This window comes from Magnetococcales bacterium, assembly GCA_015231175.1.
Classification (GTDB): domain Bacteria; phylum Pseudomonadota; class Magnetococcia; order Magnetococcales; family DC0425bin3; genus HA3dbin3.
Genome location: JADGBZ010000002.1, coordinates 1 through 45,422, shown reverse-complemented (window position 1 = coordinate 45,422; position 45,422 = coordinate 1). Strand labels below are relative to the sequence as shown.

Annotated in this window: 37 protein-coding genes; 25 read left to right on the top strand and 12 right to left on the bottom strand. The window is 58.4% G+C overall.

The genetic code is table 11. The annotated features are described in order from the left end of the window. Both HQL63_00740 and HQL63_00735 read left to right on the top strand, forming a co-directional pair. A partial coding sequence (locus HQL63_00740) for an ATP-binding protein (protein ID MBF0175365.1) occupies nucleotides 1–396 on the top strand: 396 nt, incomplete at its 5' end. Between the two features lie 368 nt (nucleotides 397–764). Then, the gene (locus HQL63_00735) at nucleotides 765–2,147 is read left to right on the top strand and encodes a malonyl-CoA decarboxylase family protein (protein ID MBF0175364.1); all 1,383 of its coding nucleotides are present in this window, start codon (nucleotides 765–767) and stop codon (nucleotides 2,145–2,147) included. Between the two features lie 18 nt (nucleotides 2,148–2,165). Here the strand turns inward: HQL63_00735 and HQL63_00730 are convergent, their stop codons facing one another. Then, nucleotides 2,166–2,396 (bottom strand): hypothetical protein, encoded by a 231-nt coding sequence (locus HQL63_00730; protein ID MBF0175363.1) that lies wholly within the window; start codon nucleotides 2,394–2,396, stop codon nucleotides 2,166–2,168. A 225-nt stretch (nucleotides 2,397–2,621) separates the two neighbouring features. Between HQL63_00730 and HQL63_00725 the strand changes: the two genes are divergently transcribed. The 7 genes from HQL63_00725 to HQL63_00695 all read left to right on the top strand — a co-directional run bounded on the left by HQL63_00725 (nucleotide 2,622) and on the right by HQL63_00695 (nucleotide 8,229). After that, the gene (locus HQL63_00725; GenBank protein ID MBF0175362.1) at nucleotides 2,622–3,200 is read left to right on the top strand and encodes a DedA family protein; all 579 of its coding nucleotides are present in this window, start codon (nucleotides 2,622–2,624) and stop codon (nucleotides 3,198–3,200) included. Between the two features lie 13 nt (nucleotides 3,201–3,213). After that, complete coding sequence (locus HQL63_00720; GenBank protein ID MBF0175361.1) at nucleotides 3,214–4,326, top strand: BON domain-containing protein; 1,113 nt, start codon at nucleotides 3,214–3,216, stop codon at nucleotides 4,324–4,326. Continuing rightward, on the top strand, nucleotides 4,326–5,729 hold the full coding sequence (locus tag HQL63_00715) for an FAD-binding protein (GenBank protein MBF0175360.1): 1,404 nt from the start codon (nucleotides 4,326–4,328) through the stop codon (nucleotides 5,727–5,729). The genes HQL63_00720 and HQL63_00715 overlap by 1 nt, the downstream gene beginning before the upstream one ends. 179 nt (nucleotides 5,730–5,908) lie before the next feature. Next, nucleotides 5,909–6,364: an RNA polymerase-binding protein DksA gene (gene dksA, locus HQL63_00710; protein MBF0175359.1), complete on the top strand. Its 456-nt coding sequence runs from the start codon at nucleotides 5,909–5,911 to the stop codon at nucleotides 6,362–6,364. Then, nucleotides 6,361–7,296 (top strand): GTPase Era, encoded by a 936-nt coding sequence (era, locus tag HQL63_00705; GenBank protein ID MBF0175358.1) that lies wholly within the window; start codon nucleotides 6,361–6,363, stop codon nucleotides 7,294–7,296. Before dksA ends, era begins: the two co-directional genes overlap by 4 nt. Then, nucleotides 7,283–8,044, top strand: a complete 762-nt coding sequence (gene recO / locus HQL63_00700; protein MBF0175357.1) for a DNA repair protein RecO — start codon at nucleotides 7,283–7,285, stop codon at nucleotides 8,042–8,044. The genes era and recO overlap by 14 nt, the downstream gene beginning before the upstream one ends. A gap of 11 nt (nucleotides 8,045–8,055) precedes the next feature. Beyond that, a complete protein-coding gene (locus tag HQL63_00695) occupies nucleotides 8,056–8,229 on the top strand; it encodes a Trm112 family protein (GenBank protein MBF0175356.1) in 174 nt (57 codons plus the stop codon). Nucleotides 8,230–8,237: 8 nt separating this feature from the next. Here the strand turns inward: HQL63_00695 and HQL63_00690 are convergent, their stop codons facing one another. Genes HQL63_00690 through HQL63_00680 form a run of 3 tightly spaced genes read right to left on the bottom strand, consistent with a single transcriptional unit; the run spans nucleotide 8,238 to nucleotide 11,236 of the window. Continuing rightward, complete coding sequence (locus HQL63_00690) at nucleotides 8,238–10,037, bottom strand: hypothetical protein (protein ID MBF0175355.1); 1,800 nt, start codon at nucleotides 10,035–10,037, stop codon at nucleotides 8,238–8,240. Nucleotides 10,038–10,061: 24 nt separating this feature from the next. Beyond that, the gene (locus HQL63_00685; protein MBF0175354.1) at nucleotides 10,062–10,907 is read right to left on the bottom strand and encodes an ankyrin repeat domain-containing protein; all 846 of its coding nucleotides are present in this window, start codon (nucleotides 10,905–10,907) and stop codon (nucleotides 10,062–10,064) included. Then, nucleotides 10,892–11,236, bottom strand: coding sequence for a hypothetical protein (locus HQL63_00680; GenBank protein ID MBF0175353.1), 345 nt, complete (start codon nucleotides 11,234–11,236; stop codon nucleotides 10,892–10,894). Before HQL63_00680 ends, HQL63_00685 begins: the two co-directional genes overlap by 16 nt. Before the next feature lie 87 nt (nucleotides 11,237–11,323). Here HQL63_00680 and HQL63_00675 point away from each other — a divergent pair, with 87 nt between their 5' ends. The 5 genes from HQL63_00675 (at nucleotide 11,324) to HQL63_00655 (ending at nucleotide 17,778) form a co-directional block, all read left to right on the top strand. Then, entirely contained in the window at nucleotides 11,324–14,185 is a 2,862-nt protein-coding gene (locus HQL63_00675; protein MBF0175352.1) for a bacteriohemerythrin, read from the top strand. 52 nt (nucleotides 14,186–14,237) lie between these two features. Further along, nucleotides 14,238–15,572 (top strand): sulfite oxidase, encoded by a 1,335-nt coding sequence (locus tag HQL63_00670; protein MBF0175351.1) that lies wholly within the window; start codon nucleotides 14,238–14,240, stop codon nucleotides 15,570–15,572. 85 nt (nucleotides 15,573–15,657) lie between these two features. After that, a complete protein-coding gene (locus tag HQL63_00665) occupies nucleotides 15,658–16,365 on the top strand; it encodes a c-type cytochrome (protein ID MBF0175350.1) in 708 nt (235 codons plus the stop codon). A 77-nt stretch (nucleotides 16,366–16,442) separates the two neighbouring features. Further along, the gene (locus HQL63_00660; GenBank protein ID MBF0175349.1) at nucleotides 16,443–17,108 is read left to right on the top strand and encodes a hypothetical protein; all 666 of its coding nucleotides are present in this window, start codon (nucleotides 16,443–16,445) and stop codon (nucleotides 17,106–17,108) included. A 76-nt stretch (nucleotides 17,109–17,184) separates the two neighbouring features. After that, a complete protein-coding gene (locus tag HQL63_00655) occupies nucleotides 17,185–17,778 on the top strand; it encodes a carbonic anhydrase (GenBank protein MBF0175348.1) in 594 nt (197 codons plus the stop codon). Between the two features lie 291 nt (nucleotides 17,779–18,069). Here HQL63_00655 and HQL63_00650 read toward each other — a convergent pair whose 3' ends face one another. Next, complete coding sequence (locus HQL63_00650) at nucleotides 18,070–18,462, bottom strand: FHA domain-containing protein (GenBank protein ID MBF0175347.1); 393 nt, start codon at nucleotides 18,460–18,462, stop codon at nucleotides 18,070–18,072. A gap of 51 nt (nucleotides 18,463–18,513) precedes the next feature. Between HQL63_00650 and HQL63_00645 the strand changes: the two genes are divergently transcribed. Together HQL63_00645 and HQL63_00640 are read left to right on the top strand one after the other, a co-directional pair. Beyond that, nucleotides 18,514–19,539 carry a DMT family transporter gene (locus HQL63_00645; protein MBF0175346.1) on the top strand — a complete coding sequence of 342 codons (1,026 nt, stop codon included), beginning with the start codon at nucleotides 18,514–18,516 and terminating at the stop codon, nucleotides 19,537–19,539. Between the two features lie 79 nt (nucleotides 19,540–19,618). Further along, on the top strand, nucleotides 19,619–20,446 hold the full coding sequence (locus tag HQL63_00640; GenBank protein ID MBF0175345.1) for an alpha/beta fold hydrolase: 828 nt from the start codon (nucleotides 19,619–19,621) through the stop codon (nucleotides 20,444–20,446). Between the two features lie 105 nt (nucleotides 20,447–20,551). Here the strand turns inward: HQL63_00640 and HQL63_00635 are convergent, their stop codons facing one another. The 6 genes from HQL63_00635 to HQL63_00610 form a co-directional block, all read right to left on the bottom strand. After that, nucleotides 20,552–21,433, bottom strand: a complete 882-nt coding sequence (locus HQL63_00635) for a hypothetical protein (GenBank protein ID MBF0175344.1) — start codon at nucleotides 21,431–21,433, stop codon at nucleotides 20,552–20,554. A gap of 176 nt (nucleotides 21,434–21,609) precedes the next feature. Next, entirely contained in the window at nucleotides 21,610–22,674 is a 1,065-nt protein-coding gene (locus tag HQL63_00630) for a hypothetical protein (GenBank protein ID MBF0175343.1), read from the bottom strand. A 29-nt stretch (nucleotides 22,675–22,703) separates the two neighbouring features. Continuing rightward, complete coding sequence (locus HQL63_00625; protein MBF0175342.1) at nucleotides 22,704–24,812, bottom strand: biotin/lipoyl-binding protein; 2,109 nt, start codon at nucleotides 24,810–24,812, stop codon at nucleotides 22,704–22,706. Nucleotides 24,813–24,816: 4 nt separating this feature from the next. Next, entirely contained in the window at nucleotides 24,817–26,190 is a 1,374-nt protein-coding gene (locus HQL63_00620; protein MBF0175341.1) for an HlyD family efflux transporter periplasmic adaptor subunit, read from the bottom strand. Beyond that, nucleotides 26,187–27,077, bottom strand: coding sequence for an efflux RND transporter periplasmic adaptor subunit (locus HQL63_00615; GenBank protein ID MBF0175340.1), 891 nt, complete (start codon nucleotides 27,075–27,077; stop codon nucleotides 26,187–26,189). The genes HQL63_00620 and HQL63_00615 overlap by 4 nt, the downstream gene beginning before the upstream one ends. 68 nt (nucleotides 27,078–27,145) lie before the next feature. Next, on the bottom strand, nucleotides 27,146–29,236 hold the full coding sequence (locus HQL63_00610; protein ID MBF0175339.1) for a TolC family protein: 2,091 nt from the start codon (nucleotides 29,234–29,236) through the stop codon (nucleotides 27,146–27,148). 219 nt (nucleotides 29,237–29,455) lie between these two features. On the opposite strand from HQL63_00610, the gene HQL63_00605 reads away from it, so the two are divergent. The 9 genes from HQL63_00605 to HQL63_00565 all read left to right on the top strand — a co-directional run bounded on the left by HQL63_00605 (nucleotide 29,456) and on the right by HQL63_00565 (nucleotide 44,083). Continuing rightward, on the top strand, nucleotides 29,456–29,896 hold the full coding sequence (locus HQL63_00605; GenBank protein MBF0175338.1) for a FecR domain-containing protein: 441 nt from the start codon (nucleotides 29,456–29,458) through the stop codon (nucleotides 29,894–29,896). A 37-nt stretch (nucleotides 29,897–29,933) separates the two neighbouring features. After that, on the top strand, nucleotides 29,934–30,536 hold the full coding sequence (locus tag HQL63_00600) for an OmpA family protein (protein MBF0175337.1): 603 nt from the start codon (nucleotides 29,934–29,936) through the stop codon (nucleotides 30,534–30,536). 18 nt (nucleotides 30,537–30,554) lie between these two features. Beyond that, entirely contained in the window at nucleotides 30,555–33,743 is a 3,189-nt protein-coding gene (locus tag HQL63_00595; GenBank protein ID MBF0175336.1) for a CHASE2 domain-containing protein, read from the top strand. Nucleotides 33,744–34,108: 365 nt separating this feature from the next. After that, nucleotides 34,109–38,059, top strand: coding sequence for an ATP-binding cassette domain-containing protein (locus HQL63_00590; protein ID MBF0175335.1), 3,951 nt, complete (start codon nucleotides 34,109–34,111; stop codon nucleotides 38,057–38,059). An 87-nt stretch (nucleotides 38,060–38,146) separates the two neighbouring features. After that, a complete protein-coding gene (locus tag HQL63_00585; protein MBF0175334.1) occupies nucleotides 38,147–39,430 on the top strand; it encodes an HlyD family type I secretion periplasmic adaptor subunit in 1,284 nt (427 codons plus the stop codon). Between the two features lie 70 nt (nucleotides 39,431–39,500). Next, complete coding sequence (locus HQL63_00580) at nucleotides 39,501–41,438, top strand: AAA family ATPase (protein ID MBF0175333.1); 1,938 nt, start codon at nucleotides 39,501–39,503, stop codon at nucleotides 41,436–41,438. Between the two features lie 25 nt (nucleotides 41,439–41,463). Further along, nucleotides 41,464–41,904, top strand: coding sequence for an NUDIX hydrolase (locus HQL63_00575; protein ID MBF0175332.1), 441 nt, complete (start codon nucleotides 41,464–41,466; stop codon nucleotides 41,902–41,904). Between the two features lie 178 nt (nucleotides 41,905–42,082). Continuing rightward, entirely contained in the window at nucleotides 42,083–43,483 is a 1,401-nt protein-coding gene (locus HQL63_00570) for a DegQ family serine endoprotease (GenBank protein MBF0175331.1), read from the top strand. Nucleotides 43,484–43,687: 204 nt separating this feature from the next. Then, nucleotides 43,688–44,083, top strand: coding sequence for a response regulator (locus HQL63_00565; GenBank protein ID MBF0175330.1), 396 nt, complete (start codon nucleotides 43,688–43,690; stop codon nucleotides 44,081–44,083). Between the two features lie 119 nt (nucleotides 44,084–44,202). Here HQL63_00565 and nrfD read toward each other — a convergent pair whose 3' ends face one another. Next, nucleotides 44,203–45,333 carry a polysulfide reductase NrfD gene (nrfD, locus tag HQL63_00560; protein ID MBF0175329.1) on the bottom strand — a complete coding sequence of 377 codons (1,131 nt, stop codon included), beginning with the start codon at nucleotides 45,331–45,333 and terminating at the stop codon, nucleotides 44,203–44,205. Nucleotides 45,334–45,422: the final 89 nt, after the last annotated feature.

The following is a 45,422-nucleotide window of genomic DNA, read 5'->3' as shown; positions in this document are numbered from 1 at the left end:
CTTGGCACCGGAAAATCCCATCTTGCGAGCTGTATCATCAGGGCGGCCATCGAAGCGGGACGTTCCGCCGCCTACCTGACAGTGACAGATTTGGTGATCGAGGTCCGGTCAACCTATTGCTCAGGGTCCAAGGTAAGCCTTAAGAATATCCTGGAGGCGTGGATCGGTGTGGATCTGCTGGTCCTGGACGAGGTTGGCCAGGCTGTCGGGTCTGAGGATGGGTGGTTGCTTTTCCATGTGCTGGATACGCGCTACAGGCGACAACGACCAACCGTGATCATCTCCAATCTGGATCCCGAGCGACTTGAACGCTGCCTGGGGCCACGCTGTATGGATCGCCTGCGGGAAGGGGGGATGGTTGTCCCGTTTACGTGGTCGTCGTGGCGATGCAGGTAGGCGGCGAACGTTGCCGGGTGATTTGCAAAAAGTGAAACGGCTGGTTCATTTTTTGTTTTTTTTGTTCTTCTTTGTCTGTTTCCTATCCTTGTTTTTCGCGATTCTTCAATGGGTTATTTCGTGATTCTCTGGTGTGGTGGGTATGACAATTTCACATTCTTTTTTTGGGAATTATGTCTATACTGGTGCTTGGCGTTTTGTTGGCCTCGAAGCCGGCGACGACGCAACCGGGCCGTTCGGTCGTTGGCCTCGCCTCACGCCCTGCCGGGCTTGGATGCAGTGGGATGGAGACAGGTGTGAGGCCGCGATGGAGATGACTCTCTCCGGATCTTGATCACGTGACCACTAACGAAGGGGGTGCCCATATCATGGATCAGGCGTGGTGGAATCAGATCATATACTCCGTTGCAGACCGTGGCCGTGAGTTGTTGAACATCAACACGACCGAATCGCCGATGACGCAGCTCAAGCAGATGTGTCGCGATCTTCTCTCCGGCTCCGGCGAAGCCAGGGGGACCGCTCTGGCCCGGGAAGTGGTCCGGGCCATGGAGAAACTGGACGAGCGGGGATGGGGGTATTTCCTGGAGACCCTTCACAGCGATTATGGCCCCAACGTCAACCGGCTCATGGCGATGGTCGATGCCTACCGGCAAAATCCCAACGACAAGACCCTTCTGGCCCTGCGGCAGGAGGTGGCTTCGCCGCGCCAGGAGTTGTTCCGCCGCATCAATCTTTCGCCCGGCGGCACGCAGGTGTTGGTGCGGCTGCGGGAACATCTGCTGCGCCTGCTGCCCAAGCGGCCCCACCTGGAGATGGTCGATGCCGATTTGAAGGATCTGTTTACCGCCTGGTTCAATCGGGGTTTTCTGGAGTTGCGCCATATCGACTGGCGCAGTCCGGCCTTGATCCTGGAAAAGTTGATCAACTACGAATCCGTGCATGCCATCCAGGGATGGGACGATTTGCGGCGACGCCTGGAGCGGGACCGCCGCTGCTACGCCTTTTTCCACCCGGCACTGCCGGATGAGCCCCTGATTTTTGTGGAAGTGGCCCTGATGCGCGGCATCCCCGACAAGGCCAACTCGTTGGTCAATCCCGACACGGCCATTTTGGACCCCAGCACGGCTGACAGCGCTATTTTTTATTCGATCAACAACTGCCAGTTTGGCCTGCGAGGCATCTCCTTTGGTAATTTTCTCATCAAACAGGTCACCACGGATTTGCAGGTTGAACTGCCGAACCTGAAAAAGTTTGCCACCTTCTCCCCTGTGCCCCGCTTTGCCGAGACCCTCAAGCGATCCGATCCAGAAGCCCCGTTCAACCCCCAACGGCTGCGCACCCTCCTGGAGGATCAAGCCGACGTGATTCGGCGCGAGAGCGGCAAACGGGATCTTCTGGAGGGATTTTTCACCCTGTTAAGCGAACCGGAACGCGCCCGGGCCCATTTGGCGAACGCCCTGGAAACCCTGGTTCTGGCCTACCTGGTGCAGGTCCGGCGCGGCAAATTGGCCTTCGATCCGGTCGCCTTGTTCCACCTCTCCAACGGCGCTCGTCTGGAAAGAATCAACGCCCTGGGTGACAGTTCAGCCGAGCGGTGGGATGCCTCCTTCGGAGTAATGGTCAACTATCTTTACAAGCCCGAGCAGCTCGAACGTAACCATGAGCGTTTTTTCGAGGACGGCAAAGTCACCCTTTCCCGGCAATTGACCAAAAAGCTGGGGCCGGTCAAAAGTGCCTGGGGCGCGTCTTGACTTGCCAACGTATTCCCGTCAGGGGTGACCCGTGATCACCCCGTTGAAATATTTTTCGACCTCCTCCCGCGTGATGGCGCCCACATCGAGGGCCTTTTGCACACCTTCCCGCAAAAAAACCGGGTCCAGCATGCGGTCATTTTGCAGACCTTCGGCGACCTTCCCCAACAAACGGGTACGGTTCTCGGGATAGACTGCCGCGCCGAGAATGGCTTGAAAAACGTGACCGGACGTGAATGAGTCGCTCATAACACCTCGACAACGGGAAACGTGGATCCAAATCTGCGGGGCCCTTCACCATCCAGGCACAGTACCGACGATAACGCAGCAAAGTCCAGATCTCGCGAAATGGCTGCCAATCGAAACGCGGCAAAGTCCAATTCTCGCGGAAAGGTTGACAATCGACCGGAATTTTTGTTGTGATAGCCCGTTGGCTGGGTGGCGAACATTTTCACAACTCTTCTGGTGAAATCCATGGAACAATGGGAGCCGTTGATTCGGGAATATGGTTACATCGTCCTATTCGTTGTGACATTTCTCGAAGGAGAAACAATCTTGCTGGTTGCCGGTTTCATGGCGCAGCAGGGTATTCTCGACCTGACGATGGTCGTCCTGACGGCGTTTGCGGGTACATTTTTTGGCGACCAGCTCTATTTTCAGGTAGGCTATCGCTGGGGAAAACGCATTCTGGGCCGTCTCAGCGCCACATGGCAGGAGCGCAGTCGGCGCGTGGAGCAACTGCTGCACCGTTATGACACATGGTTTATTCTGGGCTTTCGTTTCGTTTATGGCGTCCGCAACGTAACCCCCTTTGCCTTGGGTTCCTACGGGATCCAGCCTCTGCGTTTTTTTCTCCTCAACGGCCTGGCCGCTTTGATTTGGGCTTTAATCTTCGGTGTCTGCGGCTTTGTCTTCGGCCACACGATTGACGCATTTTTTGAACAAGTCAGCGTCTACGCCTACTTCATACTGGGTGGCCTGTTGGGGCTGGGAGTCGTGGTTGTGGCCTGGCGCCGCTTCCGGCAATCCGGCAAAACTGGCCAGACACCTTGATCAAGGAACAACCATGATGCGTGGTTCACTTATCCTCCTGTCAAGCCTCATCTTTTTGCTTTTGGAAGGTTGCGTGCCGGTTGCCATGGTGAGCGGCGCCGCGACTGCCACAGCCGTTTTTGGCGAGCGCCGCGGCTCCTCTGGATTTTTGGAGGACAACTGGGTAGCCGTCAAGATTCGCAACACCTATCTACAGAGCAACAAGGTCTCTGCCGGCAATGTCAATGTCTCGGTCTATCGCGGCAAAGTTCTCCTCACCGGGGTGGCCGCCTCCGAGGAGGAGATTACCGAGGCCAAACGCATTGCCCAGGAGACGCAGGGGGTCAACAAGGTTATTTCCGAGTTGAAAGTCCAGTACGCATCGGCATCGGACATTGCGTTGGATATCTTGATCAGCAACAAGGTCAAGATGAAGCTTTTGACGGACCGCGATGTGCGGGGTCTGGATTTTCACGTGGAGACCACCAAAGGTGTGGTCTACATCATTGGCATGGCCCGCACCATCGGCGAACGGGATGCCGCTGTAAAAATTGCCAGCGAAGTGGCCAAAGTCAAGCAGGTTGTCTCCTACATCGATATCGACCCCAAGGCCTATCCGGTCAACCCGGATGCCTCGGAGGAAACCCCGGCGCCCCAGATCAGCAAAAATCGCAATGCTTCGGACATTCTGGAGGACAACTGGGTTGCCATGAAAATTCGTGGCGCCTACGTACAAAGCGACATCGTCCACGTTGGCAACATCGATGTCTCGGTCTATCTGGGGCAGGTTCTTCTCACCGGTACCGCATCCTCTGAAAAAGAGATTGCCGAGGCCATCCGCATCGCCAAAAACACCATGGGAGTGTGGGAGGTCATTTCGGAACTGAAGGTGGAACAGGTGACCACCTCGGATCTGGCTGCGGATGCCTGGCTCACCAACAAGGTCAAAGTGGCGCTTCTGGCGGATCAGATCGCCAGTGGATTGGGCATTCACGTCCAGACCACCAAGAAAGTGGTCTACCTGACCGGCGTGACCGCAACGATCATGGAACGGGATCGCGCCCTGGAGGTGGCCCGCAATGTATCCGGGGTGGAAAAAGTGGTCTCCTACGTAGACATCGAAGCGGATGCCCAGCGGAAAAAGTGATGGTTCGATTGCCGGAAGGATTCCTGGCCGGTTTACAGGCCATTGCAGCCGGTTCATCGGCGCGTCTGCTGACCGATCCGGCCTCCCTGGAGGCTTACGCCTGGGACAACACCGGCATCCGCCTGCGTCCCCAGGCCATCTTCATGGCAACCACAACCGCCGCTGTCGCAAAAACCCTGGCGCTTTGCCAGGAGATGGCGGTCCCGGTCACGCCACGCGGCGCGGGCACCGGCAACGTGGGGGGTTCGCTGTCGCTCCAGGGTGGTTTGGTTCTCTCCACGCAACGCATGAACCGCATTCACGAAATCCGCCCACAGGATCGCCTCGCTGTGGTGGGCCCCGGCGTGGTCAACGCCGATCTGCAATCTGCCCTGCAACCCCACCATCTTTTTTGGCCGCCGGACCCCTCCTCGGCCCGGGCCTGCACCGTCGGCGGCAACATCGCCATGTGTGCGGCTGGCGCCAACGCCCCCCGCTATGGCGTAACCCGCGATTGGGTTCTGGGGCTGGAGGCAGTCCTCGCCGATGGCACCATTATCCAGACCGGGGGTCGGACCACCAAGGGGGTGGTGGGTTATGATTTGACCCGCCTTTTGATCGGCTCCGAAGGCACTCTGGCCATCGTGACCCGGGCAACCTTGCGCCTGGCTCCACTCCCGCAGGTGCGTCGCCTCCTCCGGGCCACCTTTGGCTCCGTCCCGGATGCCACCCAAGCCATCTCTGCCCTGATGATTGAAGAGACCCCACCAACAGCCATCGAGTTCATGGATCCGGCCTGCCTGGACATTTTGCGGCAAGTGGGTCAGATCGCCCTGCACCCGGACGCCCGGGCCATGCTGCTCCTTGAGGTGTCCGGCGATACCGATGCGGTGGCATCCCTTGTCCGGCATATCCTCACCACGCTTCAGCACTACCACCCCCTGGAAGTGATCCAGGCCACAACCCCGGAAGATGCCGCTTCCGTGTGGGAGGCCCGCTATGCCATGGCGCCCACCCTGAAAAAAATAGCGCCGCGCCGCATCAACGAGGATGTAGTCGTCCCTGTTTCACGTCTGCCGGAGCTGATCGAAGGCCTGGCGGCCATTGCCCATGAGACCGGCATTCCCATCGTCAATTTTGGGCATGGGGGAAACGGCAACATCCACGTCAATCTCCTGGCCGACCCCAAGAATTCCCACAGCCTGGACTATGTCAAGCCGGTCCTCGACCGGATCTTCTCCCTGGTTCTCGCTCTGGAAGGAACCCTGTCCGGTGAACATGGCGTCGGCATGCAGAAAAAAGCCTTCATCGACCAGGAGATCCCCGGACCGACCCTCGACCTGCAACGCCGCATCAAGGATTTGTTCGATCCAAAAGGGATCCTCAACCCGGGAAAAATCTTCCCCCCTCCGCCAGGCATGTGACGTCAAAGCGCGTTTTGAATTGACCTGCTGTGCAAAATCCTCTATCATCTCTGTTTTTAGAAATAAATGCCGGGGTATTTCCGTTGCAGATGCCGCCGTCCGCCAGCAGATCCCAACCAGTCATCGGATCTTTGGCCTCTTCGATATGAAAAGGGTCTTTTGCCCTGGAGAAACAGACCATGAGCAAAATTGCCGATATCCACGTCCCTGACGGGTACCGTCCCTCCCCGGACGAACCTTATATGAGCCCTATTCAACGTGCCTTCTTCCGCAAGTTGCTGCTGGAGTGGAAGAATCAGCTGATCGAGGAGGCCGAGAAAACCGTCTCGATCATGAACGAGGAGAAAGCGATCTTCGCCGACCCCACGGACCGCGCCAGTCTGGAAACCGATCGTAATTTTGAACTGCGCACCCGGGATCGGGAGCGCAAGCTCATCTCCAAGATTGACCGCACCATCGATAATATCGAAGCGGACGATTACGGGTTTTGTGAAAATTGTGGCGTGGAGATTGGCCTGCGACGCCTGGAAGCCCGTCCGGTTACCGACCTGTGCATCGATTGCAAAACCAAGGAAGAGCATCTGGAAAAAGTTCGCCGTACCAACAATGCCGTCGATGATGATGAAGAGCTATGAAAGCCGGAGCGTCCTACCGCTCCGGTTTCATAGCCATCGTCGGACGACCCAACATGGGCAAGTCGACGTTCCTGAACCAGGTGTTGGGGCACAAGGCAGCCATCGTCACCCCCAAGGCCCAGACGACGCGCACGCGCATCCTGGGTGTGGTACACCGTCCTGACGGTCAGATGGTCTTTTTGGATACACCGGGAATCCACCAGGGAAGCCGTCACGCCCTCGACAAGGTCATGATGCAAACCGCCTATGGGGCGTGCGACGATGCCGACCTGATCCTCTACTTCATCACCGCCACGGCGGGGGCCACCGAAGAGGATTGGGAAATCCTTGCCCGCCTGTCAGGCAAGAAGCAACAAACCTTTCTGGTGGTCAACAAGGTTGACTGTATCCCCCGGCCTCTCCTGCTCCCCCTGCTCTCCGGGTGCGAAGCCAAGGCGACGGAGCTTGGCATTGCCATCGCCGAGTTTGCCCTGATATCGGCCCTGACCGGAGAGAATGTGGGCCACCTCATGTCCCGGATTTTTTCCCTCCTGCCCATGGGGCCGGCCTACTTTCCGGACGACCAGTGGACCGACCAGCCGGAACGTTTTATCGCCGCTGAAATGGTGCGCGAAAAACTGTTCATGCATCTGCAACAGGAGTTACCCTACCATGTAGCCGTCCAGGTTGAAAGCCTCCAGGAGGCGGACGACCAGATTCACATCGCAGCGCTTATCCTTGTGGACCGTGATTCACAAAAAGGGATTGTCATAGGCCGGGGCGGCGCCATGCTGAAAAAAATTGGTACTGCCGCCCGTCATGATCTGGAACGCTTTCTGGCTTGTCGTGTACACCTGAAGCTCCAGGTGGTGGTTCGCAAGGGGTGGCGGGGCAACGTGCGCCTGCTGAATGCTCTTGGCTATTGGGAAGGGTCGGATCGTGAAGTGCAGTGATCAAGCCCTGGTGTTACGCCGCATTCCCTTTCAGGAAACTTCCCTCGTGATCCACTATTTTTCCCGGGAGCGTGGCACGCAATCCGTCCTCGCCCGAGGTATCCGCAGCCGCAAAGGGTCCGAGCGGGCTGCGCTGGCCGGGTTTCACACCATCAACATTCTCGGTCATTTCCATCCGGCCCATGCGTTGGGCACTCTCCTGCAAACCGACATCGTCCGTGGGCGCCACTCTCTGCGAGAGATACCCCTGGCCATGGCCTCGGCCCAGGTCATTCAGGAGATGATTTACCGTTTCCTCCCTCCCGGGGATCCCCATCCGGAATTGTTTGATCTGACAGAAACAGTCCTGGATCAATTGGATGCCAAACAAAGCCCCCTGGCACTCCTGGCTTTCATCCAGGGTGTAACCCTGCGCACCATCGGTTACGGTTGGCGCACCGACTCCTGCGCAGGTTGCGGCCATACCGAACCCTTGACTTTTTTTTCGGTGCGGCGGGCCCAGACGGTTTGCCAAACCTGTGGCCTGCCCTATACCCGTCATATTTTTTCCATCAGCCCCGCTGAACACCACGCCATGGCCACCCTGGACTGGCCGAATGGTTTTGCCCCATTATCACCCGAGGAGCATATCAACCTGTTCCGCATCAGCAGCGCCGGCCTGACCCGATTCGGTGGCCGACTTCTCGACGCCGAACGCCACTTTCGCCACCTGATCGGCCTGGAACCACTCCCGGACACCTCATCATGAAGGAATGCTCCATGATCGACAAAGAGTTGTTGGATATCCTGGTCTGCCCGCAATGCAAGGAGTCTCTGGAGTATCATCCAGAGGCCCAGGAGTTGGTTTGTCGCCATGAAAAATTGGCTTTCCCGATCCGGGATGACATCCCGGTCATGCTCCTCGATGAAGCTCGCCATATGGAGGGGACATGATATTCCGGTTACGGAACCATCCGGGCCGCTGATCCAACGTCGGGGCAAAACGTTCCGGCGAGACGCTTCCAGACCTCCTGGTCAGAGTCTGGATCATGGGCAAACAAGCGCATCAGGATGCAGCGCTGCGGAATCAGCCAAGGCTGGGCGCGAAAAGTACGCAAAAAATGCCCCTCGGCTTCGACACTCTCTCCCAGTGCGACCAGGACCACACCCAGATTGAATGCGGCCTCCATGCTCTCCGCTGCATAGGTTGAAGAGGATCCTTCCGGTACATGCGGATCGACGATAGACCGCAGCAAGGGCAGCGCCTGAGAAAATGCCTTTTCCTGGATGTGCATCATGGCCATCTTGAGCCGTATCCTGGCCACTTCGGGGTGCATCCGGGTCATCTCGCTCAGCATCTGCAAGGCAGCCGCCTTGTTGCCACGCCGGTAAGAGATATCCGCCTGCAAGATGGCATAGTCGATCTGCCCAGGCATGATGGCCAAGGCCTGTTGCACCTCCTTCGCGGCTTGTTCCAGGTTGCGCTCTTCCATGTACAGACCTGCCAACATGTAGTGGGCGTAATGGTTGTTCCGCGTGGTGGCAACGGTGTGTGACCAGAGCGTCATGCTGTCGCGCCAGAAGCCGATCTGATTCCAGGTCAAAAAAGCACAGACCATCAGGAGCAGCCCGGTCGCACCTGCCATGACCTGGGGCCTGAGCCGCCAGCGGGTTGCCCAGGCATCCACCTCCCACACCAGAGCCGTGAAGAGGCCCATGTGTGGCAGGTAGGTAAAACGGTCCGTGGTAGCATGCCGACCCGCGTGGATCACCCCCGACACCAGCAACAACGTCCCGAAAAACCACAACCACCCCAGCAAAAGCCAGGGACGTGAACGAGCCAGCCGCCAAACCAGAGCCGTTCCGGCCAGAAGCAGCCCAACAGCGCCCCCCACTTCCAGGAGACCCGGTCTCACCAGGGGAAATGGGTAGAGCGGGGCCAAACCAACAGGCCAGAATGTGGACACCAGATAGTGTATGTCGTTGACCAGGGCATAGGGGAGCAGATCCAGGAAAGAGACCCCGTCCGGGGCAAACGAGGGGGTCTCATAGACGCGGAAAGTGACCCACATGATGCCGATCATGATGGGTAAATAAAACACTTTTTCCAGCAACAGAGGCAACCATGGCCGCCGCAGGCGTCCCAGGGGCCACCCATCCAGGAGCAACAGGAGAGCTGGCAAGGTGATCCACATGGGTTTGGCCAGCAAACTGAGAAAATAACAGACCAGGGAAAGGGCAAGCGGCCTCACAACCCGGGAGTCCAACCCGGGCAGGTTCGCATCCCGCGCCCGGGCAAAAATGACGTACTGGTGCAGGGAGAGCAGACCAAACAATGCCGCCAACAGCTCCTTGCGCTCAGTGGCCCAGGCGACCGCCTCGACATGTTGTGGATGCAACGCAAACAAGGCCGCCACGGCCAACGAGGGCCAAAATCGCGCCGTCATGCGATGCAATAAATACAGCAACAACAATGTATTGGTTGCATGAATCGCAAGGTTGACCAGATGAGATCCCGCCGGATTGACCCCAAAAAGAGTCCGATCCAGCTGGATCGACATCCAAGTCACGGGGATCCACTGGTGAACCGTATCCGTATCCGCCCACGCCCAACGCAGGAACGCCGGGGAGAAGCCATCCTGGAGATGGGGATTCAGAAAGTAGATCAGGTCATCCCAGTTGACCCAGTCACCAAAGATGACCCGCGCATAAAGGAGCAGGAGGAAGAGGAGAAGCAACTGCGCTGCACGGCGGGAAGGCAAGGAGCTTCTCCCCTCTCGTCTCTATCAACCGGCCAATTCTGCCTGCGAAAGCACCTGGACAACACCTTCGTGGCCATTTTCTCTGGCGATCGCACGAGCTGTCAAACCATCTGCATCGCGCAGCAGCGGATTGGCGCCCGCCTTGAGAAGCCGTTGCACCGCACCCACATGGCCACGCTCGGCAGCCAACATCAGGGAACTGTCTCCCGACTTGTTTTGCAGATTGACATCAGCGCCCCCCTTCAGAAGCGCCTCCACGGAGGCCAGAGAGCCATGCCGCACGGCATCCATAAGAGCCGTGTTCCCACTGCGATCCCGATGATTGACCCGGGATCCAGCCCCGACCAGAAGCTGGATCGCAGCCACCTGGCCATATTTCGCCGCCTGCATCAGGGGAGTCCGCCCGCTCCGAGTGGTTGCGTTCGGGTCAGCCCGATGCGCCAGGAGTCCATCGACAACAACCGGATTTTCCCATTGGGAAGCGAGGATCAGGGCCGTCTGTCCCCAGACGTTGCCAGCCTGGACATCCACACTGGAGGCCAACAGCTTTTCGAGAACCGGCACATTCCCCTCGCTGGCCGCCCACATCAAGGCAGTCATGTTGCCCGGCCCCACATCGTTCAGACCCTTTCCCTTGGCCAACAAAAGGTCGACCTGCCTCATATCCCCCTCCATGACCGCCATGGGGAGGGGGTTGCTCTGAGCAGTCACCTGTTTTTCCACACCCGAACGATTCATGAACAAAAGCGGCACGACAGCTGTTGCCATGAACATGGCCAAAAGGGCAGCGAAAATCACCTCCAATAAATCCAGCAGATGGTGGGAGTGATGGTGGTGCTTGTCGGTGCCGTGGGTCAATATCGTAGCCATTTTGCTGACTCCTCACTCTGGGCATGGGCAGAAAGGTGACGGACTCGACCAAGCCAAGCATCTTTATTGTTCACTGCGTCAAGCTTGTTGCGACCGTCCATGATTTTGGCGAAAAACCATTGCAAGATATATACCAAGCCCCCCAGAAAACCGACACCCTGGATCCCGATGCGTTGCCGGGCGATCGATGACCCCTTCAAAACGACATCAACCTGGTTCGTCAAAAGCACGACATGCAACTTGCACCTGTTTTTGACACCTGTTCGCTGGCAAAACGTGCAGCGCGCCCGGCGTCCGATCAATTCAGGAGGCCTGTTTCGTTTATGCATGACCCGGTGTATCCTCGCGGTGGATGTCGGTTTCGTTGCCTGTTCACCTACCCACACGACGGGTCTCTCCAGACTGGATCATGGCCCATGAAAACAAACATGGTCGAAAAAGAAGATCATATCATACAGAAATTCACCTCCCCCTTCAGGCGAATGGACCTTTCTCACCTGACGATTCGGCAACGGCTTTCGCTGATCCTCGTTCTGGGGATCATGAGTTCCCTGACTCTGGGTGGATTGGGTCTCGGAATGATCAAGGCCCAAATGCTGGAAGATCGGGAAACCAAAACACGCCACGTTGTGGAAACGGCCTACGGCATCCTGGAGTTTCACCATGCCCGGGAAAAATCCGGCCTCACCTCCAGGAGTCAGGCGCAAAAGGAGGCCATGGCCACCATCTCGGCGTTGCGCTACGGCAAGGATGACTATTTCTGGATCAACGACATGCACCCGCGCATGATCCACCATCCGATCAAGCCCGAATTGGACGGGCAGGATCTCTCGGAAACGAAAGATCCCGACGGAATCCACTTGTTCCGGATCATGGTGGAGAAGGTCAAAAAGGATGGTTCAGGATTGGTCGCATACTCCTGGCCCCGTTCGGCTGGCTTGGCCCCCGAGAAAAAAATATCCTTTGTCAAAGGATTCGGACCGTGGGGTTGGGTGATCGGGTCCGGCATCTACCTGGACGACGTGGATGCTGCGTTCTGGGCCAATGCCAGAACCGAATTGGCTGAAATCCTGCTCCTGATGGCCATTCTGGCCGGCGGCACCCTGCTGATTGCCCGCAGCATCCTTGAGCAGATGGGGGGTGACATCCGGACGATGGTGGATATCCTGCATCGCCTGGCCACCGGGGATTTGACCGTCCGCTTCACCGATCCCAGCGGCAAAACGCACGGAATGGCAAATTCCATCAATCGCCTGGCGGACAATGTGGAACGACTGATGCGCATCATCAGCCTCCACTCCGGCAGCATGACAGCCTGCGCGACCGAAGTGGTCAAGATTCGCAATCAGGTCCGCGATGATGCCACCTGTTCCCAATCTCTGGCCCGGGATGTTCAGGAACAGAACGTCGTTCTCAACCAGGAGATCAACCAGGTCGCCAACGCCGTCCAACAGGCCAACGCCAACATCAACACCATCGCCGACGCTGCCGACATGGTGGCCAACAATGTCAACACCATTGCAACAGGTACGGAACAAGCCAGCACCAACATCAATACCATCGCTTCGGCAGCCGAGCAGATCACCGCCAATATCGGCGGGGTGAATCAAAGCCTGGAACAGGTGGATGGTTCGGTCAAAACCGTCGCCTCCTCGGTCCAGGAGATGAGTTCCGCCATCATCGGGATCAGAGAACTCTGCCTGGCAGCCAGCCGTGAATCCGAGCAGGCCAATCTCAACGCCACGGAAAACCAGACCGTCATGAAGGAACTGGCCAACTCCGCCCGCGAGATCGGTCATGTGGTAGAGGTGATCAACAACATTGCCGAGCAAACCAACATGCTCTCCCTGAATGCCGCCATCGAGGCCGCCGGGGCAGGTGGAGCCGGCAAGGGTTTTGCCGTCGTTGCCAATGAGGTCAAGGAACTCGCCCGGCAAACCGCCGATGCCACACGCATGATCTACGAAAAGACGGAAGATATTCGCCAAAAAACCGAAGATGTCACCCGGGCCAGCGCCGAAATCACCGAAAGTATCCAACGTATCAATCAGGCCAATGCAGAAATCACCACTTCGGTGGATACCCAAACCAAAACGATCGAGGGTATCGCTCACTCCATGGCTGCCGTGGCCGAAGCCGCCGAAGAAGTGACCCGCAACACCCAGGAACTGAACATGGCTGCCGAAGACGTGGCACGGGCTGCCGCCGAGGCTGCCACCGGCACCAGAGAGGTCGCCCGGTCAGCCGCCGAGGTGGCTACGGCAGCCGGTTTTGTGGCCCAGGAGAGTCGTGAAGCCAAGGAGTTCGCCGCATCCATTCTTGCATCCGCCAACCAAACCATGGCCATCTCCACAACAGTCGCCGATCGGATGGATCAAGCAACCCAGACTGCCAGCATGATGATGGGATCGGCCATCCAGTTCCAGCGCATGGGAGATGTGTTGCAAAACATGAGCGGGGCCCTCTACGCCACCCAGGCCTCCTTGACCATGTCCCAACCTCCCTTCAATGTCCGCCGCGCCAAGGGCTTTTTTCTGGATCTGCAAAGCCGGCTGGAGATGGCCAGCACAGGCCGGATGGAACTCTCCCCTGACGATATTCCAGGCGCCGACCAAACCGAACTGGGCGCCTGGATCCACAACGCCGGACAGACTCGATCTGGCGAACACCCATCGTTCTCGCAACTGGCCCAATACAACCGCGCCACTCACGATCTGGCCCGCTCCCTGGCCATGTCCATGGCAAAACGGGATCGTGTCGATGCCACCGTCATGAACCTTGAAATGGGCAAATACCTGCAATCCTGCCGGGAACTTTTTACCCTCATGGACGCCATCTACCGCAACGAAAGCGAAAGCGCCTCCCATGACGGCCAGTTCTTCCCCTGGTCCGAACAGTTGGCGACCGGCATCGATTCCATCGATGTTTCCCATCGTAAACTTCTGGATCTACTGAATAATATTCACAGAGCCATGGAGCAGGGACGCGGACAGGAGGCGATCGGTGAGATCCTCTCCGAGCTGCTCCAGTACACCTCTACCCATTTTGATCACGAAGCCCAACTGTTTCGTCAACATCATTATCCGGAAACGGAAGGACATCTCGCCATACACACCAAACTTGTCGCCCAGGTCGCTCAACTGAACGAAAGATTCAAGGCCGGCGAGTTTACCGTGGCCATGGAGACCCTCGACATCGCCAAATCCTGGTTGCGGGATCACATCATGGAGCAGGACATGAGGTATGTTCCCTTCCTGAAGGCAAAGGGGGTAACCTGAGCCGCAGCCAGAATCACCACCAGTATCGATTTTTTCGCCGAGGCGACATCATATGGGGAACAGATTCGTGAACGATCATTCGGGAAAAATCTCCTTGCCACAAAATATGCTGCAACAATATGCCCAGGATCCCGTAGCGGCTGACAAGGATTTTTTTGGCCGGATCGCGGAAGCTGATCGGCGCGGCTTTCTGAAAGGGGCCGGCCTGGCTGCCATGTCCGCCATGCTGGGAGCCGCCATCCCCTTCTCCCGCGACATGCCTTCCGGCTTGATTCCCATCGCCATGGCCGAGGAGGCTTTGGCCGGTATGCCTGGCAAAGAGGGGATGACGGTATTGGGCGACAAACCCATCAACATTGAGTCGCCGGCACATCTGCTCAACGATGACATCACACCCACCTCCCGGCATTTTGTACGCAACCATGGCAGCGTGCCGGAGCAGGTCGATGGCGCCGCCTGGACCCTGACCATTGATGGCGAGGTGGAGAAGCCCCTGACCCTGACCATCCGCGACCTGCAAAGTCAATTTCCCGTGGTCTCGGAACTGGCCACCATTGAATGCGGTGGCAATGGCCGGGCTTTTTTCAATCCCCCTGCCAGGGGCAATCAATGGACGGTCGGCGCCGTCGCCTGCGCCAAATGGACCGGGGTGCGTCTCGCCGATGTCATCAAGGCCGCCGGCCCCAAACAATCAGCCCTTTACACCGCCCACCATGGCGCCGACCGCGACCTGGCGGATCCCGACAAACCCGCTCTTTCCCGCGGCATTCCCATGGAAAAAGCCATGGAACCCCACACCCTCATCGCCTTTGCCATGAACGATGGCCCCATTCCCTCTCTCAACGGGCACCCTTTGCGCCTGGTTGTTCCTGGTTGGGTCGGCTCGGCATCGCAAAAGTGGCTGAATCGCATCCAGTTGCGCGACGTGGTTCACGACGGCAAGGGGATGACCGGAACATCCTATCGCCTGCCCGAACGCCCCCTTCAACCCGGTGAAGAGGCACCCGAGGCCCTGTTCTCCAGGATCATCACAGCCATGCCGGTCAAGTCCCTCATCACTTCTCCCCAGAGTGGTACCAAAGTTGACGCAACCAGCAAAAAAGTCGCGGTACGTGGTCACGCCTGGGCCGGGGAGAATACCGTGCGTGAGGTTGTACTCTCCATCGATTTCGGCGCCACCTGGTTCAAGGCACACCTCTCCGAAGCCGCCAACAAATATGCCTGGCAACATTGGAACGCCGACATCACCTTCCCCTCAGCAGGCTATTTCGAGATCTGGGCCCGCGCCACCGACAGCATGGGAAATGCACAACCCTTTGCCATTGCCTGGAATCCAGGCGGATTTCTCGGCAACGCCATGCACCGCATCGCCGTGAGGGTGGCTTGAAGGGGACGCGCCCGTGATACGCCCGAACCTCATGCTCGTTTTCACATGAACCCTCATCGCCACTCCGGCTTGAAGGGGAGCAGCCATGACACGCCTGGATCTCATTCTCGTTTTCATGCTGATGCTCATGGCCACCCCGGCACGAGGCGATGACCTTCGGGATTCAGTCGATCAAGGCAAGGATGTCTATCGAAGAAACTGTTTTGCCTGTCACCCCGTCAGCATCGGAGAGGGCCATCGGATCGGCCCCAATCTGTGGGGCATTGTGGGACGCAAAGTGGCATCCCTGCCCGGCTACCCATACAGCAATGGATTGAAAGCCTGGGGGAAAAATGCTCCGTGGGACATGGCCATGCTGGATCGCTTTCTGGCCTCCTCTGCCGGCCAGGTGCCCGGCATCCGGATGAAGTATTCAGGCTTGCCTGACACCGACCTGCGACAAAATCTATTGGCGTTTCTGAGCACACGCTCCGGTTCAGGCGCCTCGGAGTCTGATCGGGATGCGGTCGTCATGCCCTTGGATTGGGGTGGATTGCCAGAAGGAAACGGGCGCAAGGAGGTTTACTTCGCCTGCCAGGGGTGCCACTCCCTGATGCTTGTCAAACAGCAACGGCTGAACCGCCGCGTCTGGGATGAAACCCTGCGATTGATGGTGTCCGAAAAAAAAATGCCTGAACCCTCCCGCGAAGCCCGGGAGAAAATACTCGACTATCTGGCCAATAATTTTGGCGACGCCACGCCACGCCCCAGCACCCTCATGACGCCCCCTCCCCTGCCCGTACCACCACCGTGAGAAGCCCCTGCGAACGCAACAAAATAGCATGACGCCGTCACAAAAATCGATTACTGTGGCCCCGGGAAGGGTGGCTGATGTTCGACAGTCAAAAATCCGGCCCGCGCTCGTGTTGCCTTGGCTCGATATTGGAGTTGACGATTCCCATGTTCCGCAAATACCGTGTTCTGCCTGCCAACAAGTTGGGCTTTTCTCTGGCCTCGGACGAGTTGGTCATGCAACAGACCATCCTGAGTGGTTGTGTCTACATCCTTCCTGTTTGTTTGGGCCTTGTGGCCCTCTTTTTTCTGGGCTTGGTCAACCTCAAGATCAGGCACCACTTTTTCTCCCTCCCCTCCCTGCAAGAGTTGTTGCTGACCGACTCACCACCGTTGCATCTGCTCCCCCTGGCCAGATTTGGCTTGACCGGCCTGTTCTTCTCCGTGCTGGCTACCATCGTTCTCTTCGCCCGCACCATCTGGCGCCGGGAGTTTACCCGATTGACCCTGACATCACGGCGAATTGTCCATCAAACCCGTACCTGGCGTCTGCACACACAAAGCTGGCCATTGGTCCAGGGCACGACCATCACGCTTCAAGAGCACCCCTGGCCGCTCCTGCGCCATCGTCCCTGGAAAAAACACTGTTTCTCCCGCCTCGTCATTCGGGACGAAATCGGACGCGAGACACCTTTGGCTTTTGTCCGGGATGCGGAAATTTTTCAGAAAACCGCCCATCGACTTTGTCAGGCCAAGCCGTCGTAGGCCCCCCTCGTCGCCGGCACTCTCCCCAAGAAGGTTTGGTCAACGTTGTTGCTGCGATTTTCCGTGAGATACAATCATGATTCCAACCAAGCTTCTCGACGGGTACAAGAGATTTATTTCGGGATATTTTTCCCATAACCAGGCAGCACTGCACAAACTGATCGAGGGACAGGCGCCGGAAGTGGCAATTGTTGCGTGCTGCGACGCCCGCGTCGACCCGGCCTTCATTTTCGATGTCTCCCCCGGGGACATCTTTGTCATCCGCAATGTTGCCAACCTTGTCCCCCCGTTTGAGGCCGAAGGACATTATCACGGCACCAGCGCAGCCCTTGAATTTGCCGTTACCAAACTGCTGGTCAAACACATCGTCATCCTTGCCCATGCCCGCTGCGGGGGCATCCAGACGCTCCTCGACAAAGATGACAACGTACCAAGCGACTTCCTCGGCAAATGGATGTCCATCGCCCGGAAGGCCAGAGAAAGCGTCCTGCAACACAACCCAACCATGAGCGGGCAGGAGAGAGCCCGCGCCTGCGAAAAGGCCGCAGCCCTGCATTCGCGTGGCAACCTCATGACCTTTCCCTGGGTCGCCGCCCGGGTCAAACAAGGCACTCTGACCTTGCACGCCTGGTACTATGATCTGGAAAATGGCTCCCTTGAGCAGCTGTAAACGTCACCATTCATCACCCTTGCAAGAAAAGCTTGGACATGAAAGCCTTTGTCGGGGCTTCGCCCCGAACCCCACCAGGACGCTGTCCTGGACCTGCCAGGGAGCCAGCCCCCTGGACCCCGTAACACTTGGACATAAAAGCCTTTGTCAGGGCTTCGCCCCGAACCCCACCAGGACGCTGTCCTGGACCTGCCAGGGAGCCAGCCCCCTGGACCCCGTTTCGTTGCCGGGTGGTGAATCGTTACCTGTAAACAAGCAAACCCCGGGTGGATGTTGAACAAATATTTCCGCTCAAGGCAAATCCGATGTCGGCACGACACTCGATGAAAAGTCGGCGTCGGGCACTCCAGTCAACTCGGCCCAATACTGAATTTCCGCACTCATGGTCAATCCTGGCCGGACACCCAGGCTGATCAGGCCTCTGGCCTCCAGCCTCGCTCTGCCCCGGACAAGGTGAACGACCGCACGCTTGTTTCCCAAAAGATAGGTTCCATTCCGGCTGCAATCTTCCAAAAAATAGTGTCCCTGTTCAAAAGAGACGACCGCATGAAATTTGGACACCTGGTTCCCTGCAACCACCAGATCCATATCCGACCGCCGACCCATGGTGAGACGCTGGCGCAGGACGCTCACACCGTAACGGCGTTCCATATGTTGAAGAATCAAGGTATATTGTCGGTCCATGGCAGCATTTCCACAAACATCTTGAGCCCCACCCGCGTGTAACTGCACAACGTGCCCGAATCCAGAGAGTCCATCCCCGATCCTTCCGATGCAACAAAAGATCCACTCTTGATCAGCCACGACTTTGCCCATGTCCGGATGCGCTCCCTACTCCTCGCAACCCGGCAGCGTTGGTCTGACTCCCCCTCCAATTTACATGGTATTGTCTGGATCCTCCTCTCCGGAGCCGCTTTTTCGGTCGTGGGAGCCATGGTCAAGATCATCGGACAGGATATTCACCCATTTCAAATTGTTTTTTTCCGCTGCCTGTTTGGTTTGTTGTGGCTTGCCCCCTTTTTGTGGCGACAAGGCAGGGAGATCCTTCGCTCGAACCGGCAGAGCATGCACATGATGCGGGCTCTGGTGGGTACAACCGCCATGGTCACAACATTCTACGCCTATGCTCTCCTCCCTCTGGCCGATGTCACGGCCCTCTCTTTCACCACGCCCTTGTTCATGATTCCTTTGGCGCTCCTGTTTCTGGGAGAACCCAACGATCCCCGGCGCTGGGTGGTCACCTGCATCGGCTTTTGCGGCATTCTGGTCATGGTCCGTCCTGGCGCCAAGGGGTTCGATCCCTTGATTTTGATCGGTGTCCTGAGTCCTTTTTTGATCGCCATCGTCACGACCGTCATCAAGAAAATGACGGCCACGGAAAAAACCATGACGATTCTGGGCCGTTATGCCGTCGCCTCGACCGTGTTCTCCTTTCCATTGGCCTGCCTCTTCTGGAAGTCGCCCAGCATGCAACAATTGCTGCTGCTGCTTTTGGTGAGCGGCATCGCCACAGTGGCCCAATCCGCCCTGGTGCAGGCCTATGCCGTCGGTGAAGCCACCATGATCGCCCCTTTCGACTACACACGCATCCTGATCGCCGGGTCGATCGGGTACTGGTTTTTCCAGGAAATCCCTGATGGGCAGACCATCCTGGGGGGGGTGATCATCATGGTCAGCAATCTTTGGCTGATCTGGTACACCACCCGGGGGAAAAAAACTGGCCAAAACATTGCTAACGCTCCCTGTGGGAAATCAACCTGAAGGGGAGACCCCGTGCCTGGCCCCGGCACAACCCTCCCGGCGCCTGCTGGCACACCCTTTTGCATTCGACACCTGGTCCATGAAACTGGAAATTCTCTCTGCCCTGCCTACGGGCCACCCACGTCCCTACAATCTGCTCTTTGTCCACGGCATGTGCGTGGGCGCCTGGGTTTGGTCGCCCCATTTCCTGCCCTGTTTTGCAGAGTGGGGTTACCCTGCCCATGCCCTCAGCCTGCGCGGCCATGGGCGCAGTCCCGGCGCCGAGCGCATCGGCTGGTACACCCTCGCCGATTACGCCGACGATATCGAGACAGCCCTGCGACAATTGCCGGGACCAACCATCCTGGTTGGTCACTCCCTGGGTGGGGCCGTGGTCCAGGAGTACATGCGCAATTCCGGCCACAAAGTGGCAGGCATGGTTCTCATGGCTTCGGTACCACCCTACGGATTGACCCCAGCGGTCTGGCGCATGTTTTTTGAAAATCCGGCATTGTGGTGGGAGCTGGCTGTCCTCATGTTTGCCGGAGCCCGCCGTGTGCATCAGCGCACGGTACGAGAAGGACTCTTCTCCCCCGGCTTCCCTGACCAGGATTTTCGCCATTTCGTCCAGGAAGCCGGTAACGAATCCTGGGTGGTGGGCATGGAATTGATGGGGTGGCGCCCTTTTGCGCCTCTGCCCAATTCACTGCCCAACGTGCTGGTCCTCGGCGCAGCCAACGACCGCTTCGTACCCGTTTCCGAAGTGAAACTGACTGCCTCCTGGTACGGAACCGAAGCCATCATCCTCCCCAACACCGCCCATGCCATCATGCTGGAGCCCCGTTGGCAGCAGGCTGCCCAGGCCATGCTGACATGGCTGGAAAAACTGGAAAAAGGCCTGCCGTCGCCCGCCACTCCCCCTGCGTAGAAGAGACAAACCGGCAGGTCCATCCACCATCCGGGCCGAGCCCATGCGCGGGAGCGCCTCTTCGTGCCGTGCGTTGTCGGTGATCAAGGGTGATCTTTCGGCTCTTCATCCATGCTTTCGGCCTCGACCTCGCTTTCGGCCTCGACCTCTCCAGGAGGATCTCCCGAACCAGCCCCCCCCCTGGCCTCTCCTGGATTTATTGTAGGCATCTATGAATTGTTCCGTGACCGTCCCAACACTTTTCCAGAGTTGAAGATCCCCGGGTGAGGAGACTGTCACCGGGTGCCCATCGACAAACTGCCCTTCATAGACCCGGCCATTGACAAATTTAAAGACACCCTGTCCCGTTATCCGGCCATTGACCACATCCCCGACATAGTCGTTGCCGTTGGCAAATGTGCAATGACCTTTTCCGGTCCTGATGTTGTCGACAAAATCCCCCTCATAGACATCCCCGTTGACAAATTTGAGGAGGCCCTTCCCCGAGAGTTTATCGTTGACAAACTCCCCTTCGTAAACATTGCCGATGAGATATTTGTAGACCCCCCTGCCATGGAGCTTCCCGTCCACGACCTCCCCCTCGTAGACATTGCCATTGTCAAATTCGTAGACCCCTTTGCCGGTTATCGGGGCATGCATGGGACCGGCCTCGATGACTTTTCCGGCAGCGGTCCGGAAAGTGCCCTTTCCGTTGGAACATTGCATGCGGGCTGTCAATTTTTTCTGGTTGAACCTTTTTTCATAACTCTTCTGGAGAACCGTAAAGTTCAAACACTGGCCAGTGGCCTGAAGGATCAGCTCTCTCTCCATCGCTTGATTGCCGGTCCGATCCGCAGCGACAATACTGAACTCCCATAAATCCTGTCCAATCTGGCGTTTGAGCGGCACGAAAGCACACCCGGCCAGAATCATGAGGGTCAAACCCGCGATCCCCCGCCACAACCATCCCATCCCCCTGTGGGAGACCGACATCCTGGCACCCATCATACGACCCTCCTTGCACAGCCGCCAAAAACTTAACTATTTATATCTCTTGCGAGAAAAAGCCCGGACATGAAAGCCTTTGTCAGGGCTTCGCCCCGAACCCCACCAGGACACCGTCCCAATCCCTGCCTGGGAGCCAGCCCCCTGGACCCCGTTTCGTGGCCGGGTACACCTTCTTTTCAATGACCAGACCGACTTTGCCCCAAACGCAACCTCTTTTTAAAGGCCTTTTGTGTGGTCTGATCGGTTGTCAGCAATAAATCGGGATCCATGACCCATCCAGAGGGTTGTTGCTCCACCACTTTGGCACGGCCCTGGACCTGCATATTCCCGACAGATAGACGCAGGTTGGTCACATCAACCTGCGACGCATGCCTGGCGACATGGAGAGTCCCCTGCTCAACAACCCAAGGCGCGTCGTCCGCAGGCGCCTCCGCACCAACGGCGTGGGTCAGTTGCCGCAAAACCCCCCGGGCCTCCTGAAGCCAAAACAGGAGAGGGTCCGCCGTGGCAGAGGGTCGCCCGGAAGTGACCGGCGCCTCGATGCGGCCAACCCACATCTGCCACACCTCGCGGCCCGGCGTGCTATCCAACACCTCCAGAAGCGGGTCGCTGACCTGGATCCCATCGACCTCCAGGGTGGGCATGCCCATGCGACCCGGACAGTGCCGATTGCCCGAAGCGCGCAAGGTGGAAAATTTTACATGGTGCAACGGCGGCAGGCCGGGAATACCTTCCGGCATCCTGGGCAACGCGCCATCTGCTGCGGCCAACTCCCAACGATTCCCGCCATCCCCTTGAAAATGAATATCATGCAGGCTTCCCTCCGGTAAAGCCACCTGCTGGATCCGCACATCGATCCCCTTGCCCACCATCCATGCCGTGACCCCTTCCATCCGTACATGGTGCAAGGGCAACCGCATCCCCTTGAGCGCCGGAGATTGGGTCCAAAGCGAGACCAGGTCCACAATACGCTGCGGATCCCCGGCAAAATAATCCAATTGCAACATCACCTGCACCGGCGCCAACGCAAGAATGCCCAACCTGCCCCGCATCTGCATGTCAGGCTCATCCATCTTGAGGATTTGTTCGAGCAACCCGGCCTTGGACTGCGGCAGCGCAGCCATCTGGATGGGAGCAGCCTGGCAGAGTGGATCCCCCACCGGTGTCGCCGGATCGGCAACAGCCCGTGTCGGCCATGCCAGAAAAAAAACAATCAGGATAGGACGGAATAGATGGATCATTTTGGGCCACTCGTCAACAAAACATAAACCTAAAACCCGCTCTCGCGCACAAAAGCACTGTGGGCTGTGCGATACAGAGCGCCAAGAATGCTGAGGGGTTCACCAGGCAGGTGCGCCGTGCCGCGCAAGATATGGATCATGCCGTGGTCGGGGAAGGCGACGGGTTCGAGAAGAACCTGATAGACCGCCGTAAGGGGTATGGCCTCGCCTTGCTGGTTGGCCCTGGCAGGCAACTCACCACCCAGATGCGAACCCAGCCAGGGATGGTGCAACTGCTTGGCATTGGCCCCCTCGACACGCATCACCCTTGCTCTCACAGGGGGAAGCTCGCCGATTTCCGGAAAAAATTTCGCTTCGCCGCCAAACAGGATCTGGTCGCGCCGCGTCTCTTCCACGTAGGCCTCGATGACCCAACGGTGAAAGTGGGCCAACTCCAACAATGGCTCGTTGGTGCCAACCCAATCGCCAGGGTGCAGATGCTCCAGACGATGGACAACCTGACCCGCTGTAGACGCCACCAGGGTAAGTTGCCCCTGCTGGCGAAGGAATCCCTGATTTTCCGCCAGGCGCGCATGCAACTTTTGCCGAATATCCCGACGCTGGTCCAACAGATCCACCTGAATGGCATGCAGGGAGAGTTGCTGACGCAGCAGGGTGATTTCCGTCTGTGTCCGCCTGATCTCATGGGCAAGATCCGGCGAGGAGAGTCGGGCCAGAACCTGGCCCGGTCGGACAACATCCCCCCGGGTCACCTCCCAGGCATCCAAACGGGCTGGAACAGGTGCATACAAGCCGGGAGGATGCTCGGGCCGCAACAAGGCCGGAACCTCGATGCGATGCTGCCAGGGGTGCAGAAGAAAAAAGATCAATCCGCCAACGGCCAAAGCAGTCAACAAGGTATGCAGGTTGATGTGCAAACGCTGGCGCAACCGCCACCACACCCCCAACTCCAAAAACACGGGCCGCACAATGAACCAACCCACTTCCACCAACATCAGAGCCACTCCCAAGAGTTTGAAAAAATAGTAGTAAACCAGCAGGGCGATGCTCAAGAACAAAATCAGCCGGTAGATCCAGGAAAGATACGCGAAAAGGATCAAAAATGAACGGATCGGGTGCAAGTCGGGTTCGGGATCCGGTTCCCCCAACCCCAACAGCAGCTCGCGCAGCCACCAACGTCCCAAAGTCCCGGAGCGGGCATGGAGATTTTGTACCTCGATCCAGTCCGAGAGCATGTAATAGGCATCGAAACGCAAAAAGGGGCTGAGGTTGACCATCAAGGTCAGGGTCCAACCGCTGGTGGCCAAAAAAAAGGCCGCACTGCGGGCAGGTCCATCCGGCAGAAAATTCCACAGCAAGGTGGCCCAGGAGGCCAAAACCAGCTCGGCGGCCATCCCGGCCACGCCGACAGCGAGCCGTTGCTTTCGCTCCGGAAGTTTCCACACCCCCGTCACATCCGAATAGAGCACCGGCCACATCACCAGAAAGGCCACCCCAACGGATGGAACAGAGCAACCATACCGTTTGGCAGCCAGTATGTGCCCAAATTCGTGTACAACCTTGGATACCGTAATAGCCAAGGCCAGAGCCATGGCGCCCTCCACGGAAAAGCTTCTCGTCAGGGTGGAAAAAAAAAGCTCCCACTGGCGGCCTGCCAGAAACAGGCCGGTCAGGGTCACGACCAGCATGAAAAGCCAGAATCCCCGCGTGAAAGCCCATGCCATGGAGGGCAGAATGGCGGCCAGAAAACGGTCCGGTCGCAACAAAGGTATCCGGAAAAAAAGGTAGGCGTGAAATAAAACCTGCAACCAACCCTGCTTTGTCCCTGCGGATTGTCGCCGCAAACGGGCCAAATCGGATCTGCCCTGGATGCGCACCAGATTGTGGGCCGTCAAAAACCGGGCCACCTCCAAAACCTGTTCCGCCCGCACATGCAGGGGCGTTTCCAGTGACGTGCGTGCTGCAATCTGTTCGGCCCCGCCCATGTTCCAACGGGAGAGAATCTCAAACTCACGCCAACCAATGCGAAAATAGTGGTTGCTGGCCGGATCGTGAATGGTCCATGTCGGGGCATGGGCGCGGGTGCGCGGGCCAGGAAAGAGGTGGAGCTCCTCCCGCAAAGGTGGGAGGGTGGTCATGGCGTCAAATCCCGGTCATGCGCCGCAGGGCTGCCAGGGGACGGCGCAGCAGGAAGTGGAAAAGGGACACCTCCTGCCCGACAACCCGGGCCGTGCCACGCAAACCTATGCGCGGCGGTGTCAACTCATTGGGAAAACGTGCCGTCAGCCGATAGATCAAGAACCCCTCCGGAGCGGAGGTCGGACGAAAGGCCGCTTCGACAAGATGCGCGGGTAACGGTTGCTCAGGTTGATTGTTGCTGAAAAATTTGACCTCGGCGTTGGGTTCCAGGCGAACAGCGTCAGGAACGGGGAGGTGGATCTCCAGCTCCGTGGCCGCCGGATTGGCCAGGGTCAGAACGCGCTCCCCCACCGCGACAGGACGCCCCAACCAATCGTTGACATCCTCAAACAGGGCCATGCCGTCCCGGCTGGCCCGCACACGGGTGCGCTCCAGCAGGTTCTCGACATGGGTCACTTCGGTCCGGCGTTGCTCGACACGCCCCTGGAGTAATGCCAAACGGGTCTTGCTATCCGCATCAAGGACCGCCCTTTGCGCCTCCTGACGATACTCCTGCTGGGCCGACTCCATTTCGGTGCGCGCCACATCCTGGCGGTTACGCAGGTTGGTGTCGTCCAGGGTGAACAGAATATCACCACTCTTGACCATGCGGTTGGGGCGCACCAAAAACTGGTCGATGACACCATCCTGGGGGGACCGCACCACGACAGGATCGATGGGAACGACTTCAGCCGGCGCCAGGACCGAAAGATCGACAGGAAGGGCGAGCGCCCCAACCACAACAGCCGCCAAAACCAGGAGGGGAAGGCGGCGTATGTCAGGAAACGGCCCCAGCTGCACACGATGATGCGGGTGCAAAGCCAGCCAGGCATGGGCATAACTCTCGGCCAGAACGGCCAACAACTCCTGCTCGACCGGACTCCAAGGCGCCTCCCGGGCCAACAACAACCCCCCCGGACGCGCACCGGAGGAGACGCTCAAAGGCAACCAGAGAAGTTCCGCCGGCAGCCATTCGGCCCAGGCCGCCTGGTCTGCTTCCGGCAGGGTATCCGGGGCAATGACCCGCACCTGGGCAGCATCGGCATCCCGGTCCAAAGTGGCGCAAAGCCGGCTTGACCAGGCCACAAATGGCGTCTGGGGATCGACGCGGAAAAGTCCAGAAATGGCCACCACCTCACCACGACCGGGTGAGATGCGCCGCCACAAAATGGCCTGACGGTAGGGGGTCAGCAGATGGGTCTCGTTGACCAGCACAAAACCCAGGGCCTCGTCATCGGGAGCGTCACGGGCCATCTTGCCCAGTTCAAGGAGAGACCCCAGGCTCCGCAGCCGACCTTGCAAAGAGTCCACCGCTCCCTTTTGCTGGGCCTCGGTCACGGTTTGGTCACCCCCATGTCGGCTGGGAAACGAATGCGCCCGTTCATGCCCGAAATCAGTTCGGGAAAGTGGCCATCCAACCGGGCAATCACCTTGATCGATTGGCTGACGGCATCCACCTGGGGAACAGGACGCACCACCCGGGCCGGGTAATCACGACCGGTCTCATCGATATGGACTGTAAACGCTGCGCCAGGCGTCAACCGGGGGAGCCAGCGGGAGGGGACGATCATGGCCAGTTCCAGGTCGGCATTGTTCAAAATGTCCAGCAGATGCTGCCCCTCGGTCACATACTGAAAAGGTTGGGCCTGGAGGGAAATGACATGTCCGGCAAAAGGGGCATAGATACGGCAGCGATGCACCATGGCGCGTTGCGTCTCCACTTCGGCGACGTTGCGCGCCAGCTCCAGTTGATCCAGCTCCAACTCCAGGGGGGAGAGCGACCCCAGCTCCATCAGGCGCGAGTGGACCTCGACCCGCTTGCTGGCTGCATCGACTTCAGCCACGGCCTTGCGCAAACGGGTCTGAAAGAGGGTGCAGTCAAACTCCACCAGCACCTTTCCCTGGGTAAATGCCTCCCCTTCGGCAACGTTGATACGTACAATCTTGGCCGGGATCTCGGCGCCGATCACCGTCCGTTGTCGGGGCGTCAGTTGCGCCCGGATCTCTTCGTTCTCCTCACCGACCCTGGCGGCGTCAGGTCTTTGCGGAGCTTCGGCGCTCTTCTGTGGCGGCGCAACGGAAAGTGGCGCCTCCGAAGAGCGGGATGCGGGAGCATCGCAGAGAGCCGCCCAACCCCAGGAGGTCGGCGCCAGCAGTAGGCAACAAACCACCCATCCCAAAGACACGGGAAACCGAACAGGGGTTCGCCTAGCATCGCGGAGCATTGGATCTCTTTCACTGATGAAGATCAAGGGGCAACCGGAGAAGACACAAGACCTGACCACCCCCCTCCTCAGTCGGGAGGAGGGCGTTGCACCCCGCTCAGCATAACGAAGCGGACCTCCGAAAGAAAGGGCGCCCGCCCCTCCCTCTCTGGAACGAGGCGCGGCATTTCCCTGGTCGACGTTCCCGCAGGAGGGCGGTCCCCCCCTTTTTTCAAAAGCTGTCGAACCCGTTCGATCGTGACCGCCCGCCAAAAACCTGCCGCCTGTGGCTGCACCTTCGCGGGCCTGGCGGGAGACCCAGGCAACATGCGGCTCGCAGTCACGGAGGAAGAACCGGTCAGAGGCCATGCATCGACCGGCTTGCTGTGCATGTCGGACACGCCTTGCATGGCGCCGGGGAAACCGGTTTGCCCGGATGTGTCGGTCGCGGCAACGGGTTGGACCGGCGTATCAGCCCCATCACCGGGCCGGTCGGGGGCATCCGCCCCAACCACTGCGTGGTCACCCATGCCGGGCGCCGTGTCGGAACCCTGTGGCGCGACGGGCACCTTTCCTGGCATATCCGGCCTGGCCGGTATCTGCCCTTGCACCAGCGCCTGGTCCCATTCGGCCAGATTTTTTTCGATCTCCCGGCTCAAGGCACCCAGATCACCCTCCTTCACGTTCGGAGGAATGGGATCGGCACCAACGGCCACCTGCAATTGCCCCAGGGCGTTCTCCAATTGGGCCAAAGCCTGATGCTGTTGCAAACGGGTCAGGACGACCTTCACCCGGTTGCGCACCTGCTCCAGGCGCCCCTCGGCGGCCTGATCCTGTTGCGTGGTCACATGGCGCAGAATCTCCCGGTCGATGGTGCTGAGATCCATGGCCCGACGATATTGTTGCAACGCCGTCAGATACTGCCGCCAGGCAATATGAATCTGGCTCAATATGGCCATGTGCAGAGCCAGGCGCCGCGTGTCGGTGACCGACTCCTGCGCCTTGGCCCACTCCAGCCGCCTGGGGGCTGTCGCCAGATTGATCAGGTTCCACGAAATATGCAAACCCGCCTCAGCCCAACTCTGGTTGACCAGGAAGGTGTTGCTGTCATGGTTGCCGGTCAGGCTCATCTCCAGACCCGGAAAAAGCCGGGCCAGGGTCTTGCGAGTCTCTTCGACGCTGATGCGGGCCTGGTAGTTCTCCTCGCGAAGCTCGGGACGGTTGCGCAAGGCAAGCCGCTCCAGGGCCTCCAGCGGCAGGTCGGTCGGAAACACAGTCAACACCGGCTCTTCGGCGGCCAACTTGTAGGAAACCCCCGGGGGCATGTTCATCAATGGCGCCAACTCGACATGGGCCATGGCCAAATCATCCCGAAGTTTTTCCAACTGCACCACCGCCTCCAGGATGGAGCGCCGATAGCGCAGAATCTCCAGAGGGGGGCGCAGGCGCTCATCTTCGATGCGTTGCAAGGCGCTCAGACCGGCGTCCGCCTCCTTCAAGGTTACGCCGATCTCCTGGGCAAGGCTCTGCGCCCCCCAGGCCCGCCAAAAGGCATAACGAATCTCCCGGATCAAATTTTGGATCACCTTGCGCCGCCGCTCCTCGGTGATCAGCAAGCGATCAGCCTCCTGCCGGGCACGAAAATAACTGACACCAAAATCCAAAACATTCCAGGTCAGGGAGAGATCGATCTGTTCCTGATCCCGATTCTGGGAGGTGGAGGATTCCAGGGAGAGGGTGCCGTTCTGCACCGATTGACTGCTGGAGGCCGCTGCATTGGAACGGCTCGAATACCCAGCCGAGGTCACCAGGTTGGGGAGCAGCTCGGCCCGAGTCAGGTCAAGCTGGTTGCTGGAAAGCAACCCTTCCATCAGCTTGAGGCGGTGGTCGAGGTTGTATTTGATGGCACGCGCCATGGCATCGTAGATGGTCAGGGTATCCGGGATGGGATCCTGATTCTGGAACATTTTGGTCTGGTCCGCCTGGACAAGCTGCATTTGCTCGGCCTCGGTCAAGGCCTGGGGTTTCACGACACACCCAGCCGACACCATCAGCAGGGCCGACCCGATCAACAAACGCACCACGAGGGGAAGAGATGTTTTGGCAACGGACATCTGCACCAACCAACAATCAACCGAAGAGAGCAAACCAAGCCAACCCTTGCCAGACACGCAAAACATCTGCCAATTTTCTGGAGCCCCATCGGCCAACCCGGCCTGACACGAAGCAGGACGTTGCAGCGATACTCCGCTTTATGGGAGCCATGGATTCTTGTGGACAAACAACATGAAGTTGGTTAGGATCCAGAGGATTCTGTCACTCTGGGTGGGGTCAACGTCGCAAGGTTTCAGGTCGTGGGGTTTCAGATGGTTCGGACGTGTAACCGTGAGGAGCGCTGCATGAAACGAGTTGTTCGCTCAATCCTTTTTTGTGGGTCAATGGGCCTGATTTTGCCGGTGCAAGCCTCGGATGGCATGGTCAAGACGGCTTCTGGGGACGTTTTTATCCAGCACCTTGGGGAAAAAAGTCCCGCCAAAGTGGGAACACCGCTGGATGCCAAGGATGTCCTGGAAACCGGCGCCGATGGCGCGGTGGGTGTCACCATGAAGGACAATACTCGTTTTTCCCTGGGTCCGAACAGCCGTTTCGTCGTCGAGGAGTTTGCCTTCGATCCGCACGCCCAGCGTCTGGCGCTCTCGGGTCATATGGCGGCGGGCACCTTGACATTCAACACCGGCGAGATTGGTAAACTGGATCCCAAACGCATCCGACTGACAACCCCGCTGGGGTCCATCGGAGTGCGGGGAACGTCCATACTCGTCCATGTTCCCGAGCCTTGATTCCACACCCTCTGTCCGCAAGTTGGAGACTTTTGCAATGAGATCCATGTCACGTTTGTCGATGGGCATGTTGGCTTTAGCCTTTCTCTTTGGCTGTGCAAAACCGGAACAGATCGTGCTGCTACCCGACGATGATGGCCATGTGGGCAAGGCCATCGTTGAGACGACATCCGGTACCGTGACCCTCGACAAGGCCAACGAAGGAACCCGGATCAGCAAAGCGACGGAAGAACCTGCCGCGCCAAATGTAGTGCCCGATAACGAGATTGAAGCGCGTTACGCCGCCGCCATGGCGGCCAAATCACGCAAACCGGTCAAGTTTATCCTTTACTACCAGACTGGTGGCACCGCCCTGGTGCCCTCGTCCCAGGCCAAATTGCCGGAAATTCTCTCCACCCTGAAGAGCTGGGTATCCCCCGAAGTTGCCGTCGTTGGCCATACCGACACGGTCGGCGCCGAAGATGCCAACCATCGGCTGGCCCTGGATCGCGCCAAAATGGTGCACGGGCTGCTCCTGGGCATTGGCATTCCCGCCTCCGCCATCGAAGTTACCTCCCACGGCGAGAAAAACCTCCTGGTGCAAACAGCGGACGAACTCCCTGAGCCGCGCAACCGGCGCGTCGAGGTGTCGATCCGCTGACGGCGTATGAACAAGAAGATGGAGCCACATTTGCAACAACAGGTGGCTTCTTCCTCTGACGCCTCGAACAAGGGGTCCGCCAGCTGTGGTCCGTGGGCCTGGCGGATGCGCGTGGTGACGTTGCTGTTCCTGGGGTTTCTCGTCCTCCTCCAGGGGGTCGATCCCAAACCCCTGGCGGAGTTGCGTCTCCGCGTCTTCGACACCTATCAGCGTTTTTATCCCCGCACGTCCGAGGTGACCCAGGTGGTCATCCTGGACATCGACGAACGCTCCATGGATCGTTTTGGTCAATGGCCATGGCCCCGGACCCGGCTGGCGGACATTGTCAATCGTCTCAAGGAGATGGGAGCCGCCGGCATTGGCTTTAATTTTGTTTTTCCTGGTCGGGATCTGCACTCTCCCCATGTCATGGCCGACGATCTCAAAACCTTGAGCGAGAAAAGCCGACAGGAGCTGTACGCCCTGCCGGATACCGATGCCGCCTTCGCGCATGCCATGCTTGGAGCGCCCGTCATTCTGGGGCAAATGGTGCGTTACGGTTCCACCACGACGGCAACCCAGGCATCCCTGCAAACAAACAATATCGCCTCCATGGGCGGAGATGCCCTCCCCTTTTTATCGGAGGTGGATGGTTTGATTCCCAATGATGCCCCTTTCGAGAAGGCGGCAGCCGGAAACGGCCTGTTGTATGTCAACCCTGAATCGGACGGCATCGTCCGACGGGTTCCTCTGATGGTGGGCATGGCCCAGAGCATCCGGCCCACCTTCACGCTCGAAGCGCTGCGCGTGGCCTCGGGTCGCCGGGGCACGGTCGCCATTGTGGACCAAAACCAGAAAATCAAGGGTATTCTGGTTGGAGGGGCACCCATTCCCACAGATTCCCAGGGGCAGGTTTGGATCCATTATGGACCTGTCAATCCAGGCCGTTACTTTTCGGTCGGTGACCTGCTGGAGGGCAAACTGGCCCCCGACCTGTTCCAGGGACGCCTGGTTCTGGTCGGTTCGTCGGCGGCTGGCCTCCAGGATATCCACGCCATCCCGATGCAAGGTCAAATTTCCGGCGCCGAAATCCAGGCCCAGGCGATTGAGACCATTCTCCAGGGCATCGCCCTCGACAGGCCAGGATATGCCCTGTGGCTGGAGCAACTCCTGACGACGGTCATGGGGCTGCTCCTCATTCTGTTGGTCTCCAAAATGGGCGTTCGCTTCACAACCATCCTGTTTCTCTCCTTGTCCACGTTGTGCGGCGCTGGCGGGGCCTATGCGTTCCATGTTCACACCCTGCTGCTGGATCCGGTCTTTCCGGTCGGCGCCAATTTTCTGTTGCTTCTCTTCCTGGGTTACAGGGCCTTTCGTCAGACAGAACTGGCCAAACGCCTCGAACAAGTGGCACGTCTTGAGTGGGAGCGCGTTGCCGAGGTTTTGGAAGAAAAGGTTCAAGAACGGACCCGCGAGTTGGTCATCAGTCAAAACAAGCTCGAAAAGTTGGTGGAGCTGGGTATCGCCCTCGCCATGGAACATGACATCGATCGCCTGCTGCGTCGCATTCTTGAGGGAGGACGGGAGATCGCCCCAGCCGACAGAGCCACTCTCTTTCTCCTGACCGATGAGAATACCCTCCAGTTTTCCCACCGGACCAGTACCGACACGCTTCCGGTGTCGGCCCTGCCCCTCCATGACCCCACCACCGGAAAGCCCAACCACCATTATGTCTCGGTCCATGTCGCCCTGACCGGCAAGAGTGTGCGGCTGGACGATGTCTACGGCGATACCGGCCCGTTCGATGTCTCCGGAACATTGAAGTTCGATGCGGCCACCAACTACCACACTCAATCCATGCTGGTGGTTCCCCTGATGACACGCGAAGGGGACATTCTGGGGGCTTTGCAACTCATCAATGCCCTGGATCCAACCCGTGAAAAGGTTGTTTCCTTTGCCGACGATCTGGTGGGTTTCATCGAGTCCCTGGCCTCCAAGGGAGCCGTGGCACTGCACAACCTGCGCCTCATCGAAGCCCAGGAAAAACTGTTCGAGTCGATCATCAAGGTCTTGGCAACCAGTATCGACGCCAAATCCCCCTATACCGGGGGCCATTGCGCCCGGGTTCCTGAACTGGCCCGTCTGCTGGCGGAAGCCGCCTGCCGTTGCGACACCGGGCCGTTTGCATCCTTCAACATGGAAAAAGATGCGTGGAAGGCCTTTCACCTGGCCGGCTGGTTGCACGATTGCGGCAAGGTCACCACTCCCGAATATGTGGTGGACAAAGCCACCAAACTGGAGACCGTCTACAATCGCATCCATGAAATTCGGATGCGTTTCGAGGTGCTCTACCGGGATGCCATCATCCAGGCCCAGCAGGAACATTGGGCCCGCCTGGGTGATTCCAATCCTCTACCCGAAACCCTGGATGCCTCTCTGGCCACTCTGCGCGAGGAGTTTGCCTTCGTGGCCCAGTGCAATCAGGGCGGCGAATTCATGGATCCGGAAAGCATCACCCGCCTGAAACAAATTGCCGGGCGAACCTGGCAACGTCACTTCAGTGACCGTCTCGGTCTCTCGCCTCCCGAGCAACTGCATGTACAAAATATTCCGGAGTCCCCCCTGCCTGCGGTCGAGACGCTGTTGGCCGACAAACCGGAACACATCGTCCCCCGGGCTGATCCCACCCCCTATGCCGCCCATCCACAATTCAAGGTCGTGGTTCCGGAGCACCTGTACCATTACGGCGAAATCTACAACCTTTCCATCAGCCGGGGCACTCTGACAAACGAAGAACGTTTCAAGATCAACGAACATGTCATCCAGACCATCCTCATGCTGGAACACCTCTCCCTGCCCAAAACCATGCGCAGCGCCGTGGAGATGGCCGGCTCACACCACGAAACCATGGTGGGAACGGGCTATCCGTGTGGCCTGCACCGGGACGAGATGAGCGTGCAAGCTCGCATGCTGGCCATTGCCGATGTCTTTGAAGCCCTGACCGCAGCGGACCGCCCCTACAAACCCCCCAAAACCTTGAACCAGGCCCTGCGCATCATGAGCTTCATGCGCAAGGACCAGCATCTTGACAGCGATCTTTTCGACCTCTTCCTCACCTCCGGCGTTTATCGAACCTACGCCAATCTCTACCTGCCAGCCAGTCAGCAGGATGCAGTGAATATACGGGATTATTTGAGTCCAGCGGCGTTGGCGGTCGAACCGAGATAAAGAGCGCTGATAAACGGGTCACTGTTCACCACCCGGCAACGCATCGGGGTCCAGGGCAGGGGGGTGGCTCCCTGGCAGGGATTCAAACAGAGTCCTGGTGGAGTTCTGGGCAAAGCCCTGACAAAAGCTTTCCTATCCAAGCCCTTTTTAAAAAGGTGAGGAAGAGTTACGGCAACGGCATACAAGCTGCATTCGCTCCCGCCGGTGCATGGTTTTTTGGTAGCCACTCAGCACCCGACAACGAACCGGGCTCTGGGATGGCTGGCTCCGAAGCCACATATGGTTTAGAAGATAGCGCCATACGGACCTTTTTTGCGCGGGGCCTGTCAAGGGCGGATGCAACCAGACGCGGAGTTTGTGAAGAAATGAAGAAAGCCATCCAGGAGGACACGATCAAGTTGGGGTCGTTTTCCGGACTGTGGATACCAGGAGTGACATCGTTCATCATCAACTTGTTGGGCCTGTTGGTCCCGTTGGCTCTGATCCAGGTCTACAACCGCATCCTGCCCAATCATGCCACGCAGACCCTCTCCCTGTTGGTGCTCGGGGTGCTGGTTGCCCTGGTGGTGGAGGCGGCCTTGCGCTCGGTACGGGCCTATCATATGGGCTGGATGGGCGCCCGGTTTGAGCATCAGGTCAGTTGCAACTCGTTCCGGCGCCTGCTCTACGCCGCACCCGAGGAGATCGAGAAAGCGGATGGCAGCAAATTCATGGAGGGGATGAACGCCATCAACCAGGTCGGTGAGCTCTATTCCGGACAGGCGCTGATGGCCTTGTTCGACCTGCCCTTTCTGGTCATGTACCTGTTTCTCGTCTACCTGCTGGCAGGCCCCCTGGCCCTGGTGCCCCTGGGCGCCCTCATTCTGATCAGCGTGCCTTCCGCCTACGTTGGCTTCTCACTGAAAAAAACGCTGAAGCAGGATATGGATCAAAAGCAGCGGCGTTACAGCTTTATCACCGAGACCCTGGACCGCATTCATTCCGTCAAGGCCCTGGCCATGGAATCACTCCTGTTGCGGCGCCATGAAATGTTGCTGATCAAAGGATTGCGTCAAACTTACGACCTGATCTTTCTGGGCGCCATCATGCCGGCGTTCTCCTCGTTCACGGCCCAGGGGATGACGGCCATGGTGATCGCCTTCGGGGCCATCCAGGTCATAGACGGAGATTTGACAACCGGTGGACTGGCAGCCTGCACCATGCTCGCCGGAAGATCGTTGCAACCCATCCAGGCACTGGTCGCCGGATGGACGCGGTTGCAGGCCATTCGCATGGCTCGCCAAGAGGTCAATGCCCTGCTCACCATTCCGCAACGGGAAAATCTGGCCGAACACGCCTCCGGGGAGCCGTTGAGCGGCGCCATTCAACTGCAAAACATCTCCTTCGAGGTCACCAAAAATACCGGATGGCAAAAACCTGGCGAACCCCCGCCCCCCGTACACAAAACAGCCATTCTGACCGACATCTCCCTGACCATCGACCCTGGGGAGTGCATCGGCATTGTCGGCGACAGTGGCAGCGGTAAAAGCACCTTCCTGAAACTGATCACCGGCGCGGCGCAGCCCACACAGGGAACCGTCCGGATCGATAGCCGCGAAGTCCATTTGTTGCCCCAACATCTCTCCGCACAAATTGGCTACATCCCCCAAAAAGGGACGCTGTTCAATGGGACGATTTTGCAAAATCTGACCATGTTCGACGATACCCGTCAATCCGTGGCATTGACCATGGCTGCCCGTTTGGGACTCGATGCCGTGGTGGCGCGCATGCCCAAAGGGTACCACACCGTGGTGGGTGACGGCGCCCAGGATACGTTGCCAGCCGGGGTCCAACAACGCATCGTCATCGCCCGTATTCTGGCGCGAGAACCCAAAATCCTGCTCTTCGACGAAGCCAACATGGCCATCGACTCCGCCGGAGACAATCTCCTGCGGACCTGCCTGGAAAACATGAAGGGGGAGTGTTCGATCATCCTGATCTCCCAACGCCCCTCCCTGCTGCGCATGGCGGATCGGGTTTTTCGCCTGCAAGGGGGCACGTTGCACCTCCTGGAAGATTTGATGGATGCCTTCCGGGTGGAAAAGCCCTCACCGACCTTGGCAAAACCTGTCGCCCATCCCGTGGTTGATCCGGGCCAGGGTCCAGAGGAAACCTTGCCCCAGACAAAACACGCTGACGCTCTGGCCTTGCTGGAACAACGCCGCTCCCTCTCCCAGGAGCAACAATGGCAGCTGTTTCTGGACCAGATGCATGTGCAGACCCCCTTTTCCCGCTGCCTGAAAGGTTTATTGACGGCCATGAGCTGGAAAGGAACGGCGCGTCAACTGGCCGAATCGGTTCCCCACCTCTCCGAAAAGCTCGATCTGACAAATTTTTGCTCCATCATGGCCAACCTGCACCATGTTTACCGGGAGGCACGCGGCAAACTGGAAAGCATCGATCCGCGGCTGATGCCGTTTTTGTTCGTTTCAAACAAAGGTCGTGTGGTGGTCGCCCTGGGGCGCCCCGAGAGTGGCGCCACCGAGGTGATCGATGGCGACGATGGCGAAAGAAAGGTCGTGCACCATCTTGGCGCAGGGCGCGCCTACCTCTTCTCCCTGCCTGGCGCCGAAGCCATCACGATCGGCAGTTGGGTACGCAGCCAGTTGCAACGTTTTCAGCCCCTGATCTGGACCATCATGGGCATCACCATCCTCGGCAATATCATGGGCTCCATGACCCCCCTCTTCGTGATGGCGGTCTATGGGCAGATCATCCCCAGCGGCGCCAAATCCATGGCACTGGTCTTGCTGGTGGGTTTGTTGCTGGCATTGCTGGTCGATGTGGCCGTTCGCGTTCAACGGGTTCGGCTCATGGCCTACATCGGCTCCAAGGCGGAACGCACCCTGAGCAGCGGCATCCTGGACCGGATCCTGGCCCTGCCAGCCGCCTATACGGAGAGGGTCTCGGTCGGAGTGCAGGTGGCCCGCATCCGCACCCTGGAAGTGATCCGGGAGATGTTGACCGGACCTCTGGCCTATCTCTACTACGACGCCCCTACATCCTTGTTCTACATGATCGTGCTGGGGATCATCAATCCTTCGGTCATCTTCTTCATGCTGCTGTTGATCCTGGGTCTCGTGCTGGTCGGGTTCATCATCTTTCCCGTCATGCGCGTCCGTTCCAGTCTTTCAACCCGCCTTGGCAGCCACCGGCAGGCCTTTCTGACCGAGGCTCTGCACCGGTTGCCGACCATCCAGGGTGTGCATGCCCAGGAGGTCTGGTATGACCGCTATCGTGACCTATCCGGCAAGGCCACGTTGGCCAACTTTCGGCTTAACCAGGTCACAGCCCTGCTCGGCACCATGTCTCAAACCATCACCATGGCAGCCGCCTTGGGAGTCATGAGCATGACCGCCCAGGGTGTCATGGAGGGAAAACTCACCAGTGGCGCCGTGATGGCCGCCATGCTGCTGACGTGGAGAATCTTTGGTCCGGTGCAAACCACCTTTTTGGGCATCGCTAAAATGGTTCAAGTTTTCAACAGCATGACCCAAACAGATCGCCTGATGGAGATCAAGGGAGAACGGGAGATCGGCGCCATCGCCCCGATGGGACGCACCTTTCAGGGCGAGGTGGTTTTCAACCGCGTCTCGTTCCGCTATCGCAACGATGCCGACCCCGCCTTGATTGGCGTCTCTTTTCGCGTCCCAGCCGGATCGGTGGTTACCGTGATCGGGGCCAATGGTTCCGGAAAATCGACCCTCCTCAAAATGATCCTGGGATTGTACACACCCCAGGCCGGCAGCATTCTGATCGACAATGGCGACATCCGGCAGACCGATCCCCTGGAGTTGCGCCAGGGCATCAGCTACCTGCCACAAACCTGCGACATCTTTTTCGGCACAGTGGCGCAAAACCTGCGCCTGGTCAACCCGGACGCCAGCGATGCCGAACTTGAGGCAGCCACGGCGCGGGCCGGTCTCCTGGATGAAATCAAGCGGCTTCCCAAGGGGTTCGACACCCGGTTGCAGGAAAGCGGCGACGGAACGCTCTCATCAGGATTCAGGCAACGCCTCTCTTTGGCTCGGGTCTACCTCAAAAGCCAGGCGATCATGCTCTATGACGAACCGGGCAACAATCTGGATGCGGAGAGTGAACGACTCTTTCTGGAAGCCGTCAACGAGCTGCGCGGCAAAAGCACAGTCTTCATCGTGACCCATCGCCCCAGCCACCTGAAGATCGCCGACCTGGTTCTCTACATGGAAGGGGGTTACCTGCGCGCCGCCGGAACACCAGCCGAGGTCAGCAAAATCCTGCCCAATGGCTTCGTCTGATGATGCTGTGCAACACACAACCCCAGGACCAGTGGGCAGGATCCTGCCTCGTTTCCATGTCTGCCGGAATGCCCAACGAGTGACCCCATGACCAAAAACAAATTGACCCGCTATCTTTCCGAAGCCCTGATCCTGGAAGAGAGCGAATTTTCCTGGAGATTTCGCTTGGCCTTGCTGGGCAGCGTGGCGGTTTTCATCGTGTCCGTCCTGATTGCTTCCAACACTCAGGTCAACGAGGCCATCATGGCGCATGGCCAGTTCCGTCCCCAAAGTTTCATCCACAAGATACAACCCTCCGAGGGGGGGATCGTTGATGAAATCCATGTGCAGGAGGGAGATGCGGTCGAGAAAGGCAAGCTGCTGTTGCGATTGAAAAATGCCGCCACTGCCGCCAATCAGGAACAAATGGAAGGACGTTTGGCGGGGTTGTTGGCCCGTGCTGCCCGCCTGACGGCCTTCCTGAATGGAACACCAGCCGATTTTTCCGCCATCGTGACCAACAGGAAAGATCTGATCCGGGATCAGGCCGCTTTGCTGCACGTCCAGAACCAATCCCGTCAGGCCAGCCATTGGGTCTTCACCACCCAGGAAGGACAAAAACAAGCTGAAATCGCCCAAATCGAGGAAGAGATCAAAAATGCCCGCAGCCGTGCCGGTGTCAATGAATCCCTGCTCACGCTGCAAGAGAAACTGGCGAAAAAAAATCTCGTCTCCCGCATGAAAGAGTTGGAAGCCCAACGAACCCTGTTGACAAGTACAGGGGAAATTCAGGGGTTGGAGGTGCGCCTCAACAAAGCCCGCTCCTCCCTGCAGGAAGTCACCCTGAGACGCAAGGTCTTTGAGGACGATCTCCAAACCCAGGCATCACGAGAGTTGAGCGAAGTCCATAACGAGATTGCACAAACCCGTGAAACCCTGGCCAAACTGACCGACCGCAGCAAGCGCCTGGAGATATTCTCTCCCACCTCTGGACGCATCCAAAACCTGCGCTTTCGCTCCATCGGCGCCGTGGTTGGCGTGGGGGATCTGTTGATGGAGATCATCCCCAAGGGTGACGATCTCATCCTTGAACTGAACATCACACCCCGGGACATCGGCTTTGTACACCCGGATCAGGAGGTGGTGATCCGGGTCACGAGCTTTGACTTTGATCGATTTGGCACCATCGCAGGCACCCTGACCTCCGTCTCGCCGTTCACCTATATGGATGCGGGCAAACAGGCTTACTATAAAGGTACAGTCCGCCCGAAAAGCCGCACCGTGGACCATGCCGGGCAGCAATATTTCATCCTTCCCGGTATGTGGGCAGATGCCGAAATCGTTACAGGCAGCCGGTCGCTGTTGAATTATCTCCTGAAACCGTTGATTTAGTCCCCACGGTCACGGCCCTTGCCGGTCCGCCCTGAAACCGTTTCCTAAAAGTTCCCCTGTCGAGGTTGAGATGCCCCCCTCCTCTTCTTCAACACCCCTGACGGAACGTCAAAGCCAGATTCTGCGCCTGGTGCAATTGGGTCTCAGCAACAAGGAAGTGGCGCGTGAGTTGAAAATCTCTGAAGGAACGGTCAAGCAGCACCTTCTCGAAGTCTATCGCCGGTTGAATGTCACCAACCGCACCATGGCTGCCGAAGTTGGCCGCCGCGCCGATTCGCTTTTTCTGCCGACAACAGTGGAAAAGGGGGGCGGAGTACGTGCCAAATCGGGAAAATCGCTGCCGGCATTGACCTTTCCCCGTTTTACCGCCGCCATGCAACCGGTCACCCTCGTCAAGGTTGTGATACAGGCCTCCGAGGCCCTGGTCAACACGTTGGGTAGCCGTGGTTTTGCCCGTTTCAACCACATGTTTCGTGAAATCTGCCAACAGGAGTCCCGCCGCTTCGAGGGTGCGTTGCAAGGCACGCCTGACGGATTGTTGTTGTTGTTCGGAACACCCCATCTGCGGGAAGACGACCCTGAACGAGCCGCATGCTGCGCCCACCGCATTTTCCACCGGACCCGCCAACACTGGCAAGAAGAGCTGGACGCCATCGAGTTTCCCCTGCGCATATGCGTCTTTACCGGCGACCTGGTGATCAACTCGGATGGCGATAAAACCACCCTGCACGGCGCCCTACTGGTCCACACCAGCGAGACCATGGCCGAGCATTGCCGAGAGTGGCATGCCCCTTGTGTCGACGCCACAACGCGCCATGCCCTGACAAAACTTGCCGGACGTTATGGCCAGGTTCCCTTGCCGGTGCCGGAGGGGTGTCTGGACCTTGCGCCGATTCCGGATCTCCCTTTTTTTGGCCGCACCGCAGAGTTGGCATCTCTTCGCCAGCACAAAGATCTTCTATTGCAGGGACAAAGCCGCTCGGTGGTTATCCTGGGAGAGGCGGGTTTTGGCAAAACCCGCCTGGTCGAGACCTTTCAAACCGAATGGCCATCCGCCCTGCCGGTTCGCTGGCTGGCAGGAAGGTGTCGCCCAGCGGCGTACCACTTTCCGCTGCACCCATTGTTCGCGATCCTGGAGACACTGGCGGGTTGCTCGCCATCCGACCCGGCCTCCACGCGGTCCGGGGAACGTCTGCATCAGTGGGTCCAGACCCTCCCCAAACCTCTGGTGCAACCAGGAAAAGCCCTGATCGACTGGCACACGGCAGCCGATCCCGCTTTGACATCCGCACCATCCAACAGCCGTTTGGTCGCGGCTGCGGAGTTCATCACCGGGGTCTTGCGGTTGGAACCCACCGCCACGGTTGTGTTCCTGGACAATCTGCAATGGGCCGATCCAGCCACGCATGCGCTGCTTCCCCTCCTGGTGGAGCGGCTCAATGGAAGCGCCGTCTGGCTCCTGGGCGCGGGACGCAAAGCGGAGTTACGCCAGCTTCCAGCCCACACAGGCATGGAGCCCCTGCCGCTCCCAAAACTCTCCACGCGCTTTCTGGCCGACCTGTTACGCCGCATGTTGCCGGCGAAAATCATTCAGGATGCCACCTTGTTTCATCTGGCACGCTGGTGCCGGGGGGTGCCACTGTTCGCCGTGGAGATCGCCAAACATCTGCAACATATTCCTGATTTGTCCACCGTGAACAACCTCACCGAAAACGACTTTTTCCCCCTCTCTTTGCAGGGTCTGATCCTGGAGCGGATTCAAGGTGCCGGCATCGATTGGCGCACAGCGCGCGCCATCGCCGCCGGTGGCAAAATCACCATGAGCCAGCTTCTCGCCCTGGAGTTGCATGCAGAGCCCAACCTGACCAGGAGTGCCGCAGCCCGATTGTCACAGGTGGGGCTCCTGGAAACATCGGGGATGGGGCCGGGACAAACCCTGACCTTCATCAATGGCATGGTCCGCGCCGCCATCTGGCATACCCTGCCAGAGGAGGATAAGAAGCTATAGGAAGTTTGCCACGAAGGGAGCCCCCATGTTCAAACCCGAAACGCCCTTTCTGACAGTCGATGTCATCGTTGAACTCACGGATCGGCCAGAGCGACCAATCGTGTTGATCCAAAGGCGTAATCCCCCTTACGGATGGGCCATTCCCGGCGGTTTCGTGGAGCGTGGCGAACGCCTCGAACAGGCCGCATTGCGGGAAATTCAGGAGGAGATTTCCCTGCGGGTCCGGTTACGATGCTTGCTGGGTGTCTACTCCGACCCGGCACGGGATCCCAGGATGCACACCTGCACACCTGTCTATGTGGGCGAGGGAGAAGGGATCCCCCAGGCCGCCGACGATGCCAAAGGCCTGGGCATCTTTGCCTTGCCGGATTGGCCTGCCGAATTGGCCTTCGACCATGCACAAATCTTGACAGATTATCGCCGTTTTCGCGAGACTGGGCTGGTCGCGCCGTTGTGGCGGGGGTGACCATAAAACGAATGAAAAACTGGGATGGAGGTCCAGGAGGAAGAGCTGCGCCCTTCCTCCTGGTAGGGGTTCGGGGCGAAGCCCTGACAAATTTTTTCATGTCAAATTTTTTCATAAATGGGTGCTGAATGGTTGCCCTTTTTCAGGATCGTTACGTTTTATTCGCTGGAGGGAAAGCATGAACAGAGATGGCCAAGGTCAAGCCTCCCGATGCAAATCGCTGGCATGGGCGCTGTGTGCATCATTGCTGGCGATCATGCCCGCCACTGCCAGGGCGGGGTTTTGGCCAACCGAGGTCGCCGGATCACCCATGCCCAGTCTGGCCCCCATGTTGGAAAAGGTGATGCCCTCGGTGGTCAACATTCACACCAGCACACGCCTCCAGGTCTCCGATCATCCGTTGTTGAGCGACCCCCTGTTTCGCAATTTTTTTGATCTGCCGAACGCCCGGACCCAACCCCGTGAACAAATTCAGCGCAGCCTGGGTTCCGGCGTGTTGATGGATGCCGCCAAAGGCTACGTCCTGACCAACAATCATGTCATCAAAGATGCTCAGGAGATCACCATCACCCTGATGGATGGCCGCAACCTGCAAGCCCAGAAGGTTGGCCAGGATTCTGAAACCGACATTGCCGTCGTCCGCATCCCGGCGGAACGTTTGACGGCCCTCGACATTGGGGATTCAGACGCTTTGCGGGTAGGGGATTTTGTCGTGGCCATCGGCAACCCGTTTGGTCTGGGATCCACCGTGACCTCCGGTATCGTCAGCGCCATGGGTCGCAATGGTTTAGGCATCGAGGGATACGAGGATTTCATCCAGACAGACGCCTCCATCAACCCGGGCAACTCGGGCGGCGCCCTGGTCAACCTCCGTGGCGAGCTCGTGGGCATCAACACCGCCATCCTGGCCAAGGGGGGTGGCAACGTTGGCATCGGCTTCGCGATTCCCGTCAATATGGTACGTAAAATCATGGCACAACTCATCGACAACGGTGAGGTGCGCCGTGGCCTGTTGGGTGTACAATCCCAGGACTTGACCCCGGATTTGGCCACGGCTTTTGGACTGGATCGCGTTGGTGGCGCCGTCGTTGGCAACGTAGTCTCCGACTCCGGCGCGGCAAAAGCCGGTCTGCGCCGTGGTGATGTCATCATCGAAGTCAATGGCCGCGAGGTTCGCAACGCCGCCTCCTTGCGCAACATGATCGGTCTGGTTCGGATGGGTGATGAGGTCCAGATCAAGTACATGCGCGATGGCAAAATTCACGAAGCCAAGGCCGTGGTATCCATGCCTGAAGTTCTGCGCATGGAAGGAAAAACGGCCAATCCACTCCTGGATGGCGCTTTGCTGGCAATCAAACCAGGCAAAAATGAGGAGAACGAAAGCATCCTCGTAGCCACCGTCCGGGAAGGATCCCCCGCCTGGCGCATCGGCCTGCGCCCCGAAGATCACATCCTCTCCGTCAACCGCCAGGTGGTCAAAAGCTTCGAGGATTTAACCACCGCCGCAGCCCGTAGCCACCGACAACTGTTGCTGAACATAGAACGTGGTGGACAGGGGATGTTCATTCTGGTACGCTGAAAAAACTCTGAAATGTCTGATAGTGAAATCCTTGCTATCAACAAAGTCAGATGACTTTCCCCGGGTGTGTCGTGATTTTCGATCTTGGCGTGCTCCGGGTTGTTTCCTTGACATGGGCGTTCCGACTCCGGCGATGTCTCTCTTTGCAAGCGGTGCCGGTAAGGAAGGAGGGGGGATGGCGTCTGACCCGAGCGAGACAAACCTATGAAAACACTGATCGTCGATGATCAACCCGTCATTCGCAAAATTTTGGAAAGGATTCTGTCCAGATTCGGTTCCTGCGATTTTGCCGCTCATGGTCTTGAGGCCGTCGAGGCATTCCAAAATGCCCTGAGGGTCGGCAAACCCTACGATCTGGTCTGCATGGACATCGAAATGCCCGTCATGGACGGTCATCATGCGCTGTCCCGCATCAGGGAGATCGAGGAGCGAAGCTGTAGGGCCAACAGCTCGCGAGCAGTCATTTTCATGATCAGCACCCTGGACTCCGATGCACATATCTCTCGGGCTCTCTTCGGGGAGGGCTGCAACGATTATATAACCAAGCCATTTTCGGAAACCAAAATCGTTCTGAAACTGGGCGAACACGGTTTGGCGTGAAGGAGCGTCGCGATGGAAGAGAAGGAACAAGCCAAGTAGCCTGTCCGCTCCCCGGGGCCGTTTCCGCGCCCCTGTCCACTCCGAGCCCCGCCCTGTTGCCACAACAGCCCGCCGAAGCATCAGTGCCTGGGGGATTGCCGGGCTTTTGTCCCCTGGTGCCGGGCCAACCCTTGGATCATGAGCGTCAGGCATATCGCCCCCACGGCCCATATCCCCAGCGTAACCTGGATCTCCGTCCACGTAGGCGCATAGGTTGCCACTTCGCCGAGCGGAGTCGGTACAAACCCGGGAACGATCAAGCCCAGCCCTTTTTCCATCCACACCCCCACACAGGTCAAAGAGGCGGCCAGGAATAGAATCGGTCGGCGGTGTCGCACGCCCGGCGCCAGCAGCAGCAAAGTTGCCACGGCCATACAGGTCCATGCCGCGCGGATCCAAACAGTAAAAAAGCTGTTTTGGGCAAAAAAAAGCCATTGCGCCGCAGCTGACGCACCAGTTGGCCGATAAAACAGGACAAAAAACTCCGCCCCCATGAAAAACAGCTCCAACAAAAGCGAAAAAACCATGACCCGGGTCAAGGCAGGGAGAACCCCGGCTGGACAATGCAACCACTTCGACCGCTGTAAACCCAAAAGGAGCATGATCAGCAACCCCGCCCCGGAAGCAAAAGCCGAGGCCAGGAAACGCGGCGCCAAAGCGGCGCTGTGCCACAGGGGACGAGCAGGGTTGGCAGCCAACAAAAAGGCGGTCACGGTATGGATGGAGAGGCCCAAGAGCAAAACGATTCCGACCCATGGCCAAGCCAGATGATCAGGCTGTCGTCCGACGGTCGAAAGGTCTCCCCCGCGCAACATTCGGTACCCCAATGCCAGGCTGGCAACCCCGTACAGAACAAGAACCACGATATCCCAGGCCATGATCGACTGCGGAAAGTTGAGCCAACCCAAAAGTGGCAAGGCATGCCAAATACGCCAAGGTTGTCCCAGATCGGCTACCACAAACAACAAGGCCATGCCTACAGCCGTGAGAGCCATTGCCTCCCCCAGCACAATCACCTGATCCATCCCGGCATGGCAAAAAACATGGGCCATGACGAGCAAAACCACCGCCGCCGCTGCCAAACCCACCAAAAAAGTGAAATTGCCGATATAGAGGCCCCAGGTGATCTGATCGGACATGCCGGTCACCGTCAGGCCGTGGCGCAACTGCCGGGCATACCCCCAGCCGCCCCACATTGCGGTCAAAAACAATAAAAAAAGGCAACCCTTCGACACCCAGGAACGTATCGGGATCCAGGGGGCTGGCTCCCTGGCAGGTCCAGGACAGCGTCCTGGTGGGG

What these genes read in the sequence shown, in the direction of transcription:
- HQL63_00605 (MBF0175338.1), top strand. Translation starts at nt 29,456, where the DNA reads ATGAAACGAGTTGTTCGCTCAATCCTTTTTTGTGGGTCAATGGGCCTG.
- HQL63_00625 (MBF0175342.1), bottom strand. Translation starts at nt 24,812, where the DNA reads ATGACCACCCTCCCACCTTTGCGGGAGGAGCTCCACCTCTTTCCTGGC.
- HQL63_00670 (MBF0175351.1), top strand. Translation starts at nt 14,238, where the DNA reads ATGGGGAACAGATTCGTGAACGATCATTCGGGAAAAATCTCCTTGCCA.
- HQL63_00725 (MBF0175362.1), top strand. Translation starts at nt 2,622, where the DNA reads ATGGAACAATGGGAGCCGTTGATTCGGGAATATGGTTACATCGTCCTA.
- HQL63_00640 (MBF0175345.1), top strand. Translation starts at nt 19,619, where the DNA reads ATGAAACTGGAAATTCTCTCTGCCCTGCCTACGGGCCACCCACGTCCC.
- HQL63_00655 (MBF0175348.1), top strand. Translation starts at nt 17,185, where the DNA reads ATGATTCCAACCAAGCTTCTCGACGGGTACAAGAGATTTATTTCGGGA.
- HQL63_00635 (MBF0175344.1), bottom strand. Translation starts at nt 21,433, where the DNA reads ATGATGGGTGCCAGGATGTCGGTCTCCCACAGGGGGATGGGATGGTTG.
- HQL63_00570 (MBF0175331.1), top strand. Translation starts at nt 42,083, where the DNA reads ATGAACAGAGATGGCCAAGGTCAAGCCTCCCGATGCAAATCGCTGGCA.
- HQL63_00675 (MBF0175352.1), top strand. Translation starts at nt 11,324, where the DNA reads ATGAAAACAAACATGGTCGAAAAAGAAGATCATATCATACAGAAATTC.
- HQL63_00580 (MBF0175333.1), top strand. Translation starts at nt 39,501, where the DNA reads ATGCCCCCCTCCTCTTCTTCAACACCCCTGACGGAACGTCAAAGCCAG.
- HQL63_00695 (MBF0175356.1), top strand. Translation starts at nt 8,056, where the DNA reads ATGATCGACAAAGAGTTGTTGGATATCCTGGTCTGCCCGCAATGCAAG.
- HQL63_00720 (MBF0175361.1), top strand. Translation starts at nt 3,214, where the DNA reads ATGATGCGTGGTTCACTTATCCTCCTGTCAAGCCTCATCTTTTTGCTT.
- HQL63_00730 (MBF0175363.1), bottom strand. Translation starts at nt 2,396, where the DNA reads ATGAGCGACTCATTCACGTCCGGTCACGTTTTTCAAGCCATTCTCGGC.
- era (MBF0175358.1), top strand. Translation starts at nt 6,361, where the DNA reads ATGAAAGCCGGAGCGTCCTACCGCTCCGGTTTCATAGCCATCGTCGGA.
- HQL63_00615 (MBF0175340.1), bottom strand. Translation starts at nt 27,077, where the DNA reads ATGCTCCGCGATGCTAGGCGAACCCCTGTTCGGTTTCCCGTGTCTTTG.
- HQL63_00590 (MBF0175335.1), top strand. Translation starts at nt 34,109, where the DNA reads ATGAAGAAAGCCATCCAGGAGGACACGATCAAGTTGGGGTCGTTTTCC.
- dksA (MBF0175359.1), top strand. Translation starts at nt 5,909, where the DNA reads ATGAGCAAAATTGCCGATATCCACGTCCCTGACGGGTACCGTCCCTCC.
- HQL63_00680 (MBF0175353.1), bottom strand. Translation starts at nt 11,236, where the DNA reads ATGCATAAACGAAACAGGCCTCCTGAATTGATCGGACGCCGGGCGCGC.
- HQL63_00630 (MBF0175343.1), bottom strand. Translation starts at nt 22,674, where the DNA reads ATGATCCATCTATTCCGTCCTATCCTGATTGTTTTTTTTCTGGCATGG.
- HQL63_00610 (MBF0175339.1), bottom strand. Translation starts at nt 29,236, where the DNA reads ATGTTTTGCGTGTCTGGCAAGGGTTGGCTTGGTTTGCTCTCTTCGGTT.
- HQL63_00575 (MBF0175332.1), top strand. Translation starts at nt 41,464, where the DNA reads ATGTTCAAACCCGAAACGCCCTTTCTGACAGTCGATGTCATCGTTGAA.
- HQL63_00660 (MBF0175349.1), top strand. Translation starts at nt 16,443, where the DNA reads ATGTTCGACAGTCAAAAATCCGGCCCGCGCTCGTGTTGCCTTGGCTCG.
- HQL63_00585 (MBF0175334.1), top strand. Translation starts at nt 38,147, where the DNA reads ATGACCAAAAACAAATTGACCCGCTATCTTTCCGAAGCCCTGATCCTG.
- HQL63_00650 (MBF0175347.1), bottom strand. Translation starts at nt 18,462, where the DNA reads ATGGACCGACAATATACCTTGATTCTTCAACATATGGAACGCCGTTAC.
- HQL63_00685 (MBF0175354.1), bottom strand. Translation starts at nt 10,907, where the DNA reads ATGGCTACGATATTGACCCACGGCACCGACAAGCACCACCATCACTCC.
- HQL63_00565 (MBF0175330.1), top strand. Translation starts at nt 43,688, where the DNA reads ATGAAAACACTGATCGTCGATGATCAACCCGTCATTCGCAAAATTTTG.
- HQL63_00595 (MBF0175336.1), top strand. Translation starts at nt 30,555, where the DNA reads ATGGAGCCACATTTGCAACAACAGGTGGCTTCTTCCTCTGACGCCTCG.
- HQL63_00600 (MBF0175337.1), top strand. Translation starts at nt 29,934, where the DNA reads ATGAGATCCATGTCACGTTTGTCGATGGGCATGTTGGCTTTAGCCTTT.
- HQL63_00735 (MBF0175364.1), top strand. Translation starts at nt 765, where the DNA reads ATGGATCAGGCGTGGTGGAATCAGATCATATACTCCGTTGCAGACCGT.
- HQL63_00715 (MBF0175360.1), top strand. Translation starts at nt 4,326, where the DNA reads ATGGTTCGATTGCCGGAAGGATTCCTGGCCGGTTTACAGGCCATTGCA.
- HQL63_00665 (MBF0175350.1), top strand. Translation starts at nt 15,658, where the DNA reads ATGACACGCCTGGATCTCATTCTCGTTTTCATGCTGATGCTCATGGCC.